General features: G+C 45.8%; 45 protein-coding genes (2 of these 45 cut by a window edge). 24 read left to right on the top strand and 21 right to left on the bottom strand.

The genetic code is table 11. The features are described from left to right. The 3 genes from glyA to HF322_RS04465 form a co-directional block, all read right to left on the bottom strand. On the bottom strand, positions 1–1,045 hold the 5' portion of the coding sequence (gene glyA, locus HF322_RS04455; protein ID WP_169392196.1) for a serine hydroxymethyltransferase. The gene continues 215 nt to the left of window position 1, outside the view; only the first 1,045 of its 1,260 coding nucleotides appear in the window; it begins with the start codon at positions 1,043–1,045; its stop codon lies beyond the left edge, outside the window. A gap of 257 nt (positions 1,046–1,302) precedes the next feature. Next, positions 1,303–1,794, bottom strand: a complete 492-nt coding sequence (locus HF322_RS04460; protein ID WP_169392197.1) for a chorismate lyase — start codon at positions 1,792–1,794, stop codon at positions 1,303–1,305. A gap of 31 nt (positions 1,795–1,825) precedes the next feature. After that, complete coding sequence (locus HF322_RS04465; RefSeq protein ID WP_169392198.1) at positions 1,826–3,109, bottom strand: GNAT family N-acetyltransferase; 1,284 nt, start codon at positions 3,107–3,109, stop codon at positions 1,826–1,828. A 686-nt stretch (positions 3,110–3,795) separates the two neighbouring features. Here HF322_RS04465 and HF322_RS04470 point away from each other — a divergent pair. The 3 genes from HF322_RS04470 (at position 3,796) to HF322_RS04480 (ending at position 7,925) form a co-directional block, all read left to right on the top strand. Further along, complete coding sequence (locus HF322_RS04470) at positions 3,796–6,012, top strand: NADP-dependent isocitrate dehydrogenase (RefSeq protein WP_169392199.1); 2,217 nt, start codon at positions 3,796–3,798, stop codon at positions 6,010–6,012. Between the two features lie 117 nt (positions 6,013–6,129). Further along, positions 6,130–6,762: a pseudouridine synthase gene (locus HF322_RS04475; protein ID WP_169392200.1), complete on the top strand. Its 633-nt coding sequence runs from the start codon at positions 6,130–6,132 to the stop codon at positions 6,760–6,762. Positions 6,763–6,893: 131 nt separating this feature from the next. Beyond that, positions 6,894–7,925, top strand: a complete 1,032-nt coding sequence (locus tag HF322_RS04480; RefSeq protein WP_169392201.1) for a DUF305 domain-containing protein — start codon at positions 6,894–6,896, stop codon at positions 7,923–7,925. 69 nt (positions 7,926–7,994) lie between these two features. On the opposite strand, the gene HF322_RS04485 is transcribed toward HF322_RS04480, so the two are convergent. Further along, the gene (locus HF322_RS04485; RefSeq protein WP_169392202.1) at positions 7,995–9,911 is read right to left on the bottom strand and encodes a M61 family metallopeptidase; all 1,917 of its coding nucleotides are present in this window, start codon (positions 9,909–9,911) and stop codon (positions 7,995–7,997) included. Positions 9,912–10,200: 289 nt separating this feature from the next. On the opposite strand from HF322_RS04485, the gene HF322_RS04490 reads away from it, so the two are divergent. After that, positions 10,201–10,686 (top strand): peptidylprolyl isomerase, encoded by a 486-nt coding sequence (locus tag HF322_RS04490; protein WP_169392203.1) that lies wholly within the window; start codon positions 10,201–10,203, stop codon positions 10,684–10,686. A 441-nt stretch (positions 10,687–11,127) separates the two neighbouring features. On the opposite strand, the gene HF322_RS04495 is transcribed toward HF322_RS04490, so the two are convergent. Next, positions 11,128–13,338, bottom strand: a complete 2,211-nt coding sequence (locus tag HF322_RS04495; RefSeq protein WP_169392204.1) for a carboxy terminal-processing peptidase — start codon at positions 13,336–13,338, stop codon at positions 11,128–11,130. A 430-nt stretch (positions 13,339–13,768) separates the two neighbouring features. Between HF322_RS04495 and nagZ the strand changes: the two genes are divergently transcribed. Beyond that, positions 13,769–14,857: a beta-N-acetylhexosaminidase gene (gene nagZ, locus HF322_RS04500; RefSeq protein WP_169392205.1), complete on the top strand. Its 1,089-nt coding sequence runs from the start codon at positions 13,769–13,771 to the stop codon at positions 14,855–14,857. A 115-nt stretch (positions 14,858–14,972) separates the two neighbouring features. Here nagZ and HF322_RS04505 read toward each other — a convergent pair whose 3' ends face one another. Further along, positions 14,973–16,793: an OmpA family protein gene (locus tag HF322_RS04505; protein ID WP_169392206.1), complete on the bottom strand. Its 1,821-nt coding sequence runs from the start codon at positions 16,791–16,793 to the stop codon at positions 14,973–14,975. Between the two features lie 326 nt (positions 16,794–17,119). Then, on the bottom strand, positions 17,120–18,511 hold the full coding sequence (locus HF322_RS04510; RefSeq protein WP_169392207.1) for a hypothetical protein: 1,392 nt from the start codon (positions 18,509–18,511) through the stop codon (positions 17,120–17,122). A gap of 513 nt (positions 18,512–19,024) precedes the next feature. Here HF322_RS04510 and HF322_RS04515 point away from each other — a divergent pair. The 5 genes from HF322_RS04515 (at position 19,025) to HF322_RS04535 (ending at position 23,307) form a co-directional block, all read left to right on the top strand. Continuing rightward, the gene (locus HF322_RS04515) at positions 19,025–19,582 is read left to right on the top strand and encodes a rhomboid family intramembrane serine protease (protein ID WP_169392307.1); all 558 of its coding nucleotides are present in this window, start codon (positions 19,025–19,027) and stop codon (positions 19,580–19,582) included. A gap of 127 nt (positions 19,583–19,709) precedes the next feature. After that, positions 19,710–20,654: a metallophosphoesterase gene (locus HF322_RS04520; protein WP_169392208.1), complete on the top strand. Its 945-nt coding sequence runs from the start codon at positions 19,710–19,712 to the stop codon at positions 20,652–20,654. 120 nt (positions 20,655–20,774) lie between these two features. Continuing rightward, positions 20,775–21,341 carry a 5-(carboxyamino)imidazole ribonucleotide mutase gene (gene purE, locus HF322_RS04525; protein WP_169392209.1) on the top strand — a complete coding sequence of 189 codons (567 nt, stop codon included), beginning with the start codon at positions 20,775–20,777 and terminating at the stop codon, positions 21,339–21,341. Positions 21,342–21,520: 179 nt separating this feature from the next. Then, complete coding sequence (locus tag HF322_RS04530) at positions 21,521–22,858, top strand: 5-(carboxyamino)imidazole ribonucleotide synthase (protein WP_169392210.1); 1,338 nt, start codon at positions 21,521–21,523, stop codon at positions 22,856–22,858. Further along, positions 22,858–23,307 carry a YaiI/YqxD family protein gene (locus HF322_RS04535; RefSeq protein ID WP_169392211.1) on the top strand — a complete coding sequence of 150 codons (450 nt, stop codon included), beginning with the start codon at positions 22,858–22,860 and terminating at the stop codon, positions 23,305–23,307. The genes HF322_RS04530 and HF322_RS04535 overlap by 1 nt, the downstream gene beginning before the upstream one ends. Positions 23,308–23,349: 42 nt before the next feature. Here the strand turns inward: HF322_RS04535 and epmA are convergent, their stop codons facing one another. The 3 genes from epmA to HF322_RS04550 are packed head-to-tail and all read right to left on the bottom strand — an operon-like array spanning position 23,350 to position 26,795. Continuing rightward, complete coding sequence (gene epmA, locus HF322_RS04540) at positions 23,350–24,372, bottom strand: EF-P lysine aminoacylase EpmA (RefSeq protein ID WP_169392212.1); 1,023 nt, start codon at positions 24,370–24,372, stop codon at positions 23,350–23,352. Between the two features lie 45 nt (positions 24,373–24,417). Beyond that, positions 24,418–25,560, bottom strand: a complete 1,143-nt coding sequence (locus tag HF322_RS04545; RefSeq protein WP_169392213.1) for a 4-phosphoerythronate dehydrogenase — start codon at positions 25,558–25,560, stop codon at positions 24,418–24,420. A gap of 56 nt (positions 25,561–25,616) precedes the next feature. Further along, the gene (locus HF322_RS04550) at positions 25,617–26,795 is read right to left on the bottom strand and encodes an AI-2E family transporter (protein WP_169392214.1); all 1,179 of its coding nucleotides are present in this window, start codon (positions 26,793–26,795) and stop codon (positions 25,617–25,619) included. A gap of 623 nt (positions 26,796–27,418) precedes the next feature. On the opposite strand from HF322_RS04550, the gene HF322_RS04555 reads away from it, so the two are divergent. Continuing rightward, positions 27,419–29,086, top strand: a complete 1,668-nt coding sequence (locus HF322_RS04555) for an NAD+ synthase (protein WP_169392215.1) — start codon at positions 27,419–27,421, stop codon at positions 29,084–29,086. A 122-nt stretch (positions 29,087–29,208) separates the two neighbouring features. Continuing rightward, the gene (locus HF322_RS04560) at positions 29,209–30,483 is read left to right on the top strand and encodes a hemolysin family protein (RefSeq protein ID WP_169392216.1); all 1,275 of its coding nucleotides are present in this window, start codon (positions 29,209–29,211) and stop codon (positions 30,481–30,483) included. 25 nt (positions 30,484–30,508) lie between these two features. On the opposite strand, the gene HF322_RS04565 is transcribed toward HF322_RS04560, so the two are convergent. Continuing rightward, positions 30,509–31,246: a YggS family pyridoxal phosphate-dependent enzyme gene (locus HF322_RS04565; RefSeq protein WP_169392217.1), complete on the bottom strand. Its 738-nt coding sequence runs from the start codon at positions 31,244–31,246 to the stop codon at positions 30,509–30,511. A gap of 236 nt (positions 31,247–31,482) precedes the next feature. Between HF322_RS04565 and HF322_RS04570 the strand changes: the two genes are divergently transcribed. From HF322_RS04570 to HF322_RS04580, 3 genes are all read left to right on the top strand, one after another. Beyond that, positions 31,483–32,520, top strand: coding sequence for a type IV pilus twitching motility protein PilT (locus HF322_RS04570; protein ID WP_169392308.1), 1,038 nt, complete (start codon positions 31,483–31,485; stop codon positions 32,518–32,520). 82 nt (positions 32,521–32,602) lie between these two features. Then, positions 32,603–33,724: a PilT/PilU family type 4a pilus ATPase gene (locus HF322_RS04575; protein WP_169392218.1), complete on the top strand. Its 1,122-nt coding sequence runs from the start codon at positions 32,603–32,605 to the stop codon at positions 33,722–33,724. A 63-nt stretch (positions 33,725–33,787) separates the two neighbouring features. After that, on the top strand, positions 33,788–34,582 hold the full coding sequence (locus HF322_RS04580) for a sulfite exporter TauE/SafE family protein (RefSeq protein WP_169392219.1): 795 nt from the start codon (positions 33,788–33,790) through the stop codon (positions 34,580–34,582). A 127-nt stretch (positions 34,583–34,709) separates the two neighbouring features. Here the strand turns inward: HF322_RS04580 and fur are convergent, their stop codons facing one another. Next, positions 34,710–35,144 carry a ferric iron uptake transcriptional regulator gene (gene fur / locus HF322_RS04585; protein ID WP_169392220.1) on the bottom strand — a complete coding sequence of 145 codons (435 nt, stop codon included), beginning with the start codon at positions 35,142–35,144 and terminating at the stop codon, positions 34,710–34,712. Between the two features lie 203 nt (positions 35,145–35,347). Between fur and HF322_RS04590 the strand changes: the two genes are divergently transcribed. After that, on the top strand, positions 35,348–35,758 hold the full coding sequence (locus tag HF322_RS04590) for an outer membrane protein assembly factor BamE (RefSeq protein ID WP_169392221.1): 411 nt from the start codon (positions 35,348–35,350) through the stop codon (positions 35,756–35,758). Between the two features lie 22 nt (positions 35,759–35,780). On the opposite strand, the gene HF322_RS04595 is transcribed toward HF322_RS04590, so the two are convergent. From HF322_RS04595 to HF322_RS04610, 4 genes are all read right to left on the bottom strand, one after another. Further along, positions 35,781–36,116: an RnfH family protein gene (locus tag HF322_RS04595; RefSeq protein WP_219848169.1), complete on the bottom strand. Its 336-nt coding sequence runs from the start codon at positions 36,114–36,116 to the stop codon at positions 35,781–35,783. Further along, entirely contained in the window at positions 36,104–37,246 is a 1,143-nt protein-coding gene (locus HF322_RS04600; protein WP_169392222.1) for a hypothetical protein, read from the bottom strand. The genes HF322_RS04595 and HF322_RS04600 overlap by 13 nt, the downstream gene beginning before the upstream one ends. Positions 37,247–37,357: 111 nt before the next feature. Next, positions 37,358–38,026, bottom strand: a complete 669-nt coding sequence (locus HF322_RS04605; RefSeq protein WP_169392223.1) for a cytochrome c — start codon at positions 38,024–38,026, stop codon at positions 37,358–37,360. A 444-nt stretch (positions 38,027–38,470) separates the two neighbouring features. After that, positions 38,471–38,809, bottom strand: coding sequence for a c-type cytochrome (locus HF322_RS04610; RefSeq protein WP_375138523.1), 339 nt, complete (start codon positions 38,807–38,809; stop codon positions 38,471–38,473). Between the two features lie 339 nt (positions 38,810–39,148). Between HF322_RS04610 and yihA the strand changes: the two genes are divergently transcribed. Then, a complete protein-coding gene (gene yihA / locus HF322_RS04615) occupies positions 39,149–39,874 on the top strand; it encodes a ribosome biogenesis GTP-binding protein YihA/YsxC (protein WP_169392224.1) in 726 nt (241 codons plus the stop codon). Between the two features lie 24 nt (positions 39,875–39,898). Here the strand turns inward: yihA and HF322_RS04620 are convergent, their stop codons facing one another. Beyond that, positions 39,899–40,561 (bottom strand): HAD family hydrolase, encoded by a 663-nt coding sequence (locus HF322_RS04620; protein WP_169392225.1) that lies wholly within the window; start codon positions 40,559–40,561, stop codon positions 39,899–39,901. A gap of 38 nt (positions 40,562–40,599) precedes the next feature. After that, positions 40,600–41,628 carry an RluA family pseudouridine synthase gene (locus HF322_RS04625; RefSeq protein ID WP_169392226.1) on the bottom strand — a complete coding sequence of 343 codons (1,029 nt, stop codon included), beginning with the start codon at positions 41,626–41,628 and terminating at the stop codon, positions 40,600–40,602. 777 nt (positions 41,629–42,405) lie between these two features. Between HF322_RS04625 and HF322_RS04630 the strand changes: the two genes are divergently transcribed. Beyond that, positions 42,406–46,122 (top strand): Rne/Rng family ribonuclease, encoded by a 3,717-nt coding sequence (locus tag HF322_RS04630; RefSeq protein WP_169392227.1) that lies wholly within the window; start codon positions 42,406–42,408, stop codon positions 46,120–46,122. Positions 46,123–46,226: 104 nt separating this feature from the next. Here the strand turns inward: HF322_RS04630 and HF322_RS04635 are convergent, their stop codons facing one another. Further along, positions 46,227–47,141, bottom strand: a complete 915-nt coding sequence (locus HF322_RS04635; protein ID WP_169392228.1) for a DUF808 domain-containing protein — start codon at positions 47,139–47,141, stop codon at positions 46,227–46,229. 472 nt (positions 47,142–47,613) lie between these two features. Here HF322_RS04635 and HF322_RS04640 point away from each other — a divergent pair, with 472 nt between their 5' ends. From HF322_RS04640 to HF322_RS04660, 5 genes are all read left to right on the top strand, one after another. Beyond that, positions 47,614–48,387 (top strand): DsbC family protein, encoded by a 774-nt coding sequence (locus HF322_RS04640; protein WP_375138527.1) that lies wholly within the window; start codon positions 47,614–47,616, stop codon positions 48,385–48,387. A gap of 194 nt (positions 48,388–48,581) precedes the next feature. Further along, positions 48,582–49,907 carry a homoserine dehydrogenase gene (locus HF322_RS04645; protein WP_169392229.1) on the top strand — a complete coding sequence of 442 codons (1,326 nt, stop codon included), beginning with the start codon at positions 48,582–48,584 and terminating at the stop codon, positions 49,905–49,907. Positions 49,908–50,053: 146 nt separating this feature from the next. Beyond that, positions 50,054–51,244, top strand: a complete 1,191-nt coding sequence (locus HF322_RS04650) for a thiolase family protein (protein WP_169392230.1) — start codon at positions 50,054–50,056, stop codon at positions 51,242–51,244. Positions 51,245–51,700: 456 nt separating this feature from the next. Next, on the top strand, positions 51,701–52,549 hold the full coding sequence (locus tag HF322_RS04655) for a DUF2382 domain-containing protein (RefSeq protein ID WP_169392231.1): 849 nt from the start codon (positions 51,701–51,703) through the stop codon (positions 52,547–52,549). Positions 52,550–52,733: 184 nt separating this feature from the next. Next, a complete protein-coding gene (locus HF322_RS04660; RefSeq protein WP_169392232.1) occupies positions 52,734–53,459 on the top strand; it encodes a YsnF/AvaK domain-containing protein in 726 nt (241 codons plus the stop codon). 67 nt (positions 53,460–53,526) lie between these two features. On the opposite strand, the gene HF322_RS04665 is transcribed toward HF322_RS04660, so the two are convergent. Then, on the bottom strand, positions 53,527–54,078 hold the full coding sequence (locus tag HF322_RS04665) for a hypothetical protein (RefSeq protein WP_169392233.1): 552 nt from the start codon (positions 54,076–54,078) through the stop codon (positions 53,527–53,529). Between the two features lie 149 nt (positions 54,079–54,227). Continuing rightward, positions 54,228–57,038: a preprotein translocase subunit SecA gene (gene secA / locus HF322_RS04670; protein ID WP_169392234.1), complete on the bottom strand. Its 2,811-nt coding sequence runs from the start codon at positions 57,036–57,038 to the stop codon at positions 54,228–54,230. A 227-nt stretch (positions 57,039–57,265) separates the two neighbouring features. Between secA and mutS the strand changes: the two genes are divergently transcribed. Next, on the top strand, positions 57,266–57,671 hold the beginning of the coding sequence (gene mutS, locus HF322_RS04675; RefSeq protein ID WP_169392235.1) for a DNA mismatch repair protein MutS. 2,684 nt of this gene lie beyond the right edge of the window; the window shows 406 of its 3,090 coding nt (coding positions 1–406); it begins with the start codon at positions 57,266–57,268; its stop codon lies beyond the right edge, outside the window.

The raw sequence follows: 57,671 nt of genomic DNA on the forward strand, positions 1-57,671 counted from the left end.
TCGGAACGGCGTTTTTGTTGACCGTGATGAACGCATCACCCAGCCATTTGTCCGCTTCTTTGCCAGTCATTTCTTGTTTGACAAGGCTGATCAGCATTAAATGGTTTTCCGTGCCGCCTGAGATGATCTCATAGCCGCGATCTTGAATGACGGTTGCCATCGCTTGGGCATTTTTCACCACTTGCTGTTGATAGGTTTTAAATTCAGGCTCTAAGGCTTCTTTAAAGCAGATGGCTTTAGCCGCAATCACATGCATCAATGGACCGCCTTGATTGCCTGGGAATACGGCAGAGTTGATCTTTTTAGCAAGCTTGTCATCACGCGACATGATGATTCCTGATCGTGGACCACGAAGCGTTTTGTGGGTGGTACTGGTCACCACATCAGCAAAAGGCACTGGGCTTGGATAAATGTCCGTTGCGGCAAGTCCTGCCACATGCGCCATATCGACTAAGAAATAAGCGCCGATTTCGTCAGCGATGTCACGAAAACGCTGCCAATCGACCACTTGCGAATACGCTGAAAACCCTGCGATAATCATTTTAGGCTTGTGCTCACGCGCCAAAGCTTCGACTTGGTCGTAATCGATCAAGCCGGTCTCTTCAACCAAACCGTACTGAACGGCTTTATAGTTGATTCCTGAAAAGTTCACATGAGCGCCGTGAGTTAAGTGACCGCCCGCATCAAGACTCATGCCAAGAACGGTATCGCCTGCGTCAAGCAGCGCCAAAAATACCGCTGAGTTGGCTTGGCTTCCTGAATGCGGCTGAACGTTGACATATTCAGCACCGAACAATTCTTTGGCGCGGTCAATCGCCAACTGCTCGATCACATCGACATTTTCACAGCCTCCATAATAGCGCTTGCCAGGGTAGCCTTCAGCGTATTTGTTGGTCAAATCTGAACCTTGAGCTTCCATGACCGCTTGCGAGCAGTAGTTTTCTGAGGCAATCAGCTCAATATGATCTTCTTGGCGAATACTTTCAGCAGCCATAGCTTCGGCAAGAGCAGGATCAAATTCCTTAATCGATATATCTTTAAACATAGCGGTTCCTAGTTGGTTTGAATTATTGAAAAAGGCGCGATCACAAAAAGCGGCAGTCCCGCCCCATCTAATGATGCGCTTGTATCTTTGCTATCGCTGTGGCTCAGTGTAGCATGAAACTTTCAGCCTTGAACCTAAAAAACACTCAACTTTTCTTGAAACGCTTGCAATTAATATATTTTTTAATAAAAGATTATGTTATTCAACGATTTAATCCAAAAATTATTATCTTGCCACCGTTTTTAGCACAAACTTTGTTAAAGCTGTTGACAAAAAGCTGGTAAAAACGTTTCGCTGATTAAAAATTTTCGCCCAAACCAATCATAGCGCGTTTGCCGCTGCCAGCCCAATTGGGATAAATAAATCGTGCGCTCATTGGGCAAAGTTCGGCTGCGTTTAAACAGCACGTAACCGATAGGCATACCTTTAAGCTGTTGAAGCCGTTTTGCCGTTCCTTTTAAGCTGGTGATTGGAAAAATACTTTGCGCGGCAACCCACGGCTTTTGGTCGGTACCATAAAGATAAGTATTGCGAACCCAAGCCAGCATCGGTCGATTAAGCTGCGCCCCAGCAACCCCAAGCTGCTTTTTTTGCTCAAGGCTCAATGCCAAATAACCCTCAAAGCTGCGCTCCACCGTGATCGGTCGCCCCGCCTGCTTTTCTAACAGAGCCGTCAATGAGCCATTGGTCGTTAAAAACGGCATCAGCGTCACCGGAGCGTTTGCAAGCGTTTGAGGATCGCCTTTCATGTCACCACCTAATTAAAACAGTAAATTAACGTTAAATAAAATCGTCCGGCTTTGGCGGCAAATTGTCTTGGTTAAACGGCAGCGCGGCAAACGCCTCTTGGCGATATTCCTGCATTTGCTGGCGCTCTGCTGCGCAAAACGCATCGATTGCCTTCACAAACCGCGAATCAAAAATCCGGTGCAATGAGTGCGTTTTGGTGGGTACAAAACCGCGAATCAGCTTATGCTCGCCTTGCGTTCCGGGGTCAAAATAATCCAAGCCAAGCTCAATGGCAAATTCAATCCCTTGATAATAACACAGCTCAAAATGCAAACTGTCAAACTCCCCAAGCGCGCCCCAATAGCGACCATAAAGCGATCTTAAGCTTTGGTTATTGGCATTTGAATCAAAGAAAAACAAACTGCTCGCAATAATTGCGCCGCTATCATCCAAAGCTTGCGTCATCATCAATTGCTCTGGCATGGTTTGCGCCAATTCTTCAAAAAATTCAAAGGTTAAATACGGCGACTGACCGCGAACAGCATAAGTCATCACGTAACAGTGATAAAAGGCGCGCCAATCGTCTCCATTAAGCTCAGTGCCAACTTTACGCTGACATCGAATGCCTTGGGCAGCAACTTTTCGGCGCTCCGCTTTGATGGTTTTGCGCCGTTTTGCAGTAAGCGTTGCCAAAAACTCATCAAAATGGTCAAATTTTTGCTTATTTTTTGCAAGATAACAGTTTTGCCATAAAAATCGGCAGCCTTGACGCTCAAGAATGGTCGAGTTAACGTTTAAATCCCTATCATCAAAATTGCTTGATAACTTTTCTTGATGAACGGTTTGTTTTGCCAACTGACAACATGGTTCAGTCACAAATAAGCCATGCCAGCTTGAGGCGCCCACTTGACTGGCAATACTATCGACGCCGGTCATTGCCATGCTGACAATCTGTGTCGACAATTCAACACCCGCTGCCAACCAAATTCGCTCCCCTGTGATCGGACTGAACGGCACGGCAGTTACCAACCTTGGGTAATAATCAACGCCTACCTGAGCAAACGCTTGCGCCCAATAGTAATCAAACACAAACTCGCCGCGATGGTGATTTTTAATAAATACAGGCATCACCGCGATCAAGGCGCTTTGGCTGTCATCCGCCGTCGTTTTGTGAATCAGTACAAATACGGGCAGCCAGCCTGACGACTCGCCGATCGCCTCCGTGGTCATCAAGGTCTGCCAAAACTTTAACGACATAAAAGGAGAACTGGGCGCTTGCCAATTTGCTTGCTGCTGCCAGCTTAAATTAGTGGCAAGCGACACATGTAATTTCATAAGGATCACTTTTAGTAGTTGGTTATTTTGCCAGCCTGCGTTGATTGAATACAACCAGTAACTCGGCAACTGATAAAAAGTCTACCGCGATCATGGCGCTTTTTGCAGGGCAGTTGCGTAACGCAAAATGTCTTTAGCCAAGCTTTATCGTGATAACCCTTTTTTAATAAAGGCAAGTTCATATCAAATGAGCTGCCATAAAAAAAGCCATCTTGGTAATAAAGATGGCTTTTGATTGTATTTTTTTAATTTATAGTTCTCATCCAAAATATAAATGAGAGTGAGATTAACTTAAGCCTTGCAAAGGCGGTAAAATAGATGTTATCTATATAAAGAGCTGCTAGAATGACGCGGCAACCAGTTTACTATAATTTAGCAGCTTGATGCTGCGACCAACTGCCGACGCCAAAGTCACTTTGCCCAATTGACAGCAGCACTAGATGAGCGATGCGCACGATTTTTGCTCAGCAATTCACTTTTTACCCTGTTCAGTGATATAATCAGCGCTCCTTGTTAACCGTAATTCAGTTAGCGAAAGACAATTTTCAAGCAGGCTCAATCCTCTTTAATATCGTGATCACTCGTGCCAACTCTTATCTTAACGCCCCTCTTTTGGCGCTGGCAGAACCATTAAACGATCACTAAAGCCTTATCATTAACGACAACCAAAGGAATGCCCTAAGACAATGTCAATCATTTATTATACCAAAACTGACGAAGCCCCAGCTCTAGCTACCTTATCATTTTTACCGATCGTTAAAGCCTTTACCAAATCGGCAGGGATCGAGGTTGAAACGACCGATATTTCTTTAGCAGGGCGTATTATTGCGTTATTTCCAGACTTTTTGACCCAAGATCAGCAAATCCCAAGCGCTTACGCTCAATTGCGTGAGCTTGTCAAACAGCCTGACGCCAACATCATTAAACTACCAAACATCAGCGCGTCAATTCCGCAATTAAAAGCGGCAATCAAAGAGCTTCAAGACAAAGGCTACGCGCTTCCTGATTACCCAGATCATCCCGCTAACGACAAAGAAGAAGACATTCGCGTTCGCTACGACAAGATCAAAGGCAGTGCGGTCAACCCAATCTTACGTGAAGGTAACTCAGACCGCCGAGCGCCACAAGCAGTTAAAGCCTTTGCAAAAAACCATCCGCACTCAATGGGTGAATGGAGCGCCGACTCAAAAACTGAAGTTGCCACCATGGATCACGGCGACTTTGCCCACACTGAAGAAGCGGTAACCATTGACAAAGCGACCGATTATCGCATCGTTTTTACAGCGGATGACGGCAGTACAACTGAGCTTAAAGCCCCAGCACCGCTTCTTGATGGTGAAGTGATCGACGCGGCGGTTCTTCGTCACAAAGAGCTTGAAGAATTTTTAGAAAAGCAAGTTGAGTACGCTAAAGCCCAAGGCATTTTGTTCTCATTGCATCTAAAAGCCACCATGATGAAAGTGTCAGACCCGATCATCTTTGGTGAAGCAGTTAAAGTTTTCTTTAAAGACTTGTTTGCCAAACATGGCGACACGCTAAAAGAGCTTGATGTTAACGTCAATAACGGCTTTGGTCACCTAATCAGCAAACTGCAAGAATTGCCAGAAGACAAGCGTAAAGAAATTGAAGCAGACATCGAAACCATTTACAAAAACAACCCTGATTTGGCAATGGTTAATTCAGACAAAGGCATCACCAACCTTCACGTGCCAAGCGATGTGATCGTTGACGCCTCAATGCCAGCAATGATCAGAAGCTCAGGAAAAATGTGGGGCGCGGACAACCAGCTTCATGACACTTTAGCAGTTATCCCAGACAGCAGCTACGCGTCAATCTATGATGAAACCATCAAATTTTGTAAGCAGCACGGCGCGTTTAACCCTGCCACCATGGGATCAGTGCCAAACGTGGGCTTGATGGCTCAGCAAGCTGAAGAATACGGCTCACACGACAAAACATTCTTGATTCCTTCATCAGGAAAAGTTCAAGTATTAGACGCTGATGGCAACGTATTGACCGAGCATGACGTAAAAGTCGATGACATCTGGCGCATGACGCAAGTTAAAGATGCCCCAATCGAAGATTGGGTAAAACTTGCCGTGACTCGCGCTCGCGCCAGCAACACCCCTGCCGTATTCTGGCTTGATGAAAAGCGTCCACACCACGCAGAACTCATCAAAAAAGTTGAGCGCTACTTAAAAGATCATGACACCACTGGTCTTGACATCCGAATCATGCCCGTTCGTGAAGCGACTCGCTTTACCCTTGAGCGCTTAAAAGACGGCAAAGATACCATTTCAGTAACCGGAAACGTGCTTCGTGATTACCTCACCGACTTGTTCCCAATCTTAGAGCTTGGTACCAGTGCTAAAATGCTGTCAATCGTGCCTTTAATGAACGGTGGCGGCTTGTTTGAAACTGGTGCGGGCGGTTCAGCACCAAAGCACGTTCAGCAATTGGTTGAAGAAAATCACTTACGTTGGGATTCATTGGGCGAGTTTTTGGCGCTTGCTGTTTCGCTTGAGCATTTATCGGTTCATGAAAACAACCCAAAAGCGCAAGTGTTAGCCGATGCTTTAGACAAAGCTACTGAAAAACTGCTCATGAATGATAAGTCGCCTTCACGTAAAGTGGGTGAGCTTGACAACCGTGGCAGCCATTTCTACCTTGCTATGTACTGGGCAGAAGAGCTTGCCAATCAGGATAAAGACCAAGAGCTTAAAGAAAAATTTGCGCCACTTGCAAAAACTTTAAGCGACAATGAAGCTGCGATCGTCAAAGAGCTTAACGACGTTCAAGGTCACGCGGTTGACATCGATGGCTACTACTTCTTTGATGAAGCTGCCGCCACCAAAGTGATGCGCCCAAGCAAGCTGTTAAACGACGCGATTGCTTCGGTTTAATAGTCAGCTTAGTTTCATAAAAATAGTAAAGCGCGCTGAAATTTAGCCGCAATAAGCACCCCAATTGACCACATCGATTGGGGTGTTTTTATTTTATTAAAACAATGAGGAGATTTTATGGCGGCAAGTCTGATTTTATTTAACAAACCCTTTGGCGTTCAAAGCCAATTTCGCGACGATGGCAACAATGAATTTGCCACCTTAAGCCGCTATTTTACCGATAAGTCGCTTCGCGTTGCTGGTCGCCTTGATGCCACCTCCGAAGGTTTGTTGATTTTAACAAGCAGCGGCGCGGTCAATCATGCCATCACTAAACCATTAACGCTTAAGGATTTTAAGCAAAACAATTTGCAGACCAGCCCAAAACTTGGCAAAACCTATCTCGTTCAAGTTGAAGGGATTCCAAGTCCTGGGCAATTGCAAGCGTTGCAAGAAGGCGTTGACTTAAAAGATGGCAAAACCTTGCCAGCGATGGTTCAAGTATTGGCTGAAAATGAGCTGCCAATGCCGCTTTGGGAGCGAACGCCGCCCATCCGCGAGCGTAAAAACATTCCGACCTCTTGGCTTAAGCTGACCATTTTTGAGGGTAAAAATCGCCAAGTCCGGCGCATGAGCGCTCATGTTGGCTTGCCGTGTTTGCGCCTTATCCGCTGGTCGGTTGCCGGATTTGAGCTTGGGCAGTTACAATCAGGCGAATTTGTCCGCGTTCATTTGTCGCCTACCAAACTTAAAAATCTTGGTATTAAATAGCGTTTATAAACAAAGACTTACTATAAAAAAGCGTTGGCGGCGGTGTTATCGGCGCTCATTGTTTGTTATTATCATTATCATCATAGGCGGGATTACGTCTATGTCAGCCCTTAAAAGCTCAAGGATTGGTCATGATTGTCCCCAAAACCTTATTTTCAAAAACCCATCCTCAAATCAAAACCTTTTTTAAAAAATGCGCCAATTTTTCCTTAGTTTTTAGCGCTATTCATCAGTTCACGCGACCTTGTGTTACAGCAGGATTGGCAATAAGTGCGGCTTTAGCCGTTAGTGCTTGTCAGCCAAACCCCGATCAATCCGCTGAAGATAATCAAGCTGCCATTGATCGCAATCAAGAGGTTCATCAACGTAGTGATGATTCAAAAGCTTTGGATTCGCAAGATTCAGCCGACCCAATCGACAGCCAAGCTGCTGACATTGCAGAAGAAAACATCGCAGAAAATGAAAAAACCGCCATTGATGCTGCTGACAGTGTTGAGTCAGGTGATTCTGATAACGCGCCCGTAAACGCCGAAAATCGATTCAAAGATGTCAATAAAGTCGTCGATAACATGAGCGATGAAATGATGATCGCTCAGCGCTACCTTGACCCCGATGTGGCATTTGCCAAAATTATGCTGGGCTATCAGCGCAGCATTCGTGATTTGGCAAAAACCCAAAACAAATATGGTCAAAATGAGACCATGACCGCCTTTGCGGACAATTTATTGGCGCTTCAGCAAGAAGAAATTGGTCAACTTAAAAAATGGCTTGCCTCGCACCCCGATACCGCCAAACCAAAAGCGGAAACGCCCGCTATGCAAGCTGCTTTTGCTAATGAGATTCAAAGTATGGTCGCAAAAATGCAGGCTGAGCTAAATATCGCGGATGCTGATTTGGCATTTGCGCAAACCTTATTGCCGCATTATTTAGGCGCCATAGCTATGGCAAAGATTGAGCTTACCTATGGTCGCGATGACGATATGCGCCAATTTGCCCAAAGCTTTATCAATTCTCGCCAGCCACTGGTCACGTTGCTTGAAAGTTGGGTTCAAGATCAGCACTCGTTAAGTGAACCAAACACGCAAAAAAGCGGTTCTGATGAGACTAACCGCGCTACTAAAGATGAAAACGGTGCTCAACCAACGCTTAAAAGTGACAAGTAAGTTAGCTTTACCATAAACCTTGTCGCTTTTAGAACGTGTTAATCAGTGAAAATCTTGATTTTGGCGCTATTAATTTTGACCATTTTTTTCTTGGTGCCAAGGCACACCACCAAGCCAAGCTTGCCAAGCCGACGCAATGTCAGCTGATGCCAAACCATCCGTATCAACCATCGCTTTTCGGAGCTGAACTTGATAAGGCTCATTACTATTGTCGATCGGGGCTGCCAAATTGACCGTCACGGCAATCAGCTCGTCTCGGCGAAACAGATGGCAACTCATGGATGGTTTTGCGGCATTTAATTCCGCAAATTGTTTGCTATCTGCTTTAATCCCATCAATAGCAACGATCACATCGTTTGCCGAAATTCCTGCGTTGGCAGCAATGCTACCTCGAAGGACGCGATTGACTTGCAAACCGCTTGGGGTTTCGGTCACGCGAAGTCCCCAAGGCACGTGTTTGGCAAATGTATTTTGAGTATCGGCAAGCATTTTGATGCCATTTTCAGCCAAAAGCTTTGCTATGGGCAATTTATCCACGCCATCCACATATCGCGCTTCAAAATCAAGCCAATCCTGCATAGGTACAAATTGAGCAATCACGCGACCTAAATCTTGGCTTGAAATACCAAGCTTGGGATATTTTGGCGAAGGCGCAGCTTGTCTGGCTTGATCGTAAAACGCGCGAACCACATCAAATAATCGATATTGCCCCGCCGATTTTTGGAGCAGCCATAAGTCCAAACACAGCGCCACCAGTGCGCCTTTATTGTAATAACTGATCCCAGCATTTGCCGTATTTTCATCGGCTCGGTACAGCTTAATCCAAGTATCAAAGCTTGATTCAGCCACGCTTTGATGATCGCGACCAAAGGTTTGATAATAGCGGCTGATTTGATCGCTAAGCAACGTCAAATAACTGTCCTTATCGATCAGCCCTGACGCTTGCAGCATAAAATCGTCAATGTAGGAGGTGAAGCCTTCAAATACCCAAAGCAGCGGCGTAAATGCCTCACGGCGAAAGTCCGCCTCAACCATCACATCGGGGCGAACCGTTTTAACCCACCACGAATGAAAATACTCATGGCTACAAAGCCCCAAAAAGCGCTGATAGGCAGGGCTTGGCAAATCAGGCTCATCAAAGCGCGGCAAATCGCGCCGCGGCGTCACCAGACTTGTTGAATTGATATGCTCAAGACCGCCGTAATCTTGACCGCTGGCATACGTCAAAAACGTATAGTCGCTAAATGACGCATGACCAAGCCAGCTGATATAGGTTTGGCAAAGCTGAGTCAAATCGCGCTGAAGCCTTGGCAAGTTGGCATTATGCCGACCTGATAAAAAAAAGCGGTGGGCAAGCGCCTTGTCATCATCATCTTGAACCACAAAGCCGAAGTGATCTTGAGCTGCAATCTCAAACGGATGGTCGATCAGCTCAAAATAAGTGACCGCTGCCAGCTCAAAACAAAGCTTGTGATCGCGCGTTTGATTGGCTTTGAGTCCGCAAGCGATTTTGCATGGGTCATTTTTTAATAAAAAATCTTCAGGAACGATCAGCGTAACGGCAACGGGTGAATTTTCCTGATCGGTAACCGCAAGCGCAAGCGAGGTAAAATTGCCAAATAAGCGCGACTGATCGACATAAGCGGTGCGAACGGACAAGTCATAACAATACACTTCATAAGTGACGGTGACTTTTTGTCCAGCGGTGACTTCTGGCAGCTGCCAAGTGTGCTTATCAAGTTTGGGGGCACGCCTTAACTCAGCAATGCCAAGTTCATCAACTTGATAAAAAACGGCAGTAATATTGCGCGCAAATTCGCGGATCAAGTAGCTTCCAGCAATCCAAGTCGGCAGCCAAAGCGTTGGCGAGTCCGCTGTTGCGGTAAATTCAAGTCGGACATCGACCAGATGCTCATTAAAGCGCGCAAAATCCAGCGCATAATGGATGTCCGTATGAGTATTAGTCAATTGAGTTAAAGCGATCATTATTAAGGCTTATCGTTATTAAAATACCTTATAGTAAAAGCCTTATGGTAAAAAGGCAACTTGAGCGCTTAAGCTTTTATGCTCATTATTTGTCATTTATTACGAAAATTTTTGCAACCTCACCTTGAAAGTTAGTATGATCATCTCAATGAATAGGCTAACTGCTTTTCAGTTACTACTTAATTATTCCTAATAAACTGATGATAATTTGACTATTAAGGTGGCTTTTTGGCTGGCTGATTGGCTTTTTTAGGTTTATTACATTAATAACAACCCATTAGGATCGCTTATGACTACCATTGCAAAGGACACCGCCGTCAAATTTAACTACACGTTAACCGACGATGAAGGCAACATCATTGACAAGTCACCTGAAGGTCAGCCACTTGCCTACCTTCATGGTCATCAAAACATCATCCCAGGACTTGAAAATCAGCTTGAAGGCAAATCAGCGGGCGAAAAAGTCCACGCGGTGATTGAGCCTGCCGATGCTTATGGCGAGTACCAAGAGCAAGCGGTTCAGCGCGTTCCTCGCGATAATTTCCAAGGCGTTGATGACATTCAACCTGGAATGCAGTTTCAATCGGAGTCTGGCGGTCATGTGATGCTGGTTACTGTAACTGACGTGAACGACAAAGAAGTGACCGTTGATGCCAACCATCCCTTAGCTGGCAAACGCTTAACTTTTGATGTGGAAATCCAAGAGGTTCGCGCTGCAACTGAAGACGAGCTTAACCATGGTCACGTTCATGGTGCAGGCGGCGTTCAGCACTAATTAGCGCTCATATTTAACTCAGTATCGTTATAAATAAGTCTCTTTATAAATAAGTGTCGTTGTAAAAAAGCCTGTTCTGATTGCAGGCTTTTTTATTATAAAAAAAAGCGCAATGATGACAAATAACTGTAAATGGTTTAACCATAAAAAAGCCGTATAACCTCAGTGGTCATACGGCTTTTTGCGATCATCCATCCCTGATTTCAGAAAAATGATAAGCCAATCCCAAGACTTATTTTTTCTGCGGGTATCCTACCCTTTTTTTTCATCATCCCTAATGAACTTACCTTCCCTGATCTGATGACTGACGTTACAAATTTTACCAATCCCTAGTAAAACGTTTTGTAAGTGAGCCCTCAGGCAGTGACACCATCATCGCAAATTTAAGCCGTTAGCAATAGAGGTCAAGGCGTCATCTGTTGTAAGCAATTGCTTACAGCCTTATGGCGCAGACGTCGCCCTAACTGCCGCAGTTGGCTCAGCGCTGAGCATCAAATACGCCGCTTCATTAATATAAGCTTCATCCTCAGGCAACTGTGGCCTGATGCTTGCCTTCATTTGGCTGCGCTCTTCAAACTTGGCATCCATTTGCGCCTGATAGGTGCTCCAATTGGCATAAGGGCGCTCGCCAAGCGCTTTTCGGCGCTGATTTTCCGCCTCAAGCGTTTTTTGCTCAACCAGTTTCATCTTGGCACGGCGGCTGTTGATGTCAAGCTTGATGGGCTTTTTCTCATCTTCCATATCGCGAATTTTATTAAGCGCGGTCAAATAAATAAACTGCGGATTTTTTTCTTGGCGAATTTTTGATTGCTGATTGAGGGTCGCAAGCGTGGTGGCACTGAACTTGCCTTCAGGCTTATAGGCCGCGGTTTTAATGGTGTCCCAAGGTAAGGCATTTTTTTGCACGCGCTCACCAAAGATGGCATCATCATAAATATTGACCAAATTGACGTCAGGAACCACGCCTTTGTTTTGGGTACTGCCGCCCGTCACACGGTAAAACTTGCGCTGAGTTAAGGTTGCTGATCCTAATGCTAAATTATCAAGCTGAATTTGCGCAGAGCCTTTTCCGGTGGTGGTGCTACCAACCACCAATCCACGACCATAATCTTGGATGGCAGCGGCAAAAATCTCACTGGCAGACGCCGAGGCTAAGTTGGTTAACACGACCATTTTACCGGCGTAAAGCTGAGCGCCGCCGTCATCATCGCGGTAAACTTGAACGTTGCCGCGATTGTCACGAATCTGAACTAAAGGTCCGCTTTTAATAAATAGCCCAAGCATTTTGGCAACTTCATCGAGCGAGCCGCCAGGGTTGTTGCGAAGATCAACCACAAGACCGTCGATATTTTGCGCGTTTAAGGCTTTAAGCGCGCGCTCAGTATCGACGCTAACGCTTCGGTACTGCTCACCATTTCGGCGCGCTTGGTAGTTAAGATAAAAGCTTGGAATCTCAAGAACGCCAATGCGTTTTGGGGTTTTATCAATGCCTGGTCTTTGAATATTGACCACGCGCTGGGTCACGCCCGACTCTTCTTGCTCGATAACATCGCGAACCATGCTTACAGTTCTGGCGCTGGCATCTGGGGCGTTTGGCTGACGTACTTTGATGGTGACGGTGGTGCCGCGCTTACCGCGAATGAGGCTGACGATTTCGCGCGTTGACCAACCGACCACATCGGTCATATTTTTACCATCTTTGGCAATGCCAATAATCAAATCGTTAGGCTTGATTTGACCACTTTTTGCCGCAGGACCGCCATCAACTAAGGTAACAATTCGGGTATAGTCCGGATTTTTGCGATCAGGGCGGATGGACACGCCAATACCTTCTAGCTGAAGGCTCGATTGAATTTGCAGTTCGGTAGCTTGGATCGGCGCATAATAGTTGCTGTGCGGATCATAAGTCAACATGGCGGTATTTAGCACCGTTTCCATGATCTCATCATCAGTGAAGCGCTGCATTTGCTCATGCTGACGCTGCAAGCGGTTAAGCAAAATCTCATTAGCCGAGCGCTTATCATTGCGAACCAAGTCTTGACCCAAGGTGATGTCCGGATTGTCCATAAAGACTTTTTCTTTACCCGCCTCATCTTCTTTGCCAAGGGTGATGCCAATCAGCTGAAATTTAAGTTGGCGCGTCCAATAATCGCGCTGCTCTTTTTGAGTTTTAAAATGAGCAAGCTTTTCGCGATCTAAAATAATGCTGTCGTTTCCGGTCAATTTGACGTTGGATTTTAGCAAGCGATTGGCAAGCTCAAAATATTCATTGGAGCGTTTGCGGTAGCGCTCAAAAATTTCCACACCAGCTGACAGATCACCGCGTTTTAAGCGATTGCCAAACTCGCTTGCGTATTTTTGTTTAAACTCATCGACATCCGACTGCAAAAACAGCGTGTGATTGGGATCTAAATTGTCGATATACATGTCCAAAATCTGAGCGCCCATTTTGCTGTCAAGCGGCTGATTCAGGTAATGGCTTCGGTCTAATAAAGCGGCAACCTGACGCGTGGTCAGCTTTTGCTCGGGGGTGGCAACGAAGCCTTTGGTGTTGGTATCAGCAATCGCTGTACCATAACTTTGGGTCAAAATAAGACCAACAACGCCCACGGACGCAATGCTCAGTAACCACTGTGCTGGTTGTTTTTTCATCATTTACACCTAGTTGATTGATCCTGTCAATTTATACTTAATTTGTATCGCGGCTTGATGGCTCAAGCTTTTTTAATTCAGTTTTAAATTTATAAAACGATTAAAAAGCTTTGCAAAAAACCAAAAATAATTGGGAAATTTTTTAAAATGCTAACGCAGATTTATCCTTAGAAAATGCTTTATGGTAGCACAGCGCTTGTATTTTGACTGTCTCAAACTGTATCACTAATCTTTCGCAATGGCTGAGATAGCTTTTTATAATGCTAAAATGCCGTTGTTTAAATTCATGATGAATACCGCTTTAATCATGGCACTTTTGATGGGTTTCAATGGTCGTGCTAAAAAAATTTGGCAGGCGAATTTTGAGTTGGCATAATGGTTGTGACATTTGATAACGTTAAGTTTAATTCATTCAAGTTAGGAGCAGACCATGACAGGCGCTTTGATGATCGATGTGGCAGGGACAGCGCTGTTATCCGAAGATAGCCAACTTATTAGCCAGCCGGAAGTTGGCGGGGTGATCTTGTTTGGGCGCAATGTGGCAAACGCTGCCCAAGTTCGCAAGCTTTGCGATGCCATTCGCGATTGCAATCCTGAGATTTTGATTGGCGTGGATCAAGAAGGCGGTCGCGTTGCTCGGCTGCGTGAGGGCTTTACCAAACTGCCCGCTATGGGCGCGATCGGAAAATTATTTGATACTGATCCTGATACTGCCAAAAGCTGCGCCTTTGATTGCGGCTACTTGATGGCTTGCGAGGTGCTGGCGGTGGGCATTGATATCAGCTTTGCGCCGGTTCTTGATCTTGATGATGTAAGCTTGGTCATTGGCGATCGCAGCTTTCATCAAGACCCAAAGGTGATTATTACGCTTGCTAATGAGTTTATGCGCGGGATGAAAGCAGCTGGCATGGCAACGACAGGAAAGCATTTTCCAGGTCATGGGGCGATTGCGCCGGACTCGCACGTCAGCGAAGCTATCGATAATCGCCAATTTGCTGAGATTATGGCGCGTGATATTCAGCCGTTTTTACAAACCATGCCGCTGCTTGATGCGTTGATGCCCGCTCACGTCATTTTTAGCCAAGTCGATGACCAGCCTGCCGGATTTTCTAAAGTTTGGCTACAAGATATTTTACGCGAAAAGCTTGGGTTTAAAGGTGTGATATTTTCAGACGATTTATCAATGGCAGGGGCTAAGATTGCAGGCGATATTGGCGCTCGCGTGACCGCCGCAATCCATGCAGGTTGCGATTTGGCATTGGTTTGCAATGACCGCTTAGCAGCCCTTGATGCGACTCAAGCCGTTAAAGCACTGCAACTTTCGCCCTCAAATCGGGTAGCGGCTATGAAAAGTCAAATCCCAACATGGCAAGGCAGCCTTGAAGCCACTTGCCAGCAATTTTCCCATTGGCAATCGGCAAAAGAGAATGTTAAGGCATCGTTTTTTGGAGAATCTCAATTCAAAGGTACTAATCAACAAGATAAGCCAATAGATCCAACTCATTATTCAGCGTCGTAATTTTTGACCCCAAAAATTTTAACGACAAAAAATTAATTTGACTGTGATATAACATAAAAAACCACCAAAGCGCTTGGTGGTTTTTTTTGACGTCAATTTACTTACTAATTTTTAACTACGGATTGCTTGTAGTAGTTCCAGCAGCGGCATTGTTAGCGTTTGGCTGGGTAGTCGTTGCCGTATTATTGATCGGCTTCACGTCAGTTTTTGGAACAGGAAGTGAGCTTTTTGGTGCAGGAGTTGGCACTTCATTTGGGTCGCGAGTCTCTGTCGTACCATTTGTCGTACCATTGTTATTCATCGTCGTATCGTTCATGCCACTATTCATATTGTCGGTATTGTTCATCGTGACGTTAGCGCCGCCAGATGTGCCTTCACGCTCGATCACCGGAACGTTAGTGCTGGTCGGTGGCATTGGATTCACGCCGCCAATATCAGCAACTTCTACGTTGTTGTTCATCGCAGTTTCATCATAAACGGTGAACTCAATGCGGCGGTTACGGAAGCGACCTTGATCGGTTGAGTTATCGGCGACCGGCTCCGTCTCACCTTTGCCTTGGATGATTAGCTTGCTTGGGTCAGCGCCTTTTGACACCATGTAATCTTTCATGGACTGGGCGCGCTCTTTGGATAGGTTCAAGTTGTAAGCTGGATCAGCCGTGCTGTCAGTATGACCGGTAATCAAAAGCTTCATGTCAGGCACTTTTTTCATGATTTCAACGGCGCGATCAAGAACGGGCTTGTTGACATCAGGAATGATGGCTTTATCGACATCAAAGTGAACAACTTGTAAGCTCAACGCACGAGCAACATCACGTGGGTCTGGATTTTCGCCCAAACGGTCAACAGCAATATTTGCCGCTTCAATACTGCGGTCGATCTCACCTTGTAAATCTAGCGGCTTTTCAGCGGTGACTATCATTGAAGGCGCCGCTGCTTGAATGTCGCTCACTAATTTTTGCAAGGCTGCGGTATCTGGAGCGTTAACAACGATGTCATTGCCTTTGATAAAGATGCTGGCGTTAGGAACGTTATTCACCAAAGGTAAAATGCTGGCAAGTTGTCCCGACGCTGGCATATCGGTTGCAAAGTTGTCATCAACGTCCGCGCGGCACTTGTCCGCATCGCCGCCAAAGGTGCTACTAAGCGCGCTCATGAGAGTACCTTGAAGCGCTTCGTTGCCCACGTTCATGCGACAAGCGTAAAGCGATCCTGGCGCGTCGCCTGTGGCAAGTCGTAACGAAGCTGGTTCAACATCGGTGACCGCAACAGCTTGACCGTCAGTTGCCGTTTGTTGGTCAGTGACGACAGGCGTTCCCACCGGTTCAGGATTGTTTTGACAACCGCGAAGCAGCGCCCAAGCCAGCGCCCCTAAAATAATTAAACCGATAATCGGCAATAGCGCCTTCATAAAGTTGCCTTGCGGCTCTGGCGTTTTTTGTAGGGGCGCGGTGCTGACGGTATCAGAAATGCGCTCGCCCACGGGAACCGCCGCTGCCGTTGGCGCTGCTGCAATCATTCCGGCAGGAATCAGTCCTGCTGCCCAAAGCGGGATATGATGCTGATAGCTGTTTAAATTATCATTCAAAAACTGGGGGACAGGCATTGTTCCTGCCAAGCTTTTGATTTCGTGATAAGCCAGCGGGGCTGCCATGGCAATCAATCCGCGAGCAGCGATGGGATCAACGTTATTTTCAGCGGCAAGCTCATTAGCGATTTGCTCTTTATGGCTACCTTCAGTCCAAATTCGGTCATAAAACCCTTGATCGTTATGGGCAATATTTTCGCTGCTAAAGCGGTTAAATACCTCAGGATCAGCAAGCTTTGCTGCAAAAATGGCATAAAACTGCTCAAGCAGGTGCATTTTAGCAGGCGAGCGGTCATCGCCAAGCACCGCTGGGCTAACAGTTCGTGTTAAGTGACTGATGATATCCATAAGAAAACTCCTCGAAATTATTGTTATAAAATAAATGATAATTTTAAAGTTGACTAAAACCAGTTAAAAATAGCATTTTGCAATTAGAAATTTTAATACTGCAAAACCATTTTTATTATAAAGCGGCAAATTATGACTCGGCTATGAAGTTGCTGTAGGGCAATTGCTAAGATAAGTAACGATTGAGTGAGCACAAGTAACTATTAGCAAGTATTCTCACATTTTTTTTACAAAAAACCGCCTAAGACTACCGTTTTCGCTTAAGCGGTTTTATTTTGGAGGATTAAAAGCTGTTTGAAATAACTTTTAATTATTGAGGATTATAATTATTGAGGATTGTTCTGATTCACATTTCGAACAGGGTCAGCGATGATGGTGGTATTGGCAATGTCATCGACTTCAGCTTGCGACAATTGACCATTTGCTGGTCGGTTATTTTGCGGCATTGAAGTGTTGCTAATGCTGCTTTGTGGTGGCGGCGCAGGCGCTGGGGTGATCGTATTATTGGTGACAGGTTGTGGGCTATTGTTAACGGGCGCTACTTGATTGCTCGGCGTGGTCACAGGAACGCTTTGCTGAGGTGCTGGGTTGACAATCGTCACAGGGTTGGGCGTTGGGGCTGTATTTTCATAAACAACGGTGGGCGCAGGTGCAGCTTGAGTCACGGTTGTGGTGGCAACCACAGGTCTTGCGGTGGTGATGGTCACGGTCGGCACTATGGCTTGAACATCCACGAGCAAGCGCTGCAATTGCGTCTCATCAGGCGCTTCTAAGCTGATGCTGTCATTTTGCAATTGAAATCTTGAAAACGGTGCGCTTCTCATCAGCGTTAAGACGTTCGGCAGCGTTTCGACATTGATGTTCGTAAGCGTGGTTGCAACACCGCTTCGAACGCTGATATCACAAATGCTGGCTTGAGCACCAAAGCTTGTGGTCAGCGCTTGTTGCAATTGCGCTTTTAAGTTGTCATCGCCAACGGTTGCCGAGCAGGTGTACAAATTGCCTGCATCATCAACGCCAACAACCAATTGCGCAGGCGTCACCACAGCAACAGGCGTTACCGTTTCAGGCGCAGTTGCCGCCGGATTAATCGCCACCGTTTCTACAGGCTCCTCACTAGGCTCGCGTAAAAACAGCCACCAAAGCAGCAATAACGCCAACAACCCTGCAACTAACAACAACAGGCGCACCATCATGTCATTACGCTGATTGCGAGCGCGAATCTCTGCTCGGGATTCAGGCACAGCAGCAACCGTATGGATCACCTCAGTTACAACTGGCTCTGGCACCCTTGTCAGCCCAATCACTGCCCCCGCCCAAGCCGGCAAGTAAGGTCTGATTTCGTTAAGGCGCAACTGCAAAAACGGCGGTAGCGGTTGATTGTTTGCTAAGATATTTAGCTCTTTAAACGCAAGGGGGGTGGCATGATTCACCAGCTGCTCAGTCGTTGCTGCATCAATATGATGGGTTCCGGCAAGCTCGTGGATGAGAAGCTGACGCTGACTTGGCTCGCTCCAAATTTGCTCAAATAACAGATTGCTCGGCGCAGGTTCCACCAAGCTGTCATAGCGTTGAAGCTGAGTGATCACCTCAGGGAGCGCCAAGCGGTTGACCAAAATGGCATAAAACTGCTCAAGTAAGTTTTGATGCGCCGCGCCGCCTGAATTGCCTAAAATTGCTGGGGTTACAGTACTGTCCAAATGATTAATGATTGTCATAAATTTCCGCCTGATTGATAACACAACAGTTTTTCCAAAAAAGTGATTATTTTCCAAAAGAATGAATAAAAAAATGATTTGGCTAAATATTATTTTTCCAAAAGTATAGTTTCCAAAATTTCCTCAGTAAAATTTTATAGCGTGAGCTTGTCGTTTTGGGGCTAATTCTTGCCCATACTGCGTTGCCAAAACGATAGCGCCATCATGCCAGAGATTAGACAAGATGGAGCACAAAAGTTGCTAAAATTGCTATGGTGTCAGTCAACCATAAAATTTGGTAATCGTATAGAAGCGAATCACGATAGCTTTGCCAAGATTCACGGCTGTTTTGTAGTTGAATGTAATTTGTGTTAATCATGAATTGAGCTTCAAAGCCAAACTGACTACTATAATTAAAGACCAGTAATCAAAGATCAATTTTTAAAAATCCTGCTTACTTTTGGCTGACGTTAAGGACAACCTTTGCTCACTCATACCACCTTAATTATTATCATCACGGTCATTGTTAGCCTCATGGCTTGGCAAAACAAAGCGCTGTTTAATCGGCTGATTTTTTACCCGCCAGCGGTCAGCGCAGGCCAATGGGACAGATTTGTGACGCACGGCTTTATCCACGCCGACAGCATGCATTTATTGTTTAATATGTTCACCCTGTACTTTTTTGGGCGGGCAATTGAAGGCTTATATCGCGAGTTTGTGTTCGGCTATGGCTTTGTGATTTTTTATGTGCTGGCGATTGTGGCTGCCATGATTCCAAGCTATATTAAAAACAAACACAACGCGAGCTATTTGAGCCTTGGGGCGTCAGGCGGCGTGTCAGCGGTGCTGTTTGCCTTTATTTTAATTGCACCTTGGGAAATGATTTATTTATTTGCCATTGTACCGATTCCAGCAATTGTTTTTGCCATTGCTTATGTGGCTTATAGCATTTACGCCAACAAACAAGGCAACTCAAATATCAATCATATGGCGCATTTGTGGGGCGGCGCGTTTGGGGTAGTGGCAACCATTTTATTGCACCCCTCAATTTTATTGCACTTTTTTAATGCGCTGATTTCTCCTCAATTTTAAGCTTGTTTCTACAAAACATTCATTTAAACGCTTCTTTTTATCCATTTAATAAATAAAGGCTGCCTTTTAATTGACAGCCTAAACTCATTGACAATTAAAAAGTTTATTCATATGAGGAGGTAAAATTATGATTATTGATATCATCGGTGATATTCATGGTTATGCGGACAAGCTTGAAGGGTTACTCCATCAGCTTGGTTATCGCCATAACGGCACGTATTTTGAGCCGCCAAAAGGTCATCGAGCGCTGTTTATCGGTGATTTAATCGATCGTGGCTCACAAGAAATTGCCACCCTTGACATCGTGTTTGCCATGATTGATCACGATGTGGCAGACGCAGTCATGGGAAATCATGAGTACAACGCGCTGGCGTTTGCAACGCCCAATCCGTATAGACCAGAGGAATATTTGCGATCGCACAGTGACGTTCACCGCCGTCAGCATGAGGCATTTTTAAAAGAAGCGCCAATGGGGTCGAAGCTTCATGACTATTGGCTGTCACGATTTTATGAGATTCCGCTTTGGCTTGAAACCGATTATGCTTGCTTTGTTCATGCCTGTTGGGATGTGGATAGCATGGCGGTGCTAGCGCCATTATTAACCGAAAATCACTGCTTAACTTATGAGGCGTTGGTGGCAACGTCGCAAAAAGGAACTCCGGAATTTGATGCGCTTGAGCGGGTGCTCAAAGGGGTGGAGACGCCGCTTCCAGACGGGCTTGTGATGGTTGATAAAGAAGGGGCTGAACGCAAAAATGTCCGCGTTCGTTGGTGGCTTGATGATTTGGACTCAAAAACCATTCACGAGATTGCGCGAGCGCCAAAATCAAACTTGGCGCTTATCCCAACTGATGCCTTAGCTGAAAATATCAATTTTGCCTTAAAAACGCAAAAGCCGGTGTTCGTGGGTCACTATTGGCTAACCGGAAGCCCTGAACCCTTAAGCCCGCAGGTGATTTGTACCGATTATTCGGCGGCGGTCGATAGCGGTTATTTGACTTGTTATCAGTTTGATACCGAATGCCCGTTACCATTGTCAGCGGATAATTTTGTTCAGTATCGCCACGATTAACCCATGATGACCTTTAAACTTACTGTCCTTTAAAAAAGTCAGCTTGGATAAATAATCGCAATCCTGACTTTACGCCGCCTTGACATCTTAGTATGATAATCGTTTTGCGGGAATTGCATCATGAGCCAAGCACCCAATCAAGCCGCTTTAAATCACTCTAATGTCCCTGAGCCGATCGCCTCACCAAAAGGGGTCGCCAAAGTTGGCATCATCATGGGATCGCAGTCCGATTGGGCAACGATGCGCGAGGCGGCGCTATTGCTTTCAGAATTTGATATTGCCTTTTCTTGTGAAGTGGTGTCGGCGCACCGAACGCCTGACCGCTTATTTGATTTTGCCAAATCAGCAAAAGCCAATGGTTTGCAAGTCATCATTGCAGGGGCAGGCGGCGCCGCCCATCTGCCCGGAATGTGTGCCAGCCAAACATCCTTGCCAGTGCTTGGCGTTCCAGTAAAATCATCCATTCTAAGCGGTTGGGACAGCTTGTTATCCATCGTTCAGATGCCAAAAGGCGTGGCGGTTGGCACGCTTGCGATCGGAACGGCAGGGGCTTATAACGCCGCGCTGCTTGCGATTCAAATTTTAGCGCTTCATGATGGTGCGATTGCTCAAAAGCTGAACCAATTGCGCCAAAAGCAAACCGAAACGGTGCTTGCAAGTCCCACTCCAGGAATCATTACAGGCTAAAATTGTGACTGATGATCGTATCCGTCTTCGCATTAACTTGGCTATTGACATCATTATTGATTTCAGATAGCTTTTAGCTTCAAGGTGCAAATCTGCACCTTTTCTTATTTTTAAGCGCTGAGCGACTGACCACGCGCTTGCCCCCTTATTTTTAATTTTAACAAAAAAAAGAGCGACTCATGACCCAAGCCCACTCCCCTTATAAAGCTCCCAAAACCATTGGTATTTTAGGCGGCGGTCAGCTGGCGATGATGCTGGCTGAAGCGGCAATTCCGCTTGGGTTTCGCTGCGTATTTTTAGAAGATGGCGACAACTGCCCAGCCAGCCTTTACGGTCAAGTATTTAAAAGCGATGAGCTTGAGGCGTTTATTGAAGCCTCCGATGTGTTCACCCTTGAGTTTGAAAATACACCGACCGAAACCGTTGAAAAACTTGCCAAGTTATCTAGTCAAAAAGGCGCCAATAAGCTTGGCATGTTTCCACCGCCAATTGCACTCGATATCGCTCAAGACCGCCTAAAAGAAAAGCGCATGTTCAATGAGCTTGATATCCAAACTGTACCGTTCGAAGCGGTCAGCTCACTTGAGGATTTACAAAGCGCTTGCCAAAATCTTGGCTTGCCTATTGTCCTTAAAACCAGTCGCGGCGGCTATGATGGCAAAGGTCAAGTGGTCATCAAAGTGGAAACTGAGATTGCTCAAGCTTGGAATGAATTAAAAGACGCCGTCAGTGGTCAAGGTCAACTGACCTCAACGCCTGCCCCGCTCATTGCCGAAGGTTTTGTAAACTTTAGCCGTGAGGTGTCCATCATTGCCGCTCGCGATCAAAACGGTATCGTTCGCTGCTATGATTTGGTTGAAAACCATCATTTCGAAGGCATTTTGGCTAAAACGCAAGCTCCTGCCGTGGGGACGAGCCATTTGATTAATCCGGCACAATCTGCCATCAGCAAAATCATGGCGCACCTTGATTACGTTGGCGTATTGGCGCTTGAGTTGTTTGTTTCCAAAGATGCTCGCGGTCATGATTATTTGGTTGCCAATGAGATTGCCCCGCGCGTTCACAACTCAGGTCATTGGAGCATTGAGGGCGCCATCACCAGTCAGTTTGAAAACCATATTCGTGCCGTGACAGGATTGCCGCTTGGCGATACCGACAACGTTCATCCGTCGATTATGATTAACGTCATCGGTCAATATCCGGACACCAAAGCCCTGCTTGCCATCGATAGCGTCCATTATCACAGCTACCATAAAACTGAGCGTCAAGGTCGCAAAATCGCCCATATCACCGTCATGCCAAATGATGTCAGCGATTTAGAACCTGCCTTAAGTAAAATCATCGCCGTATTACCCAATAAAGTCGGTCTTGAAAAAACGGTAACGCCTGTTGCTACCCCAATTGAAAACGCCGCTTTGGAAAACAATTCCTTAGAAGACAACGCTTTAGCAGCTACCAAGCAATCAGAAGTTAAAACTGTTGCTAACGATAAAGCAGATAATAAGGCAGCAAAATAATGCAAATTTGGGTTGATGCCGACGCCATTCCGCTCATTGCCAAAGACATCATCATCAAAACGGCGGAGCGGACGCAAACTTGCGCCATTTTTGTTGCCAATCAGCCCATTAAGCTTAAAAAATCCAAGCTGTTGACCATGACCGTCGTTCCGCAAGGTTTTGATAAAGCCGATGACTTTATCGCCGAGTCTTGCCAAAAGGGCGATTTGGTCATCACCAGTGACATTCCCCTTGCCAATGACGTGTTAGAAAAAGGCGCAAAAGTGCTCACCCCGCGCGGCGTCATTTACAATCAGGACAACATCAAGCAAAAGCTGAACATGCGCGACTTTATGGACACCATGCGCGGAACGGGCGTTTTGGAGTTGCAAGACATGTCAGGTCAAAAACCCTTTGGTGATCGCGATAAAAAAGCCTTTGCCGATAGCATGAACCGTTTAGTTCGCTAGGAATTTAAGCTTAGGATTTTTTAAAATTTCAGGCTTTAAAAGTTATGCCAAATCACTTGGAAATGGAATCACCTCACTCAGCGATGTTGCCCCTATTAACACCATTAAAAGCCGATCAAAACCAACCGCAATGCCGCTGCAATTAGGTAGGTTTTCACTTGCCGCCAGCAAATGCTCATCAATTGGCATAACCGGCAGTCCATGATAACGGCGGCGAGCATTGTCCGCCTCAAAGCGCTCGCGAAGTAGCGCGCTGTCCGCCAATTCATCATAAGCATTGGCAATTTCAATGCCGTTAATATAAAGCTCAAATCGGCGTGCCACCTCATTGCCATCTTTATCAAGCGCGGTTTTGGCAAGGGCAGCGGTGGCTTTGGGATAATCAATGATTAAGGTCGGCAACTCGTGACCCAAGTTTGGCTCAACCAAATGGCTAAACAGCAAATCAAGCCAACCTTGGCGAATATCCTCGCTATCCAGTCCCGAAAAATCAACCGATGCCACGCCTTTATCAGCGGCAATCGCTTGAAGCGCGGCGGTACTTGCGGTAAGCGGATGAATTCCAACAAAGTCCAAAAATGCATCAATATAGCGGTAATGATTGAGAACGACGGGACGTTTTGACACCGCCTCAAGCAATAGCCTTAATTCCTCGGCAAGCTGATTTAAGCTAAAATCAGGACGATACCATTCAAGCATGGTAAATTCGATATTATGGCGACGACCGATTTCATTGTCACGAAAGACAGGGCAAATTTGAAATATCGGCGCGCGCCAACTTGCCAACAGCCGCTTCATGGCAAATTCAGGCGAGGTTTGCAAATAATAATTCAGCGGCTTATCTTGATAATGAACGTCCGAGCGAACCGATTGCAAAAAGGTATCGGTATTCGCCGACCGTGATAATAGCGGCGTTTGGACTTCCAAAACCTCTTTTTCGGCAAAAAATGCGCGGATATCAGCAAGCAATGTTGCTCGGCGCTTTGCCATGGCAAGCGTCATCGTCGGCGCAAAGCTTGGCAGCTTTGAATTACCATTTAAAAATTCTGAGTTTTGCGCCGTCATAAGATTGCCTTTTTTGCCATTTTACCAGTCATTATGTTTTAACGATTAAATGCTCATGTCGCTTTGCCACTCGCGGCGAAGTCGATAATCGCGGCGCAGTTGGTCAAAGTCTTTACCTGCAACGATACCGCCGCGAACCACTGCCCGAAGTGCGGCATCATCTTGTAAAATATTATAAAACTTAATGAGTCTGTCCGGATGGGCTTTGAGCTCTGACCACAAATAGCAGTTTTCAGGCAATAGCTGCTGCATGGCTTGCTTGTGCTCAATCCCCATTCGCTCGCAAAGCGCGTCATAAATCATCTGCGTGCCGCGAAGTTTACCCTCCAAGCTATAACCGGCAATGTGCGGCGTGGCAATGGCAAGCTTGGCTAAAAAATCGCTATCGATGGTCGGCTCATGCTCGAACACGTCCAAAACCACTTGCCGACCCGTGTTATCAATATCAAGACTAAGCGCCGCCTCGCTCACCACTGCACCGCGAGCGGTATTAATAAGCATGGTATCCTTAGGCATTTTTGCCAATGCTGCCGCATCAATCAAATGCCGCGTTGGATAATCGCTACCATCAATAGGATCAACCGATTTATTCACGGTTAATGGCACATGAAGGCTAACCACATCACTTTGGCTAATGACCGTCTCAAAACTTGAATTGTTGATATTGGACTCTGGCAATAACGGATCATAGCCCAAAACCTGCCAGCCCAAATCCGCCGCATAGCTTGCAAGCGTACTGCCAATATTTCCCAAACCAATAATGCCGAGGGTTAACGGTTTTTGCCAGTACTCAGGTCGCAAGGTTAAAATGGCAGTGATCACGTATTGCGCGACCGAATGCTTGCTGCTGCCCGCGGCATTGGCAAAGGTGATATTACGCTTCGCTAAATAATGCTGATCAACATGGTCAGTGCCAATCGTTGCTGACCCTACAAAGCGGACGCTGTTATTGTCCTTTAATAAGTCTTCATTAACGGGCGTGACGGAGCGGATAAGTAAAATTTGCGGCTGCATTTTTGCTAAAAAATCAGCAGTAATCTCACGACCGGCAGTGGTGATGATATTTACCGCTTTTGAATTGACCCCTTCTTGCGACAAGGTGGTTTCATTAAAAAACGCCTCAAGGCTTGCAATATTCATGTCGGCGACAATGGTTAAGGGTTGATTATGTTCCCTAGTATTTGGCATCGTTATGGTTCCTTATTTTTAGTGGTTATTTTTATAGTAGCATGAATCAATGCGCGCTATTTTTCATGAGTTTTAGTGATTGTGTCATCCGTAATTTCCACCACGTTAGCATCCGCTTGCAGCGCCGTTTTGCGATCGGCAGTTTCATCAAGCATCACCTCTTTTGGTGAAAATATCTCATTTTTATGCTGCGAAATCCACTCGCGCCAAACGGCAAGACCGATCGCCAATACCACAGGACCTATGAACAATCCCACAAAGCCAAATGCCGTAAGACCGCCTAAAACGCCAATAAAGATAATGATAAAGGGGATTTTGGTGGCACCACTAATCACAATCGGGCGAATCAAATTGTCCACCCAACTGATGACCAAAATGCCCCAAAGCCCAAGACCAATGCCCTCAATGTTGTGACCTTGGCTGAGTAACCAAATTGACATTCCGCCCCAAGCAAACGGCGTCCCAAACGGAATCAGCGCCACAATAAAGGTAACAATGGTAAATAAAATCGGGCTTGGCGCGCCGGCAAAATAATAGCCAATCCCAGCAAGCAACGCTTGGGCAAGTGCGGTCAACCCAATACCATAAACGACTGCCCGTGTTGTCATACCCACCGAATCAATATAGCCATCGATGCGATTGCCAATGATGTTTCGCAGCGCTTGGCGGACTTGGCGGATCAAATTGATGCCGTCGCGATAGAAAAAAAACAACGTCATCAATGCCATTCCAAGCTTGGCAAGACCGCTTGCCACCACATCGAGCGCCACTTTGCCATAGTACAGATGCGACTGAACCCAAACGCGAACGGCTTCAAGCGCGCCTTCAGGGTTTTTATTGATTTGCCAAAGCATGTCTTTGATCGGCTGACCGATGACCGGAAGCTGTTTGATGGCATCAGGAACGTCCAAATAACCGACTTTCACCCGATAAATTAGATTGGTAATTAAGCTTAGCGCTTCTTGCTGCAAAATAAATATCCCAATCACTAAAGGAACACCGATCATTAAAGTGATGCCAACGGTCATGATGGCAGCGCTAAAATTAGAGCTTAAGCGCACTTTTTCATGAAAAAATTTATAAATTGGAAAGGTCACATAAGCTAAAATCGCCGCCCAAATGGCAGGAACAATAAAAAACTGAACCACTTGAAAGCATAAAATAAACAGCACCACCAATAAGGTGATGGCAAGCAAGCGCTGAATAATAAACTCTTTTGTCCAATTTTCTATCATCGCTTGTCATCCATCTGCTTTATTTGTTGGAAAAGATTAGGGAGCTGATTATTTGGTGTTTTTTGACCGATTTGTCGCGCCTTTATTTTGGCATTATGCAACAACTTGCCAATAATGAATAATATCATGATGTAATTTTTGCTTACAATGTTACTAAGGCTGAATACCATAAAAATAGCCCTTGCAAGTTTAAATAATCAGCCTATTTCTAACTGACAAACAAGTAACTGATCAGTCATCACCAAAGCGTTTTTAAGCAGTCCTATTACAGCCTTTAATTGCCTAGGATTACCGCGCGGTTTAGCGATTGTTATTTACCCCAAAATCTTGTTGCCTTTTTCTTAGAATTCAGAATTAATGCTATACTAACAGCCTTTATTACTGATTTAATTGATGATAACGCGGCGGATTTGGTCAATGGTTGCCAACGTTGCCAGCGATTTTGATGGAAAGCTTGCTGCTCGATTGGGCGGATATCAAAAATACCAACATTTGGATTAGGATTCTGATAAGCAAGCGTTTTATTCCCCGTTTTGCTTTATTGGCAAAGCATTATTTTGGCTTCATCGTTTATTTATTAATAATAACTTAAATTTTTTAGCACATTCATAGGAACAATAACAATGTCAAAAGAGACTGAAACCTCATCCACTAAGGCGCAATTGCCGCCTGAGATTACCTTTGCCATGGCGCAGTCGCATTTTTTGGTGGGCGATATCAGCAATAACGTGAAAAAAATGCGCGCGCTGGCGATTGAGGCTCGCGATAAAGGCGCGGATGTGATCGTATTTCCGGAGCTTGGGCTGCTCGGCTATCCGCCGCAAGATTTGCTCTTGCGACCAAGCTTATCAGGTCGCATTAAAAGCGCGCTTGCAAGCTTAAGCGATATTGAAGATATCGTCATGATCGTCGGCTATCCCCACATTGACCATCATGGCACGTTTAACTCAGCGGCGATTTTGCACAACGGTCAGCAAAAAGGCTTTTATCATAAGCAGTATTTGCCCAACTACGGCGTGTTTGATGAGCGCCGCTATTTTGATAAAGGTCGCAATCAAGTCTTGTTTGATTATAAAGGCGTGACCATCGGTTTGCTCATTTGCGAAGATTTGTGGGAAAAAAATCTGATCTCGGAGCTTAAAGATCAAGGCGCTCAGTTGATTGTCAGCTTAAATGCTTCACCATTTGAGATGGATAAGCAAGAGTCAAGAAAAGCCATGCTTGCCAAACGCAGCACCGACAATGATTTGCCGATTTTGTATATCAATGCTGTTGGCGGTCAAGATGACTTGGTTTTTGATGGCGGCTCGCTTGCGGTTCAGGCAAATGGGGATGTGGCTCACGAAGCCTCACGGTTTTTGGAGTGCTTACGAATTGTCAAATTTGACGTCAAAAATTTACGCTTTGACAGCCAAACCAAAGCGCCGCTTACCTTAAGCCACGAGTCCGAAATGTATCAAGCGCTGGTTGTTGGACTTCGTGATTATGTCAATTATTCCGGCTTTGGTGGGGTGATTTTAGGATTGTCCGGCGGCATTGATTCGGCGCTAAGCCTTTGTATCGCCGTTGATGCCTTGGGCGCGGACAAGGTTTATGCGGTGATGATGCCGTATGAATATACCTCAAAAATCAGCCTTGAGGACGCGCAAGCGCAAGCTCGAAGATTAAATGTGTCCTACACCGTTTGCCCGATTTTCGATGCGGTTGAAGGTATTCGGCACACTTTAGCGCCCTTATTTAACAAATCACCGCTTGATGCGACCGAAGAGAACATCCAAGCTCGCGCTCGCGGGGTGATTTTGATGGCGCTGTCCAATAAATTTGGGCATCTGGTCATCACTACGGGCAACAAGTCCGAGCTTGCCGTGGGTTACTCGACCCTTTATGGCGATATGGCGGGCGGCTTTGATGTGTTAAAAGACGTTTATAAATCGCAAGTTTACCGCTTGGCTAACTACCGCAACCGCTTGGAGGACACGCCGGTCATCCCTGAGCGCGTCATCACGCGAGCGCCGTCGGCTGAGCTTCGCGCCGATCAAGAAGACCAAGACAGCCTGCCCGATTATGACGTTCTTGATGTGATTTTGGCGCTGTATATTGATGACGATTTGGGCTATCAAGACATTGTTGAAAAAGGGTTTGACGCTGAGTTGGTCGCAAAAATCATCAAGATGGTCGATAACAGCGAATTTAAACGCCAACAAGCTGCCATTGGCACTAAAATCACCAAAAAAGCGTTTGGTCGTGAGCGGCGCTACCCACTTGTCAACAAATGGTCGATTAAAGGCTAACGGATTTTCCAAGAGATGATAGAAGCTGGGGAATCCCAGCTTTTTTTGTTGCTGATTTTAACTTACTGACTTTTATTTCATTTTTTATTTTACTGCTTTTTCTTTTTTAAATTGAGACCGTTATGAGCTTGCTAGCTGCTGGCGTGTTTATTTTTATTTTGATTGCGATTAGTGCATTTGTGTCAAGCTCGGAGCTGGCGCTTGCCTCCTCGCGCAAGATTAAACTGCAAGTGATGGCAAAAGAAGGCGAGATTCGCGCCCTTGATGTTTTAAATATGCAAGATCAGCCCGGAAGCTTTATTACGGTGGTTCAAGTGGCGCTCAACGCTGTGGCGATTTTGGCAGGTGCAATTGGTGAGTCCGCCATCAGTCCCTATCTTGAGCAGGTATTTCACCATGAAGTTGCCGCCTCCGTGGTGTCATTTATGATGGTCACCAGTGTGTTTGTGCTGTTTGCTGATTTGATGCCCAAGCGCTTGGCAATGTCCAACGCTGAACCCATCGCCGTCAAAGTCGTGCGACCGATGATATTTTTGATTTTTATGTTAAAGCCGCTCATTTGGGTTTTTGATGGCGCGGCAAATGCTATTTTTAAATTGCTTGGCATCTCAACCGTTCGCCAAGATGCCATGACGTCCGAAGACATTTATGCGGTAATGGATGCTGGCGCTGAAGCGGGCGTATTAAAGCAGCAAGAGCACCATTTGATTGAAAATATCTTTGAGATGCAAGAGCGCACCGTGACTTCGGTCATGAATCCGCGTGAAAATATCGTTTATTTTGACAGTGAAGCGGCAATGAGCGAAATCGTTGCCGTGATGATTCAAGAGCCGCATCATAAGTTTTTGGTTTGTCACGACGATGATTTGGAGCACATCATCGGTTATGTCGAGTCGCGAAGCTATTTGGCAGCAGTTTTGGAACAAAAACAAGTGACGCTCACGGATAAAACTTTGCTAAAACCTGCGCTATTTATCCCCGATACGTTATCACTTTTTGAAGTGCTTGAAACGTTTAAATCAACTGGCGCGGACTTTGCGGTCATTGTCAATGAATACGCGCTCGTGGTTGGCGTGATTACGTTAAAGGATGTGATGAGCATCGTCATGGGCGAGCTTGTGACATTAGAGGAGCAGCCCATCGTTCAGCGCACTGAAAACTCGTGGCTGATCGATGGTATGACGCCGATTGAAGACGTCATTCGTGCCCTTGATATCGTCAACTTGCCGCACAGCGAAAATTACGAAACCATCAGCGGCTTTATGATGTTTATGCTCAGAAAAATCCCTAAAAAAACCGACAGCATCGAATACGCCGGCTACCGCTTTGAGATTTTGGCAACCAGTCATTTAAAAATTATTCAATTGCTGGTCACCAAGCTTGATGAGGTGATTTAGGTTAAATTTTTCTAAAGCGCTCAACTTAGCCGCGAGTACCAAAAATCGCCGTTCCAACCCGAACCATGGTTGAGCCGTGAGCAATTGCCTCCTCCATATCACCGCTCATTCCCATGCTCAGCGTATCCCACTGAGTAAGCTCCGGATGATTGGTTTTGATCTCGTTAAATAGCTGCTGAGTTCGATCAAAGGCATCACTTCCTGACTTATCTGGAATGATCATTAAGCCGCGAAGAGCAAGCTTTGGATAAGCTTTGATGGTGTCCACAAGGGCGTCGACCTCATCAGGATTGCAGCCTGATTTGCTCAGCTCACGGTCGATATTGACTTGGATCAGTACGTTTAATGGCGGCAAATTTTCTGGGCGCTGATCGTTTAAGCGCTTGGCAATGATATCGCGCTCAAGGGTTTGTACCCAATCAAAATGCTCGGCGATGTCGCGGGTTTTGTTGCGCTGAATGCTGCCAATATAATGCCAAACGATATGATTGCAGTCCGCTTGAGCTTTTAATTCGTTAATTTTGCCGATGGCTTCTTGCAAATAGTTTTCACCAAAATCGCGCTGACCTTGCGCTGCCAAAGTTGCAATCATAGCAGCAGGTTTGGTTTTTGATACGGCAAGCAAGGTGATATTTGCTGTATCAATATCACAACCGCCCTTATTAGCGTTTTGACAAGCGGTAGCAATTTGCTGACGAACGTGTTGCCATTGCTCGATAAGGTCATCTTTATGAAGGTCATTGTTGTCAATTATTTTGCTCATGATTTATAATTTCCTAATTGTCGTTGAGATTTTTAAAGAAAAGCTGCCATTTCCTTATTAAGAAGATGGTTAAAATTTTGAAGTATTGTTATGATATTGTTACATAATTTGTTAAGCTGAATAAAGAGCGGCTAACAAATAGCAAAGATTTATTACCACAAAAAAATTTTATCTCATCGCTTGGTCATGATTGCCAAGGTTATTAAGGATTGCCAATTATGGCTGAAAAAAACGCGATTAATATTGAAGACTTACTGCGCTTTACGGTCAAACATAATGCCTCAGATTTGCATATTTCTGCCGGAATGCCCGCGATGATCCGTGTTGATGGTGAGATGACGCGGATTAATATGCCCGCCATGAGCCACCAAACCGTCCATCAACTGCTTTATGACATCATGAATGACAAGCAGCGCGCGGACTTTGAGGAATTTTTTGAAACCGATTTTTCGTTTGAAATCTCAAATTTAGCGCGATTTCGGGTCAACGCCTTCAACCAAAACCGTGGTGCTGGCGGCGTATTTCGAACCATTCCGTCCAAAGTTTTGACCATGGAAGATTTGGGAATGGGCGAGGTGTTCAAGCGCGTCTCTGACTTTAAACGCGGCGTGGTGCTGGTCACAGGTCCTACCGGATCTGGCAAATCGACCACGCTTGCTGCCATGATTGATTATATCAACGAGACGCGAAAAGAGCACATTTTGACCATTGAAGACCCGATCGAATTTGTTCACGAGTCCAAAAAAAGCCTCATTAACCAGCGTGAAGTCCACCGCGACACTTTGGGGTTTGAACCTGCCCTACGCTCCGCGCTTCGGGAAGATCCCGACGTTATTTTGGTTGGTGAGCTTCGTGACCTTGAAACCATTCGTCTGGCATTAACTGCCGCTGAAACGGGGCATTTGGTGTTTGGAACGCTGCATACCAGCTCGGCGGCAAAAACCATTGACCGCGTCATTGACGTCTTTCCAGCCGCAGAAAAAGACATGATCCGCGCTATGCTGTCTGAATCCTTGCAAGCGGTCATCTCGCAAACGCTACTGCGCAGGCAAACTGGCGGCAGGGTGGCGGCTCATGAAATTATGCTTGGAACGCCTGCCATTCGCAACCTCATCCGCGAAAATAAAATCGCGCAAATGTACTCCTCAATCCAAACGGGCGCAAGCGAGGGCATGATTACGCTTGATCAAACCCTCAAAAACCTCGTTGCTCGAGGGACGATCAGTAAAGATGTCGCAAGACCGTTTGCCAAGCAGCCAGAAGCGTTTATGTAAGCTGATTTTTTATCTCATATTATTTTGATCAAAGCGTTTTAAACGCGGTTTAACTTGTGGTGCCGATTAACTTAGGATGGCTATGGATTTTGACAAACTGCTGCAATTGATGATTAAAAAAAACGGCTCGGATTTGTTTATTACCGCCGATGTTGCCCCCTCAATGAAGGTCAACGGTCAGATTTTGCCGGTGGGCAAAACGCCGCTCACTGCCGATCAAACCATGAGCTTGGTAAAAGGGGTCATGACCAAAGCCCAAATCAAAGAGTTTGAAGACACCAACGAGTGCCAATTTGCCATCACCGACAACGCTCAGCAAGCGCGATTTCGGGTCAGCGCGTTTATGCAGCGCGATATGGCAGGGATGATCTTACGGAAAATTGAAAATAAAATCCCAACCGTTGAAGAGCTGCGCTTACCGCCATCTTTAAAAGAGCTTGCGATGAAAAATCGCGGCATTATTTTGCTCGTTGGTGCGACCGGAACGGGAAAATCAACCACGCTTGCTGCCATGGTCGGCTACCGCAATCAGCACTCCCACGGTCATATCATCACCATTGAAGACCCGATCGAATTTGTCCATAAACATCGCGGCTGCATCGTCACCCAGCGCGAGGTCGGTATTGATACCTTATCGTTTGAGGCGGGGCTTAAAAACACCTTGCGCCAAGCGCCCGATGTCATTTTGATCGGTGAGATTCGAAACCGCGAGGTCATGAGCTACGCCATTCAATACGCTGAAACGGGGCATTTGGTGTTTGCCACCTTGCACGCCAACAACGCCAACCAAGCCATTGACCGGATCATCCACTTTTTTGAAAGCGATCGCCACAATCAGCTATTCATGGATTTGTCCTTAAACTTGCAAGCCATCATTGCTCAGCAGCTTATCCCAACCCCCGATGGCAAAAGCCGCCGCGCCGCCATTGAAATTTTGCTCAACTCGCAGCTGATCAGCGACTATATCCGAAAAGGCGAGATCCATGAAATTAAAGAGGTGATGACCCGATCGCGAAACAGCGGCATGCAAACTTTTGACCAAGCGCTGTTTGATCTTTATGAAAACGGCGACATCACTTATAAAGATGCCATCACTTATGCCGACTCGCCAAACGACTTGCGCCTTAAAATTAAGCTGAGCAGTAAAAACAGCCAAACAAATCTTGATGAAGGCGCGGACAGCTTATCGCTTGATATCAATTAATACTGACAACGTTAAACTATAAATTTTGGATCAAATGACCGCTTAGCCTTTATCGAGAATATATTGCTCACCGCCCTCCCTGAATCTGTATTGTTATTACTTGAGCTGATCGTTTTTGCCATTGCCGCCACGCTTCATGGGTTAACGGGGCTTGGGTTTCCTATGATTGGAACGATTGCTTTGGCAATGCTGTTTCCACTTCCCAAAGCCATTGCCCTGATGGCTTTTCCAAGCCTTATTTTAAATGTGATGGTATTAATGACCAACACGACTCAAAGCTTTAGCCTTGAGTTGCGTTATTACGCCAAAAAATATGGCTTATTGGCGCTGACCTCGTTGATAGGTAGCATAATTGGTGTTCGGTTATTGCTGATCGTTCCAGCAGGCTATGTTTATTTATTGATGGCAGCAGTAACCCTTTATTTTGTGATCAATGGTTATCTTAGCCAAAAAGGCATGATTCAAGGTCTGCGGATTCCGACCACAACGCTTAGCATGATTGGTTTTGGCTTAGCCGCGGGAGTCATTGGCGGCGCGACCAACGCCATGTCGCCCATTTTAATGATGTATTTGTTTTCCAAAACAGACGATAAGCATGAGATCGTCAAAGCCAGCAACATTTGCTATTTTTTAAGTAAACTGGTTCAAGTGGTATTATTAAAAGGGCAAATTTTGGCATTTGGGCGATTGGACATTACCACTTTAGTCATGATCTCCACCGCTTCGATCATTTTTTTAATGGTAGGCATTTGGCTGCGAAACAAAGTCAGCAATCAAAAATTTAAAACCGCAATCTATTTGATTTTATTGCTGTTATCGGTAAAAGTAGCTTGGTCAGGGATTCAATATTTTATTTAACCCATAAAAAATCCCGATTGCTGACCATGGAATTAATCCATCAGCAATCAGGGTAATTTATTAACAGTTATAAAGTCAGCAGAACTGCTGCTTTTATGGGACTGCTGCTTTTATATTGTCACAAATTTTAGTTTCGTGAATGTTCTCGGCATTCTTGATTGTCACAAATGCCATAAAGCACGAGTGAATGACCCGATAAGCGAAAGCCATATTCTTGAGCGACTTTGTCTTGCTCTTTTTCAATAATGTCATTGTGAAATTCTACAATTTTGCCGCAAACATCACAAACCAAATGGTCATGATGCTCATCGGTACTGATTTCAAACACGGATAAATTATTTTCAAAATTATGGCGCTGAACAATGCCCACTTGCTCAAACTGAGTCAACACGCGATAGACAGTTGCAAGACCGACATCTTCACCTTGATCGATCAGCGCTTTGTAGACTTCTTCGGCGCTCATGTGGTGGTGTTCTGCGCGCTCAAGCAATTCTAAAATTTTGATCCGCGGCAAGGTGACTTTAAGCCCCGCTTTTCGTAAATCCTGATTGGTAAACGACATAGTATTCCCTTGTATTATCAAACTTTGTGAAAACGGTGATTAACATAAATCAGCAAAACGCGTCTTGCGATAAGTCTATGAATTAAAAATATAAATCATACCGCAAATCACTCACGCTTTGGGAAATAATCCATCAGATGGTAGGCAACGCTTGGCAAATAACGTATCATTTAGCCCAAACTTCTCTTATTTTTCCACCAATTGTGAGTTATCTTATCATGATCAAGCCGTTATTTTTTTGTTCAAAAACGCGTCTGCGTACGCTTACCCTAAGCGCTGTCCTTACGGCAACGGTCGCCATCACTGGCTGCTCAGCGCTGAGCGTTTATAAAATTGATTTGCCGCAAGGCACGCCCATCACCCAATCACAGGCGCAAAAACTTAAAGTCGGCATGAATCAAAACCAAGTGCTTTATCTTTTAGGAAGTCCTGCAATTAAGGACACCTTGGCACCAAACCGTTGGGACTATATTTACGATTATGAAGCCGGAACCGAAGGTCGCCGCCAAGGTATTGCTAACGTTCATAATGCAAGCCAGCATTTAAAAGTGTATTTTGATGCCAATGGCGTGGTCACTCGAATTGAAGGCATCGAAACGCTCCCTAATAAATAACGCCTAAAAAGCAGTCATCATTTCAAGACTTGGGCTTACGGCGCGATTGGCTTTTGTGCTTGCGCTTTGCCATCGGATCAAGGGTTAAATTTCGGTAAATCTCGATCCGGTCATGCTCTGCTAAAATGTACGACAGCGGCTGCTTTTGCGAAAATACCCCAACGCGCCACTGCTTTGGGGTTGGTGCTTTGTCCAAATGCTCAAAGCACCAAGCCTTTAACTCAGGAAACTTAACTAGCCAGCCGGATTGCTCAAGCGCTTGCAAAATGGTACTGCCTTTATTGAGCTGTAAGCGAGCATAATGCTGGCGCTCGCAAGTTTCGGCAAACGCAAGCGTAATGGCAATCAGCTCAGCCATGACATTCCCCAACCAATCAAGGCTAAAATTAGGGCAAGTGGCACGATCAATCGAATGGCAACTCGCCAGAGGTTATAAAAACCTTCATTGCTAAAATTAAGCGCTTTTCGCAAATGGCTGATTTTCATCTGCCAGCCTGCAAATACGGACAACAGCAACACGGCAACTAAGCTGATAATGACTAATATTCCCAAAAGCCAACTTGTTGGAATGGCAATGACTAAAATCAGTCCCACAACCAAGGTTATGATAAGACTCAGTAACAAACCAAACTGGTGCGCGATCTGCTGAGCGCTATAATGCAGCAAATAACTGACCACAAACAGCACCCCTACCCAATAAATCAGCTGAGCCACCGGTGGCAATGGCAAATGACTGGTTAACAGCGCGACAATTCCAACGACCACTTGCAATAGCCAAATCGGCAAGACAAGCTTTGAGGCGCTGATTTCATTGGCTTGTTGTGAGCGCTTGACCGCTGTGGCATTTTGATTGGTCGCGCTGACCGCCGTGATGGTTTGCTGATCCGCTAAATGCTGACCAAACCAATACAGTCCCGTCCCTGCACCCACACTCACCAAGGCAAGCGCCACCGCATGCGCCCATTCAACCAAGCTGATACTGGTCAACGCAAAACTGGGCAAGCTTACGCCATTGATCAGCCCAAGCACCAAGCTGATCACCATCAGACCAAAGCCAATGGGTAGTGGCGCCGCCCCAAGTACGCTTAATAAAATGGCGATGACCATCATTCCTGCGGCAATGGCAAAGCTTGGTACCTCAAGCGTCACATGAATTGCCTCAAGCGCTGATATCACGCCCAAGCTTGCCCCTGAAATAAGCAGCGCGGCAATAATGATAGAAACTAGTGCTGCAAGCCAACCAAAGCTGCGCCAAACAGGACTGGCATCGGCTTCTCGGGTCAACTTTTGCATTCCTGCTAAAGGCGCTGATAAGCTGCGATACGCCAGCGCAATCTCCGCGTAAATCACCGGCAAAGACACGATCAGCATCGCTATCAGCCAAAGCAGCCAAAAATCAATCTCGTTGATGGAAGCCGGCGCAAACCAGCGAAACAACAATAAAGGTAATAAAGCTGCCATAAAATAAGAGGCATAGCGAATCATCATAAGGTTAATCCAAGCGTTTTTATTAATCCTGACGGCTTTAGTATACTACAGCGCAACAATTATAAAAAAAACCCCGAAAGCGGGGTTTTAAAATCTTAATCAACTCAATGCTTAGTGAATCGCGCTTAAGTAATCTGACAAAATGCGAATATCGCGGTCAGATAATTTTGAGGCAACGATCTGCATCATGCCCTTATCGCCTTCTTTTTCCGCATCGTTCACGCGTTTTTGGTCGTCGCTTGCAATGTCATCGTCACGACCCGCTGCACGGAACAGCTTTAATTGGGTTGAGATGTATTCAGCATGCTGACCGCCAAGTCTTGGGAACGCGGCAAATTTATTGCCCGCCGCATCAGGACCATGACAACCGGCACAAGGGATTACGCCGCGCGACTTATCGCCCCCTAAGAAAATCTTAGTAGCCGCCGCTGTGGTTGCAGGGTTACCGTAACCGACGCCCCAAGGCGCTTGTGAGGCATAATATCCGGCAACGTTTGCCAAATCTTGCTGCGATAAATTGGCAACTTGCGACTGCATGATGCCATTTTTGCGGTGACCGGCTTTAAAGTTGACCAACTGCTTATACAAATATTTGACGTTTTGACCGCCAAGGTTTGGCTGAGCGGGAACGATACTGACGCCATCAACCCCATGACACGCCGCGCAGACCGTTTCTGCGATCGTTTTTCCGGCATTGACGTCATATTTTGGAACAGTGATGGCAGCCTGAACGCTGAAACTTGCAACACAAAAGCTGGCGGCAGCGATTAACTTTTTCATTGATACAGATCCTACTGACTTAAGCGTAAGCACGGTTAAGATTGATTGACACTCATCGCGGTGATATTTCAATGACCCATAACCCAAATCACAGACGAGCGTATTATAGCGCACTATTCAAGCTGCCGCGACCCGCCTCAAAATTTTCTTAACCTTGAGGTTCAGCGCTCGTCTTAAATTACTTACTAACATTAGGGGTTAATTTTAATTATTATAGCAAGACTTTATACAATTTGCCTACTTAATCGTGACATTGACCGAATTTTCTGCCAAAAGCTAATCTGAAAAACTAAGTCGTTTTTTGAAAATATTGAACTTTTTTCAAAATTTTTAACCTTAAGAAGTTAAATATATTGCTAATAAAAAAGCTAAGTATTGATTTTAATGAGTAATTAGGCAAAAAATTAAGTTCATTTTCCAATTAATTCTCTACTAAATTATTCGTTATTTACTCATCAGTTCAATCAATTGTTGATAGTCTTTATCATTACAGCTGTCACAAAGTCCACCCGCGGGCATTTGAGTCATGCCACCTTTTACTGAATTAATCAGCGTTGGCATACCTTTTTGTTGTTTAAGTTTTTGCCAAAGCGCTTTATCACCTTTTTTTGGCGCATTAAGCGCTCCGCTGTCATGACAAGCGGCGCAAGAGTTTTGGTAAATAGTAGGGATATCAGCCGCGGCCGCTTGGTTTACCATCAAAGGTAAGCTCAATACGATCATAGCAGTGCTTTGAGCGAACCAAGAAACGGGCGATTTAATGTTAAAAAGAATAGAGCGCATCTTATACCTCCTTTGGCGGTTTGGCGATGGAAGTTTAGCTCAATATGACGCTTGATGATTAAATATCAATATACTATTTTTTATATTGATTAAAATCAGCGCCAAACTCCTCTTCGAGCGAATACTATTATTGTAACAAAATATGTCATCAGTAATAGATAAATTTAGTTTGGTTTTGGTAATTGTATCTTGAATTGGATTTAAAAATTAACGGCGATCAAATTAGGGGATTGGCGCAAAAGTTCTTATAATGGCGCCATGACAAGTCTGATTGGCTTTTAAAGGTTTAGATCAGCTTTAACTTATTTATTCACAGCAATTTATCAAAGGCAACTAACGATGACGACCCCATTTCAAGAATTGGCAGCGGAGCACGCCGCGTTTAACGCCAAAGCTCGGCAAAAAATCCAGCAAACAGAATTTATGCTGTCCGCGCCCACGTTTAAATTGTGTCCTGCCGACAGCGGTCGCGAGGTTGCGTTTGCAGGACGCTCAAACGCCGGTAAATCCTCGGCGATTAACGCGCTCACCAACCAGCGTCAACTTGCCCGATCGTCAAAAACACCGGGTCGAACGCAGATGATTAACTTTTTTAGCGTGGGCGATACATTAGCGCGATTGGTCGATTTGCCTGGTTATGGTTATGCAGCCGTTCCGCTTGAGATGAAAAAAGAGTGGCAAGTGGAATTAGAAGAATATTTGGTCTCGCGTGAAAGCTTAGCAGGACTGGTTTTGCTGACTGACATTCGCCATCCGCTTAAGTTTTTTGATGAGCAAATGCTGCACTGGGCAAAAGATGGCGAGCTTCCGGTGCATTTGCTGCTCACTAAAGCAGACAAACTTAAATACGGCGCGGCAAAAAACACGCTATTGCAAACTCGCCAAGCGCTCAAAAAGCTTGGGCTTAACTGCTCAATTCAGCTGTTTTCCGCGCTTAAAAAAGAAGGTATCGATGAGCTTGCAGGCGTCATGGGACGCTGGTACGGTGAAGATTGGTTCAATGGCACCTCAGCTAATAATGAGCTGCCAAATGCTGATCTGCCAAATAATGAGCAAGCCAACTAATTAGGGATAAATTAACCGCCTAAGTTAACCACATAACAGCTTGGCAAGCTCACTTGGCGTTGCCACTTGATAGCTTGGGTTTTGGGCGGCAAGGTGTTCCGCAAGTGCTGCGCCATAATTGACCGCAATGCTGGTCATCTCAAGCTGATTTGCCATTTGAATATCAAAAATACTGTCACCGATATAAACGGTATTTTCAATGGGCGTGTTGGTAAATTCTAAGATATCGATAAGCATTTGCGGGTGCGGTTTAGATTTTGCTTCATCGGTGCAGCGGGTGATGGCAAAATAATCGGTGCTGTTGGATGCGCTCAAAATCCGGTCAAGACCTCGGCGCTTTTTGCCGGTGGCGACCGCAAGCGTTTTGCCATTGTCATTTAACGCTTTTAGCATCGGCTCAATCGGGTCAAAAAACGGCGTTCGGTCACTATGAGCGATATAATACTCGCTGTAGCGCTCCTGCAGGGCGCTCTTGTCGCTGTCGCTCGTATTTGGAAATAAAATCTCAATCCCGCGCTCAAGGCTTAAGCCGATGATGTCTTTGACGGCGGCGTCGGTAGTGGTCAGGTTAAATCCTGACGCCGCATGGTGCATTGCCTCGACAATCAAGCCAATGGAATCCATCAGCGTGCCGTCCCAATCAAAGATAATTAAGGACTTATCGGTTAAATTAGCGTGTTGCATCATTATTCTTCTTATCGTTTAAACATTAACTTCATTAATAATTAGCCGTTTAGCTTTTGCAAAATATCGTCCGGAATGAGCGCTGCCAAATCGTCAGGGATTGGCGCCACCATCACTTCATAATCCGGAATCTCAAGCTGCCAAGCATGAAGGCAAAGACGGTTCACGCCTGAATCGTCTTTGATATTGTACTTATCATCGCCCAAAATTGGATGACCCAAATGCGCCAAATGAACGCGGATTTGGTGCGTTCGCCCCGTTCGCGGCATGGCTTCAATGAGGCTTACTGGTTTGTCATTAAGTGAAAACTTACCATGAATGATAATGTCGGTTTGGCTTGGCTTGGCGTTGTCGTCTTTATAATCCACGCGAACGCGGCGCTCGCCATTGGCTAAGGTGAATCGCAAAAGCGGTGCGTCAATGCTACTTTGAGCCAGCACCGGCTGACCGCGAGTGAGACATAAATAATGCTTTTGAATGGTTTTATCGACCAAATGCTGCTGCAAGGTTTTTAGCACCGAGCGCTTTTTGGCAATCATAAGCAGCCCTGAGGTGTCTTTATCCAAGCGATGCACCAATTCCAAATATTTTTTGCCAGTGACCTCACGCATGGCTTCAATCACGCCAAAGTTTTGACCGCTGCCGCCATGAACCGCAATCCCTGCCGGTTTGTTAAGCACCAGTAAGCCGTCATCTTCATAAACGACGCGCGATAGCAGACCATTGGCAAAGTCGCTGCTGATAATCGGCTTATCCCGCGTGGCAACTTGCACGGGCGCAATGCGAACCACATCCTCGCGATAAACGCGGTCGTAAGCTTTGCAGCGTTTATTATTTACTCGAATTTCATCACTGCGAATCATTTTGTAAATGTGCGATTTAGGAACACCTTTTAGACGGTTTAATAAAAAATTGTCCAAGCGCTGCTCATGCTGATGGCGGCTGACCTCCACGTAATTGACGCGGCTAAAATCGCTGATGTCATCATCCGCGCTTTGCGGTTTTTGCTTGCTGTTATAAATGGCGGCTTGCTCAGGGGTTACCTGTGGTAAATTGCGGTCGTTTTTCATTTTTCGTTAGTTATTTAGTTAAAGATTTGCTATAGTTTAGCATGTTGAGCGCTAAAAAAGCGGCTTGGAAATCAGTTATTCGCCTCAATTATGATGTCATAATTTTGAGTGAAGAGCGATATCAAAAGCGCTTTTATGATGCCAGTTTGGTATCAGGCTCTTCTAACATTTTTTGCGCTTGCTGAATTAAGTTTAGATTATATTTACCAGTAAGCGTTGAAAGCCAACCTTTTACTTTTAAAGTTTTTATTTTATTTTGCGCAAAGATGAGGTCAACCATAAAGACCTTGGCAAACCATCACCGTAACTGTTTTTGGTGATGGGTTAAAATAAAGTCATGAAATATTTTAGGATAATAATTGCGGTGAGCGCTTGCCTTGCGGTCAAACAGTTGGGATTTGAAGCTTGAATTTTAAGATGGTATGTTTTTTCTGTTTGCCACGTACGCCCCGCTGAGACGAGCGGCTCACTTTTTTGCATTTAGGCATGACAATAATAAGCCGATCGCGGCTTTGAGCATCATTATGACGCATTCATGGCGTTAACCTCAATATCCGCGACAATTTACACTATTGACATTGATATATTAAGATGAGCAAAAGTTATAGCTGTGACTGTCACAAGTAAATTATAACTTTAATAAAGCCATCTTTTATTTGCCCAAGGTTTAAAGATTAACCAGCATTACCCAATCTTTTTTCCTGATTATCGAGAATTGACTTAAATTTGCCAATGTCGTTTAAACCCCATCAGTGCGCCTTATCCTAGGACATTGATATGAAACGCATTTTAATTAACGCGACCCAAAACGAAGAAATTCGCGTGGCGCTTTGTAAAGGCAACCACCTTTATGATTTTGACTTAGAAAACCGCACCCGCGAGCAAAAAAAATCTAATATTTATAAAGCCCATGTCACCCGAGTTGAGCCGTCGTTAGAAGCCGTTTTTGTCGAATACGGCTCGCAGCGTCAAGGCTTTTTGCCCATTCGTGAAATTTCTAACGAGTATTTAAGCGGCAACCCTCGCGATGAAAATATCAAAAAGCTCATCAAAGAAGGCGATGAGCTGATCGTTCAAGTTGAAAAAGAAGAGCGCGGCAACAAAGGCGCGGCGCTGTCCACTTATGTGTCCCTTGCTGGGCGCTATTTGGTACTGATGCCTAACAACCCTCGCGGCGGCGGCATTTCACGACAAATCTCAGGAAAGCTTCGCGAAGATATGAAGCGAATGCTTGCCAATTTGGACTTGCCAAAAGGCATGAGCGTGATTATCCGAACCGCTGGCATTGGTAAAACCCAAGAAGATTTGCAGCACGATTTAAACCATCTATTAAACATTTGGCAAGCCATTTTAGAGCAAAATAAAAAGTTTCCCTCACCGCGCCTTGTTCATCAAGAAGCTGGCGTGGTCACGAGAGCGGTTCGCGATTATCTTCGTGACGACATTAGTGAAATTTGGATTGATAACGAAAACGCGTTTATTGAAGCGGCAAACTTTATTGATGCGGTGATGCCAAAACAGGCAGACAAACTGCGTAAATATACCGACTATGAGCCGATGTTCGCGCGCTTTAATATCGAAAAGCAAATTGAAACGGCGTATCAACGTGAAGTTCGCTTGCCTTCTGGCGGCTCAATTGTCATCGACCAAACGGAAGCTTTGGTGTCGATTGATATTAACTCCGCCAAATCGACCAAAGGCTCGGACGTTGCCGAGACCGCTTATCATACCAACCTTGAAGCGGCGGATGAGATCGCTCGTCAATTGCGCCTTCGTGATATGGGCGGCTTGATTGTCATTGATTTTATTGACATGAGTGACAGCCGCCATCAAAAAGAGGTCGAAAAGCGCTTGGTTGAGGCGACCAAATACGACCGTGCCCGCGTTCAGTTTGGCGAGATTTCCAAATTCGGCTTGATGGAAATGAGCCGTCAACGCCTGCGACCATCACTTGAGGAATCCACCGGTTACATCTGCCCGCGCTGTCACGGCAACGGCATGATTCGCGATTTGCGATCACTATCGCTGTCGATCATGCGCCAAATCGAGCAAATTGCCCTTAAAGAGCGTCAAGGCGAAGTTCAAGCGGAAGTTCCCACCGACATCGCGGCGTTTTTATTGAATGAAAAGCGCGATAGCCTCGTTTATCTTGAACAAGATAGCGGCACGAGAATCACCATTTTGCCGCACGCGCATTTAGAATCGCCCAACTTTAAGCTGCACTTTAACCGCGATGGCTTTGCGCCCTCAAGCTACGAGCGTATCACCGACACTCAGCAGCAAGAATTTAGTGATTTAGGCTACGATGTCGATTGGCAAACTGCCGATTCTGTTCGCCCTGAGCAGCAGCCAACGCGAAAACCACGAAGCGCGTCAAATCAGCCGTCAAGTAGCCCATCAGGGCAAAATGGTCAAAGCCAAGCTTTGGCGCAAAACCAGCAAAATGCACCACATCAAACGCCACAAAAAGAGCCACGTCAAGCTCCCGTAACCGCGCAAAGTGGCACGGTAAACCAAGCCCAACACGTAACTGCGGCTAGCGCGGCGCAAAAACCTGTTGCCCAAAAGCCTGTTGCCCAAAAGCCTGCAACTCCTGCGGTTGCTTGGTTATCTAACCTTTTTGCGCAAGCGCCGCAAGCAACTTTGCAAGCTAGCGTTAGCAGTAATGATGCTGCCTCTGCCATTGAAACGTTGGTTAACTCAGGAGCTCAAAGCTTAGGCGCGTTTGGTCAAGTGGACTCACAAGCCCTTGTGACTGCTCAAAGTCAGCCAACACCTGCGCAGCCCTCAGCGGAACCAACGCGCGAAAAACCAGCCGTAAGCGCGGATCAAAGCAGTGATGACGACAATAATGAAGATCGCCGAAAGCGCAAACCGCGTAAACCGCGCGCCAGCAAACCACGAGCGCGCCGCGACCGTGATGATCAAGAAACCAGCGACAATAGCGATCATAAAAAATCAGCAAGCAATGAAGATACGCAAAAGCCAAGCGAGGACAACCTTGCCAAGCGCAAACCGCACTCTCAGCGCAGCTCTCGCGGCAAGCTTGATCGCGGCGAGCCGTTAACCGCAGCTCAAGAGCAATCGGCTGATAAAACTCAGGAAAAAGCGCCAACAAAAGCAGTAAAAGCGCCTAATCCCGATGAAGTGGTGCTACAAATCAACGAAGCGCCGCCAAAGCTAAAAGCGCAAGAAGTTGTTCATCTCTCCTTAGATGAGCAAAAACCTGCTGCCAAAGCGGCTAAGTCCAATCAAAAGGAAGTCAGCCAAAAATCAAGCAGCAAGCCAAGCGTAGAAACATCGCAAGCAGAAAAACCAAGCGACCGTAAAAAAGCGCTCACGAAGAATACGGCTGATGAAAGTGGCGAAGGGGAAACTAAAGCTGTAGAAAAGCTCAGTGATCGCCCCGTAACTGACCACGCTGCTCCAAGTAAGCGCCATTTGGAAAACGCTGAAACGGCGCCGCAAGAGCAAGCGACTAAAAGTGCTGATCAAGATGCCAGCCTAGCAGATTATTCAGGGTTGTTTGCCAAGCGCTACGTGACCGCGCAAAAATTTGGGCAAGCCAGCAACGACCCACGCGTTGTGCGTGAGCAGCAAAAGGCATCAGCGCCAAGTCCAGTAACGGCTCGACCTGAGCTGTCCGGAAGCGTTGGCGAGTTTATTCATGCTACGCTCCCTGATGCAGCTGACAAGCTCAGCCAGCAGGGCATCATCCGCAGCTTTATTGAGGCGGTATCGCAGCTTAATCGCCAAAGCCAAACGCTAAGCCTAGACAGCTTTAGCTTTGTCAACTACGGCTATGCGCCATTGGCAAGTGAGTACTTGGCGCAGTTTGACGCTATGATTACGCCTGTTAGCCAGTTTGGAATGAGCCAAGGCAAAACGGCGGTTCCCCCGCGAGCTATTGGCAAACGCGCTAGCAACGACCCGCGCGGTCAACATCCTGATTTTCAAAATCAGATGGCGACCGAAACCAGCCAAAGCCACGATAGCCATGAGCCAGTAGGCGTTGAGACCACAGAAACTCAATCAACTGCTGAGCTAAATGCTGCTGATAAGGTCGAACACCGCTCAGAAAATAGCGCGGAAACTGACATTGATGCTCATGACATTGAGGCTCATGACGTTGATGCCAAAGCGTTAAGTTCGGAATCAAAAGCCGATGAAATCAGCATAGAGAGCGAAAACTTACTCCAAGCGGATGTGCCGCATCAAGAGCTACTACAATCTGAGCCATCAGCAACTGACGCTGAAAGCAAAGACGATTTGCAATCGGCAAAATCAAAAACCACCATTGCCAGCTATAAAAACATGATTGAAAATGTTGCTGAGCAGCTCTTGCCGCAAACGGGAATGTTTAATTTGACCACGCCAAAAGTGCCCAAAGCGCGAACCCGAAAGCCAAAAACCGAGCATAAAAAGCCCACGCAAGCAGAAAAAGCAGAAGCTGCTCAGGATGATCGCAGCGACGATGACCAACCCTCATCATAAGCCTTAAAATGCTTGGTTAATATCAAAAAACCCCAAACTTAGTGTTTGGGGTTTTTCTTTAAATTTTTTATTTCAAAGTTTATTAACTTTAAAAAACTTGGCGATTAATGCGCCGCTTTATGGCGAAGTTTGCCAATCAAAGTAACGATGACCACCACCAACACGCCCGCAATCAGTCCGACACCTGAGTTCAGCAGCATTGTCGTTACACTTTCAAAAACGCCGGTTAAATGCGCCAAATCTTCCACTTCATGATGCAAAAAATTGATCCCATGAACCAAAATACCACCGCCCACCAAAAACATCGCAATCGTTCCGGCGATCGATAAAAACTTCATTAGCTTTGGCGCGGCAGATAGTAAAAATTGACCAATCGCTTGTGCCGCATTGCCCGGCTTTTTAAGTAAGTACAGTCCTAAATCATCCATTTTAACAATTCCGGCAACCAAGCCATAAACGCCTACGGTCAAGGTAACGGCAATAATGGCAAGCACCAAGCTTTTTTCAAGTAAGGTTGCTCCAACAGCTGAGCCAAGTGCAATGACGATAATTTCTGCGGATAAAATAAAATCGGTTCGCACCGCGCCTTTGATTTTTTGCTTCTCAAACGCCACTAAATCAATGTTTTCATCGGCATTGGCTTGCAATCTTGCCGACTGCTCCTCGTCATGAGGCAGCAAATGCGGCCAAAATTTATGAATGACTTTTTCGGCGCCCTCATAAGACAAATATAAGCCGCCGCACATTAATAAAAAGGTCACAAGCGGCGGGTAAATGGCGCTAATAAGGAGCGCGGCTGGCACCAAAATAACTTTGTTGACCAAAGAGCCTTTTGCCACTGCCCAAACCACAGGAAGCTCGCGATCGGCTTTGACGCCAGTGACCTGCTCGGCGTTCAGCGCCAAATCATCGCCCAAAACGCCCGCCGTTTTTTTAGCGGCAACCTTAGTCATCAAGGACACATCGTCCAAAATGACACTAATATCATCTAACAAGGCGAGTAAGCTTGCCCCTGCCATAAATGCTCCTTTTAAATTTAACCCAAAATTGACTCAACATCGTCATGATCTAAGGCGTCATGATCTATCTTATTATGGCTTAAGCTTACTGACTTCATTTTTAACATTACAGACAATAAATGTATCTTTGACAGGAGTTTGGTAGCATAAAAAGATCGTGAATAAAACCAAGCTAAGCCATTCATAATGAACACTAATTACTAAAAAATTGATATTATTCTTGATCAAAATTAGCGCTTAATTTTGAAATTATGTTAGTATTGGTTTTGCTTTGAGAGTTATTTCTCTCATGATTTTCAACTTCTTAAACGCTATAAGTGGCGTTGCTGTTAAAAAGCGATGATTGCGCTTTTTGCCTCCCTCCTCAATCAGGCGTTGCCCTAGGACTTGCGATATGTTTCGACCCTCAATGTTTGCTGAAAAAATAAACCTGCTTCCTTGTTTTACCAAAAATAAGCTCACATCAGCGCTGATGACGGCGATGGTCGTTATTATTGCTTCTGGCTGCTCAAACAATGCAGCCGACGCCGGCGGCAGCAAAATCGTCAACAGCGCGCAAGCAAAAACAACAGTCGTTGCCAGTGATAGCGATAAAGGTGTGGTTAGCGCGCTGCAAGAAAATTTAAAAGCTTCAGGAATTGAAGAAAAAATTATTTCTGCGGTGCCAACGGATATGAGCGGCGTTTATTGGGTGACGGCTGAGGGCTTACCACCTTTTTTTACGGACAAGTCTGGAAAGCACATCATCCAAGGTCAGATCATCTCGGTCGGAAATGGCGAGCCGGTTGATATCAGTAGCAGCTTAATTGCCAAAACGGCGCAAAGCGAACTTAAAAACGTCGCCAAAAAAGATATGATTATTTATCCTGCAAAAGGCACAACCAAAGCCGTGGTTTACGCCTTTACCGATGCTGATTGCGGCTATTGCCGAAAGCTTCACGAAGAAATCAGCGATATCAATGCTCGCGGCATTGAAGTTCGCTATTTGGCGTGGCCGCGAAGTGAGCAATCCATTCCAAAAATGGAGGCGATTTGGTGCAGCTCGGACCGTCAAAAAGCCATGAATGGTGCCAAAATTGGCGAGGATGTTAGCGCAAAAGCTTGCGATAACCCTGTAGGCGAGCAAATGGCGCTTGGGATGCGCTTAGGCGTTCGTGGGACGCCCGCGATTTTTACAGAATCGGGTCAGCAAATCGGCGGTTACCTTCCTGCGGCGCAGTTGGCAGAAGCGGCAATCAACAATTAAGGTTAAAAAACGAGCTTAAATTTGGCTCGTTTTTTTATTTTAAGCGCTCAATCAAGCAAGTCCTAATTTTCACTATAGACGATAGCGCTGCTTCAACGTATGATAACGAAAAGGACTGCTTTTTGTTAGTTTCTTAACTTTATAGCTTTATTTTATAACTTTATTTTTCTTTTCACTTTTTTTCTGAGGATACTGTGAGTCATTCCATCAATCTTGCGATACTTGGCCTAGGAACGGTCGGAACAGGCGTGGTCAATTTGATCCATGACAATTTAGAGGAACTTAAGCGCCGAAGCGGTCGCGATATTAAGATTACCACGGTTGGCGTTCGCCGCGACCGCGATGACATTGACCCAAGCATTCACCAAAGCCGCGACTTGATGGCAATTGCTGCCAGTGATGATGTCGATATCGTCATCGAAGTGATTGGCGGCACAACCCTTGCCAAAGCGTTGATTATCGAAGCCATTAAACATGGTAAACATGTGGTCACAGCAAACAAAGCGCTGCTTGCTGAGCATGGCAATGAGATTTTTGCATTAGCTGAAGCTCATCATGTCCACGTGGCTTATGAAGCGGCGGTGGCAGGCGGTATTCCGATTATCAAAGTGATGCGTGAGGCGTTGGCCGCCAATAAAGTCGATTGGCTTGCCGGCATTATCAATGGTACGGGCAACTTTATCATGAGTGAGATGCGCAAAACTGGTCGCCCATTTGCTGAGGTGCTCAAAGAGGCTCAAGCGCTTGGCTACGCAGAAGCTGATCCGACCTTTGATGTGGAAGGGATTGATGCGGCGCACAAACTTGCGCTACTTGCCTCGATTGCCTTTGGCATGCCGCTGCAATTTGATAAAGTTTATTGTGAAGGTATCACCAAAATCACCCTGCAAGATGTTGAGTACGCCGAAGAGCTTGGTTACCGAATCAAGCATTTGGGCTTTGCGGTTCGCCGAGCGGCAATTGATGATCGACCAGCAGGCATTGAGCTTCGCGTTCACCCGACTTTGATTCCAAAAGATACCTTACTTGCCAATGTCAATGGCGTGAAAAACGCCGTTTTGGTCAACGCCCATCCGCTCGGGCAAACGCTTTATTATGGGGATGGCGCAGGCGCAGGCGCTACCGCATCGGCAGTGATGGCAGATGTGATGGATTTGGTTCGCGTTCTTGGTGCGGACAATCACGGTCATCACGTGCCGCATTTGGCATTTATCCCTGAGCAGCTAAACGATCTGACCATTTTACCGGCGGAGCAAATGACCACCGGCTATTACCTTCGCGTTCATGCTTATGACAACCCAGGCGTTCTTGCCGACATCACCCGAATTTTAAGTGATTTTGGGATTAACATTGACGCTATTTTGCAAAAACCTGCCCATAAAGTCGGTCAAGTTCCCATTATTATTTTGACCTTGCCTGTGGTTGAAGCTCAAATGAACCAAGCCATTGCAAAAATTGAAAACCTTGACGCCGTTACTGACAGCGTGGTTCGCATCCGATTGGATGAGTTGTCCTCATAATAAGCGCGTATTTTTAAATAAAAATAAGTGATTTTACTTTGCTTGACTGATGGGTTTGTAATAGGCTGACTATTGCAAACCCATTTTTGTTATAACTAAAAATCAAAGTTTCAAGTTTATTGTTATTAACTGGTTAAGGAAAAGTTATGAGCAAAGATCAATCAAACCCAATCGTTATTGTAAGCAGCGCTCGAACGCCAATGGGCAGCTTTCAAGGCACGCTAAGCGATGCAAAAGCCACTGACCTTGGCGCTACAGCAATTAAAGCGGCAATTGAGCGCTCAGGCGTTGACAGCGCGTCGGTTGATGAGGTCATCATGGGCTGCATTTTGACCGCAGGACTTGGTCAAGGTCCCGCCCGCCAAGCGATGCGTCAAGCTGGACTTCCTGACAGCACCGGCGCGGTCACCATCAACAAGCTTTGCGGCTCAGGACTTAAAGCCATCATGCAAGCCGCAGATGGCATCAGCGCTGGCAGTTTTGATATTGCGGTGGCAGGCGGTATGGAGTCGATGACCAACGCGCCTTATTTATTGCCAAACGCTCGCAAAGGCTACCGGATGGGACATAAAGAAACCCTTGATCATATGTTCACCGATGGCTTAGAAGATGCCGAAACCGGCAAGCTTATGGGACAATTTGCGCAAGAAATGGCAGATAAAAAAGGCTACTCACGCGAACAAATGGACGCCTTTGCCATTGAGTCATTAAATCGCGCGCTTACTGCCATCAATGACGGTCATTTTAAAGACGAAATTACCCCCGTTACCATCACCACGCGTAAAGGTGACATCAGCGTCGATACCGATGAAGAACCTGCGCTTGCCAATGCCGAGCGAATCCCAAAACTGCGCGCCGCTTTTGCCAAAGACGGTACGATTACCGCTGCCAATGCCAGCTCAATTTCTGATGGCGCAGCTGCCGTTGTTCTCATGAGCAAAGCCAATGCAGCCGCAAAAAATTTGCCCTATCAAGCAAAAATTATCGCCAGTGCTTCTCACTCGCAGCACCCAAGCGAGTTTACGATTGCTCCTATTGGCGCGATTAAAAAAGTGCTCGACAAAGCCGGTTGGGAAGCCCCTGAGGTTGATCTTTGGGAAATTAACGAAGCCTTTGCCATGGTTACTATGGCGGCAATGGAAGCCTTTAATATTGACCACAGCCGTGTGAACATCGAAGGCGGCGCTTGTGCTCTTGGTCATCCGGTTGGCTGCTCAGGCGCGCGGATTGTGGTAACACTCATCAACTCGCTTAAGCGCACTGGCGGTAAAAAAGGCATTGCTAGCCTTTGTATTGGTGGCGGCGAAGCGGTCGCTATTGCCATTGAAATCGACTAAGTTAAATTTGATTTATAAAAGCTGATTATTTAATAGTTTCTACTTAATAGTGTCTAAACTGACAGTGTTTAAAACCTAAAGCCGTTCTTTGATAAGGGCGGTTTTTTTGCATTTTTATTCGTTTGAATCAATTGATAATAATAAAACTTTGTCCATTACTGTAAAAATTCGTTAATTTGTAGCGCGCTGATGTTATGCCATTTACAGCCCATTACACGCCTTTACGCCGAACTCACACTTTGCTACGCCGATTATATATCCCTCAAAAAATTGCAGTGCTACGATAATCACAAGTTGAGGCTAGTTAAGTCAGATGACAACAATAAGATGGCTTATCACTAATAAAATAAGTTTCTAAAAATTTTATTAAACTGCCCACAACCTGAGCTTTTACACGCCTGATCATCAAAATTATTTTGCGTGATTAATAATAAATTTAATAGAAGGAAAATTATAATGAGCCAACTTATCCGCTTAAAAGACATCCAAGCCACTCACCGTGATCTGATCGGTGACGACTATTACGATCCAACTGGCAAAACTGCTTATGGCGCAAACGAAGAAAAAATCGGTAAAATCGAAGGCGCTTTGGTTGAAGATACCACAGGTCGAATCCGCTATTTGATCGTTGATGCAGGCGGTTGGTTCAGCTCAAAAGAAGTTTTGGTTCCAGCAGGACTTGCACGAATTGTAGGTGATGACGTATTTTTTGACAGCTTAACCAAATCACAAGTTGAAGCTATGGAAGTTTACGACCATGACTATCAATACAGCTACAAAGAGCAGTATGAAAAAGATCGCAAAGCTTTTGTTGCTGATACCGTTCCTACAGCTGAGCGCTTTGATGTTCAAGATACCTCTTACAACGCGCCAAATACCCTTGAATTGCTCGAAGAGCGTCTAACTGTAAATAAAGACCGTATCGTAGCAGGTTTAGTAAAAGTCGGTAAGCACGTGGTAACCGAAGAGCGCAATATCGATGTCGATCTTGAAGAAGAACACGCCCATATCGAGCGCACTAACGTTGATCGCCCAACCGATCGCCGCATCGGTGATGACTTGAATAACGAAACCATCGAAGTTCAACTTGAAGCGGAGCGCGCTCGCGTTGGCAAAGAAACTTACGTAACTGAAGAAGTTAACGTTGGCAAAACTACCGAGCACCGCACTGAGACTTTGGTTGAAACCATTCAACGTGAAGAGCTTGACGTTGACCGTGATGGCAACGTGGTGGATCGCGAAGGCAATGTTGTCAACCGCGAAGGAATCACTGCCGAAGACGTCCGCCGCGCTCGTGGTATGTAATAGGAATTTATGCTTATTTACTTAGCATAAAGTAATCAGTTTAAAAAAGGTCAGAGCGCGTCTCTGACCTTTTTTATTAAAAGTAGAGTATTCAAAACTATTAACCACTAAATATTATCAGCTAATAAATCATTATCTTTTTTTCATATCAGCGTTTCATAATAAAAAAAATAGGAGCAATTTTATGTCAACCAATTATCCCGCGTCACAGGATGCGCCATCACTCAGCCCAAAAAGCCTGCAAAACGATCAATCAGCAGTTGCCCTCACTGATGAACATGAGCAGCAAGCTTTTTTGACTGATCATAGCCATGAAAATAAAATTCCTGCGCCAAATCATGTAACAACGCCACAGGATCAAACACTGCAATCTCAAGCTGTTCAATCGCAAAGCTTGCAAAGTCAAGGCGATGTCAATGCTCAGCAAAGCTCTTTGACCCAAAACATAGGCGGTAAACTTGAGCTGTTAGAAGAGCGCCCCATCATTAATAAAGAGCGCATCGACGTTGGTAAAGTTGTTGTTAAAAAGCATACGCGCTCAAAAACAGTGAATGTTCCTATTGAGCTCCTTGAAGAATATATCACGGTTCAAACTGAATTTAGCAATGACGATCAGCAAAATTTGCTAACAGGCAGTTATGAGGACAAAGAGGTGGTTCGCCATGTGACCCCAACCCTTGATCAAAAAGCAGTAGTCACGATCAATGGCAATCAGGTCGAGATTGGCGACAGTCCCGTTGAGATTGTGATTTCAAGACAAGTGGCAACGATCACCAAAGACACTTACGTGGTTCAAGAAGTAAATGTCAATAAAACCACGCATACGCATACCGATAGAGTCGCGGTCACCTTGCAGCATGAAGAGCTGGACGTTTCTGAAGAAGGCTTTTTATCGCATCCGAACTCATGAAAATAAGACCGCGCAAACCAAAAAAGCAACGATAACGTTGCTTTTTTTTGGTCTTAGCTTTTGATCATTAGCCGGCAGGTGCAACCGCAGGTTGGTCTTGGCGTTTACATTCAAAGGTATTGATGTCTTTTTCGTTGTCGCCTGCCTCTCGGATCACGCCAGTTTCGCGAGCTTTATGTGCCACGCGCCATTCGGTGATGCCTTTGCTGCCATTCAGTGCCGTTTTCACTTCATAAACTTCAGGATTGGTGCCATCATTGGTTTTATCCAGTGTGAGCGTTCCTTGATTGGTCACCAAAACCACTTGGTTGGCGTCATCTTTATAGGTGGCTTCAACCTTAAGCTCTGGGGTACAAAGGTACTGAATTTGACTAACGCCGCCTGTGACCATCGCGACGGTATCGTCTGCGACATCGTCAGCAGGAACATCTTCGCCGTCAGTTGCAACGATGGTATCGGTTGGCTCAGCAGGCTCAGCTGACATCGGAACATCTTGCTCTGAACTTAAATTGGCATCTGCGCTGCTATCAGGCTCAGGTTTTTGACAAGCGCTTAAGCTTAGCGCCCCAATCATAAGACCGGTGAGCAATAACGATCCACGACGTTGCCCTAATTTCATATCACTCTCCTAAATGTGGGTTGCCCTTACTATAGCGCGGCTTTTAGCAATCGCCTATGCGCAATTTGTAAAAATCAAAAGCAGCGGCATCGTTTTTTTGGCGTTGCAAGCCCTTAAAACGATAAGCCGTTTAACATCTAACTTACCGCTTAAATCTTACCATGGCACTGCTTATATTTAAGCGCCGAACCACAAGGGCAAGGGGCGTTTCGGCTGATATTCATGGCGGCATAAGGATCAGGCTCTTTTTTATTCAGCGCAATATCGGAATCTGCTGCCATTGTTGCCCCCATCGCGCTGCCAAGATTGACTTGCATCTGACCGCGAGCTCGTGGGGTTTCGCGTGAATTGTCGCCCTCCTCACCCAAACTGCCGCCATCGCTATGCTCAAAGTGCATTTGCTCTTGCAATCGTTGCTGCTCGGCGCGCTGCTGGGCTTCTAATGCTTCAAGCTCCTCGGCAGTTGGGATATGAACGCGTGATAAGTCCTGAACGGTTTCTGATTTAATGGCGCCAAGCATCATTTGAAACAATTCAAACGACTCGCGCTTGTATTCTTGCTCTGGGTTTTTTTGGGCATAGCCGCGAAGATGGATGCCTTTTCGCAGCTGATCCATTTGGGTTAAATGCTCTTTCCAGTGCTTATCGAGGCTTTGCAGCATAAAATGGCGCTCAAGCTGGGCGGCATTGGTTTCGCCCATTTGTTCGCGGCGACCGTGGTAATGATCAAGCGCCGTTTGGATGATTTTTTCGCGAAGACCTTCTTCATCGAGGCGACGATCTTCATCAAGCCAATCGTTAATTGGCATATAGATTTTAAATTCGTCCTCAAGCTCATCCTCAAGACCATCGATATTCCACTGATCATCAACCGATCCTGGTGGAATAAACTGGTTAATCATGGCGTTGTAGACTTCATAATGCATCGCGTCGATGGCGTCCAATAAGTCCATCTCATTGAGTAAATCATCGCGCTGACCGTAAATAACTTTTCGCTGCTCGTTGGCTACGTCATCATATTTAAGCAGGTTTTTACGGGCATCAAAGTCGCGAGCTTCCACTTTACCTTGGGCGTTTTCGATCGATTTTGAAACCATTTTATGCTCAATGGCTTCATCTTCTTTAAGTCCCATCGCGCGCATCATGTTAACGACGCGGTCGCCTGCAAAAATGCGCATCAAGTCATCCTCTAATGACAAGAAAAAGCGCGACATGCCAGGGTCACCTTGACGACCGGCACGGCCGCGAAGCTGGTTGTCAATCCGGCGCGACTCATGGCGCTCAGAGCCAATGATGTGAAGACCGCCTGCCGCAACGACTTGATCGTGTTTGACTTGCCATTCGGCTTTTAAGCGCGCAAGCTCGTCTGGGCTTACCACGTCGATATCTTCGATAAACGATTGCCAGTTGCCACCCAAAATAATATCCGTTCCGCGACCTGCCATGTTGGTGGCGATGGTAACGGCTTTGGGGCTACCAGCTTGGGCAATGATTTCAGCTTCGCGCTCGTGCTGCTTGGCGTTTAGCACGTTATGCTTGATGCCTTCTTGATCCAGCAAATAGGACAGCTCTTCTGAGGCTTCAATCGTTGCCGTACCAACAAGCACTGGCGCGCCTTTGGCTTGGATTTCTTTAATCTCGCGGATGATGCCTTTATATTTGCCAAGTTTGGTCAAAAAGATTTGGTCATCCAAATCCACCCGAGCAATTGGGCGGTGCGTTGGAATGACCACCACATCCAAATCATAAGTTGATTTAAACTCCGCCGCTTCGGTGTCTGCCGTTCCCGTCATTCCCGATAATTTGTCATAAAGTCGGAAATAGTTCTGGAACGTGGTCGTTGCTAGCGTTTGGTTTTCGGCTTGAATCTCAACGTTTTCTTTAGCTTCAACCGCTTGATGCAAGCCTTCTGACCAGCGGCGACCGGGCATGGTGCGACCGGTGTTTTCATCAACGATAATCACCTCGCCTTCATGGACGATGTAGTGAATGTTTTTGACAAAAATATGATGGGCGCGGATGGCGGCTTGAACGTGAGCAAGTAGCGGTAACCGGCTTGGGCTATAAAGGCTTTCATTTTCGCCAAGCTCGCCGACTTCCATCAAAAAGCGCTCGATTTTCTCATAGCCTTTTTCGCTGATTTCGATTTGCCTATTTTTTTCATCAATCCAAAAATCTTCGTCTTCGTTGTTTTTATTGGCTTCTTCATCTTTTGAGCGTTTCAGGCGCGGAATGATGGTGTTAATCAGCGCGTACATTCTCGACGAGTCTTCAGCTTGACCGGAGATAATCAGCGGCGTTCGCGCTTCATCAATCAAAATCGAGTCAATTTCATCAATAATGGCATAATTCAGCGGTCGCTGTTTTTTCTCATTTAAGCTGAACACCATATTATCGCGAAGATAATCAAAGCCGTATTCATTATTGGTGCCGTAAGTGATGTCAGCTTGATAAGCGGCAACCTTGTCATGCGCCGGCTGCTGCGAGTAAATCACGCCAACGCTTAGCCCCAAAAAGGCAAATAGCGGTCGGTTTAATTCAGCATCACGCGCCGCCAAGTAGTCGTTGACCGTAACCACGTGAACGCCCTTACCGCTAATGGCGTTGAGATAAATGGCAAGGGTCGCCATCAAGGTTTTACCCTCACCGGTTTTCATCTCGGCGATTTTGCCTTCATGCAAGGTGATACCGCCAATCAATTGCACGTCATAATGGCGCATTCCGGTGACGCGCAAGGACGCCTCACGGCAAACCGCAAAGGCTTCAGGCAGCAGCGCATCCAAGCTTTCGCCGTTTTGGTGGCGCGATTTGAACTCTTCGGTTTTTTGTTTGAGCGCCTCATCACTTAGGGCTTGGATATTTTTTTCTTGGGCGTTGACCTTGTCCACCACGCGGCGCATGCGTTTAAGTTCGCGCTCGTTTTTGGTGCCGACCACACTGCCTACAATCTTTGATAACATATGATTTAACCTTTGAAAATTTTTGATTGCCAGCAATCATGGCTGACCATCACCCTACAAAGTGTGCCTCATTATATATGGTTATCGCGGTCATGGATACAAGGGCAGCAGGTCATATTTGCGCGCAAAACTACCGTTAAATCATGATAAAATAGCCCAATCGTGCTGATAATAAACAAGATTATCTTGAATTATCTGCCAACCCTTTTTAAGAATTGAGACTTTGAATGACCAAAAAATCTGCGCCAAATTTGCAATCTTTCCCCCATGTCAACCAACCTACGCTCAACTTTAATCAACCTATCAATGACGGCAAACTTAGCATCAATCAGCAAGTTTTTGATTTAAACGACCACACGCCGATGATGGTTCAATACCTGACCATGAAAGCGCGCTACCCAAATGCGCTACTCTTGTACCGGATGGGCGATTTTTACGAGCTGTTTTTTGACGATGCCAAACGCGCCGCCGAAATCTTGGACATCACCTTAACAAAGCGCGGTAATGATAAAGCCGGAAATCCCATTGCCATGGCAGGAGTGCCCTTTCACGCCGCTGACAGCTATATGGCAAGGCTCATTGCCGCAGGTCAAACGGTTGTGGTTTGTGAACAAATTGACGAGTCAGAAAATA

The organism is Psychrobacter sp. MF31, from assembly GCF_012847335.1.
Lineage (GTDB): Bacteria > Pseudomonadota > Gammaproteobacteria > Pseudomonadales > Moraxellaceae > Psychrobacter.

Excerpts from the sequence above, each read along its gene's own strand:
- HF322_RS04460 (WP_169392197.1), bottom strand. The coding sequence starts at position 1,794 with ATGAAAGGCGATCCTCAAACGCTTGCAAACGCTCCGGTGACGCTGATG.
- HF322_RS04465 (WP_169392198.1), bottom strand. The coding sequence starts at position 3,109 with ATGAAATTACATGTGTCGCTTGCCACTAATTTAAGCTGGCAGCAGCAA.
- HF322_RS04470 (WP_169392199.1), top strand. The coding sequence starts at position 3,796 with ATGTCAATCATTTATTATACCAAAACTGACGAAGCCCCAGCTCTAGCT.
- HF322_RS04475 (WP_169392200.1), top strand. The coding sequence starts at position 6,130 with ATGGCGGCAAGTCTGATTTTATTTAACAAACCCTTTGGCGTTCAAAGC.
- HF322_RS04480 (WP_169392201.1), top strand. The coding sequence starts at position 6,894 with ATGATTGTCCCCAAAACCTTATTTTCAAAAACCCATCCTCAAATCAAA.
- HF322_RS04485 (WP_169392202.1), bottom strand. The coding sequence starts at position 9,911 with ATGATCGCTTTAACTCAATTGACTAATACTCATACGGACATCCATTAT.
- HF322_RS04490 (WP_169392203.1), top strand. The coding sequence starts at position 10,201 with ATGACTACCATTGCAAAGGACACCGCCGTCAAATTTAACTACACGTTA.
- HF322_RS04495 (WP_169392204.1), bottom strand. The coding sequence starts at position 13,338 with ATGAAAAAACAACCAGCACAGTGGTTACTGAGCATTGCGTCCGTGGGC.
- nagZ (WP_169392205.1), top strand. The coding sequence starts at position 13,769 with ATGACAGGCGCTTTGATGATCGATGTGGCAGGGACAGCGCTGTTATCC.
- HF322_RS04505 (WP_169392206.1), bottom strand. The coding sequence starts at position 16,793 with ATGGATATCATCAGTCACTTAACACGAACTGTTAGCCCAGCGGTGCTT.
- HF322_RS04510 (WP_169392207.1), bottom strand. The coding sequence starts at position 18,511 with ATGACAATCATTAATCATTTGGACAGTACTGTAACCCCAGCAATTTTA.
- HF322_RS04515 (WP_169392307.1), top strand. The coding sequence starts at position 19,025 with ATGGCTTGGCAAAACAAAGCGCTGTTTAATCGGCTGATTTTTTACCCG.
- HF322_RS04520 (WP_169392208.1), top strand. The coding sequence starts at position 19,710 with ATGATTATTGATATCATCGGTGATATTCATGGTTATGCGGACAAGCTT.
- purE (WP_169392209.1), top strand. The coding sequence starts at position 20,775 with ATGAGCCAAGCACCCAATCAAGCCGCTTTAAATCACTCTAATGTCCCT.
- HF322_RS04530 (WP_169392210.1), top strand. The coding sequence starts at position 21,521 with ATGACCCAAGCCCACTCCCCTTATAAAGCTCCCAAAACCATTGGTATT.
- HF322_RS04535 (WP_169392211.1), top strand. The coding sequence starts at position 22,858 with ATGCAAATTTGGGTTGATGCCGACGCCATTCCGCTCATTGCCAAAGAC.
- epmA (WP_169392212.1), bottom strand. The coding sequence starts at position 24,372 with ATGACGGCGCAAAACTCAGAATTTTTAAATGGTAATTCAAAGCTGCCA.
- HF322_RS04545 (WP_169392213.1), bottom strand. The coding sequence starts at position 25,560 with ATGCCAAATACTAGGGAACATAATCAACCCTTAACCATTGTCGCCGAC.
- HF322_RS04550 (WP_169392214.1), bottom strand. The coding sequence starts at position 26,795 with ATGATAGAAAATTGGACAAAAGAGTTTATTATTCAGCGCTTGCTTGCC.
- HF322_RS04555 (WP_169392215.1), top strand. The coding sequence starts at position 27,419 with ATGTCAAAAGAGACTGAAACCTCATCCACTAAGGCGCAATTGCCGCCT.
- HF322_RS04560 (WP_169392216.1), top strand. The coding sequence starts at position 29,209 with ATGAGCTTGCTAGCTGCTGGCGTGTTTATTTTTATTTTGATTGCGATT.
- HF322_RS04565 (WP_169392217.1), bottom strand. The coding sequence starts at position 31,246 with ATGAGCAAAATAATTGACAACAATGACCTTCATAAAGATGACCTTATC.
- HF322_RS04575 (WP_169392218.1), top strand. The coding sequence starts at position 32,603 with ATGGATTTTGACAAACTGCTGCAATTGATGATTAAAAAAAACGGCTCG.
- fur (WP_169392220.1), bottom strand. The coding sequence starts at position 35,144 with ATGTCGTTTACCAATCAGGATTTACGAAAAGCGGGGCTTAAAGTCACC.
- HF322_RS04595 (WP_219848169.1), bottom strand. The coding sequence starts at position 36,116 with ATGGCTGAGCTGATTGCCATTACGCTTGCGTTTGCCGAAACTTGCGAG.
- HF322_RS04600 (WP_169392222.1), bottom strand. The coding sequence starts at position 37,246 with ATGATGATTCGCTATGCCTCTTATTTTATGGCAGCTTTATTACCTTTA.
- HF322_RS04605 (WP_169392223.1), bottom strand. The coding sequence starts at position 38,026 with ATGAAAAAGTTAATCGCTGCCGCCAGCTTTTGTGTTGCAAGTTTCAGC.
- HF322_RS04610 (WP_375138523.1), bottom strand. The coding sequence starts at position 38,809 with ATGCGCTCTATTCTTTTTAACATTAAATCGCCCGTTTCTTGGTTCGCT.
- yihA (WP_169392224.1), top strand. The coding sequence starts at position 39,149 with ATGACGACCCCATTTCAAGAATTGGCAGCGGAGCACGCCGCGTTTAAC.
- HF322_RS04620 (WP_169392225.1), bottom strand. The coding sequence starts at position 40,561 with ATGATGCAACACGCTAATTTAACCGATAAGTCCTTAATTATCTTTGAT.
- HF322_RS04625 (WP_169392226.1), bottom strand. The coding sequence starts at position 41,628 with ATGAAAAACGACCGCAATTTACCACAGGTAACCCCTGAGCAAGCCGCC.
- HF322_RS04630 (WP_169392227.1), top strand. The coding sequence starts at position 42,406 with ATGAAACGCATTTTAATTAACGCGACCCAAAACGAAGAAATTCGCGTG.
- HF322_RS04635 (WP_169392228.1), bottom strand. The coding sequence starts at position 47,141 with ATGGCAGGGGCAAGCTTACTCGCCTTGTTAGATGATATTAGTGTCATT.
- HF322_RS04640 (WP_375138527.1), top strand. The coding sequence starts at position 47,614 with ATGACGGCGATGGTCGTTATTATTGCTTCTGGCTGCTCAAACAATGCA.
- HF322_RS04650 (WP_169392230.1), top strand. The coding sequence starts at position 50,054 with ATGAGCAAAGATCAATCAAACCCAATCGTTATTGTAAGCAGCGCTCGA.
- HF322_RS04655 (WP_169392231.1), top strand. The coding sequence starts at position 51,701 with ATGAGCCAACTTATCCGCTTAAAAGACATCCAAGCCACTCACCGTGAT.
- HF322_RS04660 (WP_169392232.1), top strand. The coding sequence starts at position 52,734 with ATGTCAACCAATTATCCCGCGTCACAGGATGCGCCATCACTCAGCCCA.
- HF322_RS04665 (WP_169392233.1), bottom strand. The coding sequence starts at position 54,078 with ATGAAATTAGGGCAACGTCGTGGATCGTTATTGCTCACCGGTCTTATG.
- secA (WP_169392234.1), bottom strand. The coding sequence starts at position 57,038 with ATGTTATCAAAGATTGTAGGCAGTGTGGTCGGCACCAAAAACGAGCGC.